The following is a 57,671-nucleotide window of genomic DNA, read 5'->3' as shown; positions in this document are numbered from 1 at the left end:
TTGAGCGATTTCAGGTGACTGTTTGCCAATCATGTTAATCACCGCACAAGTTGAGCCATCAAAGCCCAAATCTGAATGATTGTAGCCGATTTTATTGACTGTATTACGCACAATCGTTTCAACATCAATGTTGGCATGGGTGCTAATCTCACCAGCTAAGACAACAGCACCAGTTTTTACTAAAGTTTCGCAGGCAACTCGTGCATCTTTATCTTGCGTTAAAATGGCATCAAGCAGTGCATCAGAGATTTGGTCTGCCATCTTATCTGGATGACCTTCACTCACAGATTCTGAGGTAAATACTGAGTAGTTCATAAGATTTCACTTCATAAAAAATAAAAATTGTGCAAATTCTGGTGGCTTTTTTAGGCTTGACAGAATAAATACCGTTCACACAAATAAAAATAATCACGGCTTAGTCTGAGACTGTAGAGCGGGCAATGATTATGGACGAATCATTAATACAAGGTATTTGGTAAAAAATTATACGCCAAAATTCTCATAAATACCAATGAAAATTATTCATATTAAAATGAGCGGTAGCACATGCTTTTAAAAATGAATATAAGTAGCTTTGTAGCTTGATTTGTGTCAAATCATGCCATGCCAAAACAGCAAAGCATTACGATGACAGCGTCTATTTAAATGGAGAAATGATCGCTTTTATCGTCTTTTGGGTGGTTGTATCTGGTTTTTAGGTCTTGTTCACGCTGTTTATGACCTTTTTGATGCTTAAATTTGGGGGCGTTGGCGTTATAGCCGTGGCGAGCTTGCCAATCTTTAATAGTGCGATAATTCCAAAAAGCACGAAACGCCAAGCCAAGTACAATACTGGTTGTAATCGCAGATAAAAATAGCCCAATTGCCATGGCTTGCCATGAAAAAATATGACGGTGTGCGGTGAATGGATTGATACCATCGGCAGTCACCCAAAGTGTAAAATCAGTCAAAATTATCCCAATGGCACGAAGTCCAATGATGGGTTCGCCCAAGAGCATTGCGCCCAAAGAATATGCCAGCCAAAAGATAGGAATGGCTGTTAAAGGATTGGTAATCCAAGTCAAGGCAATCGCCATGGGAATATTGGCTCGGGTGAATAGTGCGCCAAGTAATGCCAGCGGCATCTGGCCTGGCAAAGGAAAAAATGCCGCCAGCACGCCAACATAAACAGCACGCCCCAAAGAGCTGCGATTTATCTGCCAAAGTCGAGGGTCTGCCAAAAATGGTGCAAAGACCGCAATCAAACGGTTTTTGCGTAGTTTTTCGGGAGTGGGCAGCCAGGCTTTGAGTTTATTTTTAGGCATGGATGTTGGTTGTAATGCGAATTAAGTCGTGAATTATAACAAATTTTTGGGTATAAAACGATGGTTGTACGGTTATTGTGGGGAAATTTTGGCCAATGATGGCGAGATTGTGATGACTGTGATACAATGCCAAAAGTGAGTTAACAGCCAGTTCAAAAAGAAAATTCAAAAAGAAAATAAGCACATGAACGATAAAATTAAAATTCAGCACCCCAAGCCTTCAGCCAAAGCCAAAAAAGCATTGATTTGGATTGATTTGGAGATGACGGGGCTTGATACCCAACAAGATGACATTATAGAAATTGCAACCATTGTTACTGATGATGAGTTAAATATTCTTGCCGAAGGCCCTGTTTTAGCCATCAAGGTTAGTGATGTGGTTTTAAACCGCATGGATGACTGGAATAAAAACCAGCACGGACAATCAGGGCTAATTGACCGTGTCCGCCGAAGCACTATAACGCTTGCTGATGCTGAAGCACAGACGATTGAATTTTTATCTAAATGGGTGGATGCAGGTATCTCGCCGATGTGCGGTAATTCTATTTGCCAAGACCGCAGATTTTTAGCACGCCAAATGCCAAAGCTTGAGCGATATTTTCACTATCGCAACTTAGATGTTTCAAGTATCAAAGAGCTTTGTTACCGCTGGCGTCCTGATATTGCCACAGGCTACCAAAAAACAGGAACGCATTTGGCACTTGACGATATCCGTGATTCTATTCGAGAGTTGCGCCACTATCAAGCACATTTTTTCAAATTGCTTAATTGATATTAAATAAATATTTTCATATACTTTTTAATTAAAAATTGAGATTTTTTATTAAAAGTTGAGTAAGTCTGACAGTTTAATGTACCAATCAATGAAATATCATTTTTAAAACTTTTAAAAAGTTGTGGCTTTAAGTTTGTTTTTGCGTAACTATTTTAAAATTTGGCAACAATTTTTTCATCAAAGTGGTGCTTATTATTTGAGATGATTTTGGTTAAGATAGTAAGTGAAATTTGCAATTTGCTTTGAGATTATTTTAGATATTATTTAATCAATCATATTAAATTGGTCCATTTAATTATTAGCTCATTTAATTGATTAACAACCATATGGAGTATGTTATGAAAAGATTATCTTTAATTGCATTATTGGCGGTGGCAGGTTTTGCTAACGCAGCGACTTATGAGCTTGATCCTTATCACACCAATGCGCGTTTTAGCATTGACCATTTTGGCACCTCAACCAATGTGGCAGGCTTTTATGAGTTATCAGGTTTGATGCAGTTTGACCGTGCAGCAGGCAAAGGCTCGATTGATATCAGCATCCCAGTTAGTAGCCTAACTGCGTCTTCATCACTATTCACACAACACCTAAAAGGGGCTGATTTGTTCAATATTGAGCAACACCCAACCATGCGTTTTGTGTCAACTAAATTTTATTTCAAAGGGACGGGCAAAAATCGTCAGTTACAATCAGTGTCAGGTAATTTAACTTTGCTTGGTAAAACGCATCCTGTCACTTTAACAGCGACTAAATTTAACTGTTATCAAAGCCCAATGTTAAATACTGAGGTTTGTGGTGGTGATTTTACGACAAAGATTGACCGCACCAAATGGGGCATGAATTATTTGGTAGATATGGGTATGCCTAAAGATGTTCGTATTGATATTCAGGTAGAAGCTGGTAAAAAAGCTCACTAATATCTATCCATACCTATTTTGCTTAGCCTTAATAAAAAGAGCGTATATTATATGACGCTCTTTTTATTAACATGTTGTTTTTATTAACACTGTTAAAAGCTTAACCATACTTAAATTGTGCAAGCTGCAGATCTTCACCAATCATCAATCCAATTTCGGCATGAATGTGACGACCATCATCACGCCAATCGCCCAAAACAATGCGTATTTTGCGACCATGATGATGTACATTTGGGCGATGTGTATGCCCATGCAATAAAATATCGCAATCTGTCATGGCTGCATCAACCGCTGATGGGTTTACATTCATGATCTTTGGCGGTTTATGAGATTTTTGATGGTGTGAGTGATTTTGGATATTATTTGCCAGCTTTTTACGCAGTGCTAAGGGCAATTGATTTAACACCATTCTTGTCATAGGGTGATTGATGATGGCACGATAACGCTGATAGCTCGTATCATCTGTGCATAATGCATCACCATGCTCCAAGCGAATGCGGTGTTTGGTCGTGTTGATGGGATAGGGTTCTTGAATGAGTACGCCCTTAAAAGTATCACAAAGTGTTTGGCGAATCATAAAATCACGATTGCCACGCATGACAAGGATTTGTATATGATTATTTGCCAAGGCATTGAGTGCTGTAATGACAGGGTATAGCCAATGTATGGCTTTTTGGTCGTCTGATAACCGTGTGTAGGTGTCATCACCAAGCCACGCATCCAGCCAGTCCCCCAAAAGATACAATGAATTGAGATTGGGTAAGTTTTTTAGGTCTTCTAGCAGATGAACAAATGCCTTGGTTAGTCTTGGCGTCATTGGCGATAAGTGCAAATCACTAACAAAAACCGCCTGAATATCAGACGGTCTTGTGGTAAAAAAATAATCAGCGTTTAGCATATTATTGATTAATCACTTTGGCACTGTTGATAACGATAGGCTCATTGGGTACATCAGCATGATAGCCAAAACGACCAGTTGGCACGCCTTTGATTTGATTTACCACATCCATGCCATCAATCACTTGACCAAAAACAGTATAACCCCAACCTTGTGGTGTTGGGCTTGAATGGTTTAAAAAGTCATTGTCTTTGACATTAATAAAAAATTGTGCGGTGGCAGAATGTGGGTCGGAAGTTCGTGCCATGGCAATGCTACCGACGGTGTTTTTTAGTCCATTATCTGCTTCATTTTTGATTGGTGTGCCAGTGCGTTTTTCGTTCATTTGTGCATCCATACCACCGCCTTGAATCATAAAGCCATCAATCACACGATGAAAAATTAGACCATCATAATGACCTGACTCCACATAATCCAAAAAATTGGCAACCGTGATGGGTGCTTTTTCGGCATTTAGTTCAATTTTAATTTGACCAAAAGTCGTATCAAATTCTACAACAGGCATATCCATAAAGTATCCTTAAAATATCAATGAATGGGATTAAATTTTGCTTATTATAGCATAAAATTTATGGGGTGTGCTTGTGCAAATTTAAAGGCGATACTGATTTTCTGGGTGCTTTATATTTATAAAATCATGCTTAAAGACCTAAAATTATGCTAAAATAATCTAATTATGGCATTTAAAACTGATCACCATGGACAATGAATTATGAGTACACAACCAACCGAAAAAAATGATTTTATTCGCACAATTATCCGTGATGACTTGGCATCGGGTAAGCATGACAGTATTTTGACACGCTTCCCTCCTGAGCCAAATGGATATTTACACATTGGACATGTGAAATCGATTTGCCTAAACTTTGGCGTGGCAAACGAATTTGGCGGTGCGTGCAATTTAAGATTTGATGACACTAACCCCACCGCCGAAAAACAAGATTTTGTTGATGGCATTAAAGAAGATGTCAGATGGCTTGGGTTTGAATGGGCAGGCGATGTACGCTATGCATCGAGCTATTTTGATGAATTATATGGCTGGGCAGTCCAATTAATCAAACAAGGCGATGCATATGTAGATTTACAAAGCATTGATGAAATCCGTGCCAATCGTGGCTCGTTTACTGAGGTTGGTGTGCCATCACCACAGCGTGATGCCAGTATTGAGGAGAATTTGGCTCGATTTGAGGATATGCGACAAGGTAAGTTTGCTGATGGTGAAGCGGTATTGCGTGCTAAAATTGATATGACGCACCCGAATCTTAATATGCGTGATCCTGTGATTTATCGTGTTATGCATGCTCACCACCATCAAACGGGTGATCAATGGTGTATTTATCCGATGTATGATTTTGCACATCCATTATCTGATGCCTATGAAGGCATTACCCACTCTTTATGTACACTTGAATTTGAAGACCATCGCCCATTTTATGATTGGGTCGTGCAAAAAGTTGGCTTTGATGTGCCGCCACGCCAGTATGAATTTAGCCGCCTAAATATTGACCACACTCTAACCTCAAAGCGTAAGCTCAAGCGGTTGGTAGATATGGGCGTGGTATCAGGTTGGGATGATCCTCGTATGCCAACTGTGGCAGGTATGCGTCGCCGAGGCTATACACCTGAAGGCTTGAGGGATTTTTGTGAACGCATAGGCATTACCAAATCTGAGGGGCTGGTAGATCATCGTATGCTTGAATTTAGCGTGCGTAAGTCGCTTGAGGAGACGACCGCTCGAGGCATGGCAGTTTTGCGTCCTTTAAAGGTGACCATCACAAATTTTGATGATGCTGTCTCTAAATTTAATGAGCTTAAAAATGAAAAAACACTGGCAGAATTTGATGGTGAAGCACTTTGGCTAACTCAGCCGAAGCATCCGCATTTGAACATGGGGGAGCGTCAAATTCCTTTTACCAAAACCATCTATATTGATGCCACCGATTATGAGATTGAGCCGCCAGCAGGCTATAAGCGTCTATCGCCAAATAATCCAGAGATTCGCCTGCGTAACAGCTATATCCTAAAAGTCAATGAGCATAAGACGGATGATGCAGGCAATGTGATTGAATTGATTGCAACGATTGATGAACATACACTGGGTAATAACCCTGAAGGTCGCAAAGTCAAAGGCGTTATCCATTGGGTTTCTGCCACTCATGGTGTTACAGCTTTCGTGCGTTTATACGACCATTTATTGCTAGAAGAAGATGAAATTGATGCATCTTTGGCACAGAATGCTTTAGGGGCTGATGCTGATGCGTTTTGGATTAACAGACACCTTAACCCAAATTCATTGACTGTATATCAAGCGGTGGTTGAGCCTGATTTAGCAAAAGCAGCGGCTGGTGAGCGGTTTCAGTTTGAGCGTGAAAGCTATTTTATTGCCGATAGTGTTGAGCATACGCAATCTTCACCCGTATTTAATCAAATCGTAAGCTTAAAAGACAGCTTTAAGCCTGAATAATTGCACACTTATCAGACTAAGACAGTTGACCAAAGCATCTTTTAGTGTGCTTTGGTCATGGATAAGTTGATATCACGGGGGCATAAGACAAATGCTCCAAAAAACTTAATCAAATACAATAAATCAAGTTGACGCTATGAAACAAGAGACCGCCCTTGCGATTTTAAAGACAGGGCAAAATGTTTTTTTGACAGGTCAAGCAGGTGCAGGAAAAACCTATGTACTCAATCAGTACATTGAATATTTGCGAGTGCGACAAATCCCTGTCGCAGTCACAGCCAGCACTGGTATCGCATCAACGCACATGAATGGTATGACAGTTCATGCATGGTCGGGCATTGGTATCCAAAATGAGTTTGAGAAAGTCAATCTGCAAAGGCTTGCCGCCCGTGATGAATATCTTGAACGCATCAAAAACACCAAGGTACTCATCATCGATGAAATCTCAATGCTTCACAGTAAGCAAGTTGATACCATCAATCAAGTTTTAAAGTATTTTCGAAAAAATGAGATGCCTTTTGGGGGCGTTCAGGTAATTTTTTCAGGTGATTTTTTTCAGCTGCCACCAATTGGCGATAAGGGTGAAACATCAAAAGAAAAATACGCCTTTATGTCGCAGGCTTGGTGTGAGTGTAAATTTCAAATCTGTTATCTCACCGAGCAGCATCGCCAAACAGGCACTGATGAAAAACAGCGTTTTGGCTTATCTTTGAATGATATTTTAAATCAAATCCGTCGCCAATCGGTGACACAGCAGGCGATTAATATCCTGACATCCACCCAAAATCATACCATTGACTTGAACCGCACCAGACTTTATACGCATAATGCTGATGTGGATGTCATCAATCAAACACAGCTCAATGAATTGACTGCCAAGACCATAACTTATCGTGCCGCTAAAATGGGTGAAAAACCCTTGCAAGAATCACTGTCAAAGAGTGTGCGTGCCCCCGATGAGCTGACGGTTGCAATTGGTGCTAAGGTCATGTTTGTCAAAAATTTGCCCCTTTTGGGTGTGTATAATGGCACGATGGGCGAAGTGGTTGGCTTTATTGGCGTATCAGGTAAAGCCTATAAAGCTACTGATGCTGACATCTCTGAAACCGCCTATCCCTTGGTTCGGCTCAATACTGGTGGAGAGGTTGCTGCAGAGCCTGAAGAGTGGACAGTGGAGGATAAGGATGGCACTGTATTGGCAAGTTATACCCAAGTACCTTTATGTTTAGCTTGGGCGATCACAGTGCATAAGTCCCAAGGCATGACTTTAGACGCTGCTGAAATTGACTTATCTAAGACCTTTGAGATGGGGCAAGGCTATGTTGCACTTTCTCGTTTACGCTCATTAGATGGGCTAAAATTGCTGGGTTTTAATATCAAAAGTTTATTGCTGGATGAATGGGTGCAACGCATTGATCAGCGATTTATTGAGTTGTCTTTTGAGCATGCCAAGGCTTTTGAACTGTTTGATGAATCGATGCTTACCAAAATTTATGACGCCTTTATTCATGCGTGTGGTGGTACAACCAATCCTGAGGTCATCGCTGCCAACCAAAAATATCGAGCGCTCAAAAAGCAAGGTGTGCTTGGTCAAACAACAAAAGCACAAAATCAAACCAAAGCAGAACAAACCCTTAGCAACGGACTAACCAGTACCATTCATGAAACTTATGAATTCATTCAGCAAAAGATGGATTTAGAAGAGATTGCTGCCAAGCGTAGTTTGGCTGTTTCAACCATCATCAAGCATGTGACAAGTATTGGTAAAATTATGGGCATTGATGCCATCGAAGCGTATCGCCCAGCTGATGAGGCAATCACCAATATCAAAGATGCGATGCGTCATCTGGATGCTCAAGGCGAATTTGCCGATGGGTTTAAAATTAAGCCCATTTACGATGAACTTCGTGAAAAGTATAGTTATAATGAAATACGCTTGGCTTTGGCGTATATTGATACCTCAAAGATGGACGCTGATCGTGATACCAAATAACCCACACCATCAAGCAAATGTACCAAAATTACGCTTGGCCATCAATGGTTTTGGTCGCATTGGGCGTAATGTACTTCGAGCTTATCTGCAACAGTTAAGTAATTTTGGTCATATTGAAATTGTCGCCATCAATGATGTTGCCGATAACCAAATGCTTTTGCATTTATTAAAATTTGACAGCACGCATGGGCGTTTTGATCAAGGTGATCATAATGCAGCACAAGTTTCATTAACGACCAATCAAGATAACTCATATTTGACAATCACAAAAGGCGAGTTGTTACATCAGATTCTTTTGCTAAGCTGTGATGAGCCAGAGTATTTGCCTTGGGCAGATCTGAATGTCGATGTTGTGCTGGAGTGTACAGGTCAATTTCGTTCCTATGCCGATGCCAATCGCCATCGCACAGCGGGCGCAAAGCAAGTGATTATTGGTGCAGCACCATTTGATCGTGTTGATGCCAGTATTGTCATTGGGGTCAATGATCACAAGCTTCATGCTGATTTGCCAATTATCTCAGGGGTGTCTTGTACGACACAAGCTTTAGTACCTCTATTATCTGTACTTGATGATAAATTTGGTATCCAAAGTGCTATGATGACTGAGATCCATGCCGTAACAGCAGACCAAAGCGTATTAGACCAAGCACACCGTGATTTTCGCCGTGCCCGTGCCAGTGGTCATAATATCATTCCCACAACATCCAGTAGCATTAATGCCACCGAACGAGTGTTACCTCTGATGCGTGGTAAAATTAATGGGCATTCCATCCGAGTTCCAACAATTAATGTTGCTGCGATTGATTTGACTGTCAAATTTAACAAAACAGTGAGCTTAGATCAGATTAAAGATGCATTGATGACAGCCAGTCAAAACCAGCTTTTGGGCATCATGGATTATTGTGATGAACCTTTGGTATCTAGTGATTTTATTGGTAATAGCCATTCCTTGATTATCGATGGACAGCAGTTGATGATGGCAGGTGAGCTTGCTAAGATTTATGCTTGGTATGATAATGAATGGGGTTATGCCAACCGTTTGCTTGATATGTGTCAAAAGCTGGCAGACTTAAGGTAGCGTTATAGATATTTTTATCCTCTTTTTGTGCAAGCAATTATTATAAAATCATTGTATCACCATAAGAAGATACTATCGTCAGATGCCCAAATGATGATAAATCATGACTAATGAAAATTTATCATGATTTATCATCAATAATAACGCAATTTTGATATACTAAGCACACCCAAAATAACATAAGGAAACACCATGACCATTCAGCCCACTGATGCACAGCGCCGTATCATCTATCAAGCTCGCCGTGGTCTCAAAGAATTGGATTTTTATATTGATTATTATGTCAAATCGCATTATTTGAGTGCAGACGCAGATGAGCAGCAGGCATTTGAGACATTGTTAAGTTATGAAGATCCAGATTTATTGGTGTTTTTTTTGGGTCAAGAAACGCCATCAGAGGCAGGTGTTGCTGCTTTGATTGACAAGATGAAATCACTTCGTCATACTGGCACTGTCTAGCCTGATTAAATAGTCAGTCAGATTTTGAGCGTTTATTCTCAATATCCTTTGGTGTTAGATGCTGCCTTTGTGCCAACACGCACAGGGTGGTATCTGTGGATGAGTACCATAGTTTTGGTTCTACTCATCTGTTTGGCTGTCGGCTTGTCATGGTGGCAATGGGTAAGTTTGGGTGTATGTACAGGCGTATTGATTGGTTTTTATGCTTATCATCAAAGATCAGGCATCCGTCAGATGAGCAGCCGTCAGATTGATGGTGTTTGGCTGTTGTCTTTTCCTATCCGTTCAAAACAAGCGGCAACCACTCAAGATGACCCAAAAGATACACATGTGATCCATCAAGCTTATTTACATGATATCCGCTTGGTTGATTTGGGATTGAGTTTGGTTGTGGTGATAAATTTTTATGCCATCAGCCCAAGAAGGCAGCCGTTAAGCGTTATTATCTTTGCCGATCAGACCGATTCACACAATTTTTCTAAATTATCTGCACTGGCAAGACTTTACCAAAAATAGCACAAATGTTTACAAAAACACTGTTCCGTGATGTACTGGATTTTGTTAAGATGACGACATCATCATTGAGATTTGTTATGAAAGTTTTGTGATTAAAGTGATGAAAAATGTTAACTTGTATGATGTTTTTATCAACGATTTATCATACAATAGATGATTTAGGATAGGGGAAATGATATGAGCTTATTACAAAGCATTGTTACAGAAGTCTTAAAAAATACCGTACAGTCGCCACCTAAAGCTCAGCAAGTACCACCAAACCCCCAGCAAGGCGGCTTGGGTGGTTTATTAAGCGGTTTAACAGGTGGTCAATCCAATGCCACCAGTGCAAGCTTAGGCGGTCTATTGGGCAGTGTCATTGGTACACAAATGGGCAAGCAAACACAAGGCTCACCGCTTGATGCTGTGTTGGGCAGTTTATTGGGCAACAATCAACAAAATACCAGTGCTGGCGATTTGGGCAATGTGCTTGGTGCGGTTTTGGGTCGTGGTAATGTCAAATCGGCTGGCATGAATAAAAGTACACTGTTGCTTGCTTTGTTGCCAATTGTATTGACATTTATCCAAAAAAATGGCGGCCTGTCAGGCGTACTTAGCAAATTTTCTAACAACGGCTTACAAAATAAGGTACAGTCTTGGGTGAATGTCGATACCAATAATGATGGCATTGATGCCGATGATATTGCAAGATTATTTGATCATCAAGACATTGAAAATATTTGCCAAAAAACAGGCGCTAGCCGATTGGAAGTTTACCAAGGTATCGCAGAGCTTTTGCCGAAAGTGATGGATGATTTGACACCTCAAGGTGATCTATCAAAAGAAAAAGAGGCCAATGATGAGATTGCTGAGTTATTGGCAAATCTGAAAAGCTGCTCAGTAGTTTAATGCAGTCAAAAAAAACAGATTTTAAAACCTGTTTTTTTGGGCTTATTGGTTGGATTTTATCAAAAGAAGCGTTTGACGAGATCCGTATTTTATTCAAAATCGCCGTATCTTACGGATTAATCTAGTTGTGATGAGAAATTATGGCAAATTTAGCGTTATTTGATTTGGATATGACACTGATTAATGTGGACAGCGACCACAGTTGGGGGCAATATATTGTCAAAAAAGGCTTGGTAGACCCCCAAGCTTATGCCGATGCCAATGATAAATTTTATCAAGATTATATTGCAGGCACGCTGGATGCGGTGGCATATAATGAATTTGTGGCGGCATTTTTAAGCACTCAAAGCATGACAGATTTGCATACTTATCGAGATGAGTATCTAAAGACATGGATACGCCCAAATATGCGTCCAAAGGCGATTGAACAAATTGCCTATCACCGTACCCAAGGCGATACAGTCGTGGTGATTAGTGCGACCAATGATTTTGTGGTTGTACCCATTGCTAAGTTATTTGAGGTGGATGATGAGCATACTTTGGCAACTCGCCTAGAGGTGGTGGATGATGTTTATACAGGTAAAGTGGCAGATAAGCCCAACTTTAAAGATGGTAAACTTTATCATCTAAAAAATCTTATTAATCACTTTGAATCGCAAGGCATCAAATTTGATAAGCTCATCGCCTATTCTGACTCAAAAAATGATATTCCACTGTTAAGCCATGCCGATGAAGCAATCTGCGTCACACCTGATGATACCCTAAGAGCGTATGCCAAAGAACAAGGGTGGCAAGTGGTAGATTGGGCAATGTGATTGATATTGACATTAAAACACAAACACGCCATTAAGCCATAAATCAAAACACCAGATGGGCTTTTGGCATGGTAAAATTAGATAAGATTTGGTATAATTTTTTGTTTAAAATTTCGGCAATCCTACCGAATTGTTTTCACGGGAGAAATCATGGAAATTGCACAGTATCAAGAACAAATCAAAGATTTGCACGCTCGTGGGCAAGAGCTTCGGGGGTATCTTTGACATTGAGAGCAAAAAAGAACGCCTAGAAGAGGTTAATTTAGAACTAGAAAACCCCGACATTTGGAACAATCCTGACCTTGCCACCAAAATCAGCAAGGAAAAATCAGTGCTAGATGGTATCGTGGGCGTGATAGATGGCTTATCCGCCAAACTCGATGATGCTGCCGCCATGTTAGAGCTTGCTGTAGAAGATGATGATGAGAGCCTGCTTAGTGATGTGCAAGCGGAGCTGGATGATGCCCTAAACAGCGTAGAAGAGTTGGAGTTTAGGCGGATGTTTAGCGGTGAGATGGATGCCAATAATTGCTATTTGGACATACAATCAGGCTCAGGCGGTACAGAAGCACAGGACTGGGCCCAGATGCTCTTGCGGATGTATTTGCGTTGGTGTGAATCGCACGGCTTTAAGGCGGAGGTGTTGGAGGTTTCCGAGGGGGGCGTGGCAGGCATCAAATCAGCAACCATTATGGTTAAAGGTGATTATGCTTTTGGCTGGCTTCGCACTGAGATTGGTGTGCATCGCTTGGTGCGTAAGTCGCCTTTTGACAGTAATAACGGTCGCCATACCTCGTTTGCAGCGGTGTTTGTCTCGCCTGAGATTGATGATAATATTGACATTGACATCAACCCTGCCGATTTGCGTATTGATACTTATCGTTCAAGCGGGGCAGGCGGTCAGCATGTCAATACGACCGATTCGGCAGTACGCATTACCCATCAACCAACAGGTGTGGTTGTTGCTTGTCAAAATGAACGCTCTCAACATGCCAACAAAGATACTGCCATGAAAATGCTCAGAGCCAAACTCTATGAACTTGAAATGCAAAAACGCATGGAAAAACAGCAAGCACTTGAAGAGAGCAAATCCGACATCGGTTGGGGCAGTCAAATTCGCTCTTATGTGCTTGATGATTCACGCATTAAGGATTTGCGAACAGGGGTTGAAACTTCCAATACAACAGCGGTATTAAATGGGGATTTGGATAAGTTTATTGAAGCCAGTCTTAAAGCAGGGTTATGACTTAATCTGATGTATGAACTAAAATATCGTCCTTATGGGCGATATTTTTATAGGCAATATTTTTTGGTTCATAGATTGGTATTTTAACTTAATTTCAAAGTTGGTGGTGTAAAAAAACTGGTGATTAAAACATGCTTAAATCTTGAATAATCATGGCAAATATTACCCAAGCTATTTATTTTATTTGTGGTTAGTGCTAAAATCTTGATAGCTTTTGCTATAAACAATTGTACACATCTATAAGGAGACAGAATGTCTATTGACCGTATTCGCCACGCAGGTTTGCGTGAAAAAGTGATGAGTGCTGACAAAGCCGCTCAGTTCATCCAAAATGGTATGATGCTTGCCATCACAGGCTTTACAGGGGCAGGCTACCCAAAAGCCCTACCAACTGCCATCGCCAATAAAGCCAAGGACGCTCATGGCAAAGGTGAAAAATTTAGCGTTGGTATGGTAACAGGGGCATCCACCGCTCCTGAATGTGATGGCGTGCTTGCCGAGGCAAAAGCGTTGCATTTTCGTTCACCATTTCAGTCTGACCCAATACTTCGTAATGGCATTAATGCAGGCGAGATTGCCTATCAAGACATGCACTTATCGCATGTTGAACAGCAGATGCGTCAAGGCTTTTATGGTAAATTTGACATTGCCATCGTTGAGGCGGCTGCCATTACCGAAAATGGTGAGCTGATTTTTGCGATGGGCATCGGTCATGGCGTAGAAGCGATTAAAAACGCCGATAAAATCATCATTGAGATTAATGATGCTCTAAGTGTAGGCTTAGAGGGCATGCATGACATCTATGATGAGGTGGGTTTGCCGCCACACCGTAAGCCCATTCCCATCGTTGGGGCATTTGACCGTATTGGTACAGCAGGGCTTGCCATTGACCCTGATAAAGTGCTTGCCATTGTATTAACGAGTGCTGGCGACCGTAATTCTAAATTTGCCGAGCCTGACGATGTGTCTAAGCGTATTGCAGCTCAGGTGATTGATTTTCTTGACCATGAGGTTAAGGCGGGTCGCTTGCCTAAGAGCCTGCTGCCACTTCAATCAGGCGTGGGTAATGTTGCCAATGCCGTCATGGCAGGTCTTTTGGATGCACCATTTGATGATTTGGAGGGTTATACCGAAGTACTTCAAGATGGCATGCTTGATTTGATTTTGGCCAAAAAAATGAAAACCGCTTCTGCCACCGCTTTGTCATTTAGTCCAGATGCACTGGCACGCTTTAACGAAAATATTGAGTTTTTAAAAGACAAAATCGTCCTTCGCCCCATGGAGGTTAGCAACAATCCAGAGATTATCCGCCGTTTGGGGGTGATTGGCATGAATTCTATGATTGAGGCGGATATTTATGGTAATATCAACTCAACTCACATCATGGGTACTCGCATGATGAATGGCATTGGTGGCTCTGGCGACTTTACTCGTAATGGCTTTTTTAGCATTTATGTCAGCCCATCTACCGCCAAAGGTGGGGCAATCTCAGCGATTGTACCGATGGTCAGCCATCATGACCACACCGAACACGATGTGATGTTTATCGTAACCGAACAAGGCATGGCAGATTTGCGTGGTAAATCGCCAAAACAGCGTGCTAAGGTGATCATTGACAACTGTTCACACCCTGATTATCGTGACATGCTTCGTGATTATTATGACCGTGCATTTGTGGCAAGCCAAAAAACAGGTGGTGTACACACGCCGCATCTGTTGCTAGAAGCATTGTCATGGCATCAACGCTTTGTTGAGACAGGCGACATGCGTATTAAGTAATTGATAGATCTTACAAAAACCGTTCAATCAAAACCGATTGGACGGTTTTTATTTGGATAAATGCGTATACCGCCATACCAAAATAAAAACCAAAATTGATGGTGAAGATTTTGCAAGTCTGCTTTGATGACTGATGAGTCAAAAGGGAGGTTTGCATTACAAGAGGGCATTGGCTATTCTATTTAGGAGAATTTTGTATATCGGTTTTAATTGCTCATATCATGATGCTGTTACCAAGCCATGCTTTGATCAAGCTTATCAGCTGGAATTGGTCAAGTTTCATACAGTCTATTTGAGCAGTTTTATTATAAAGGAATGAATAATGCAGTATGTTGCTCCTATCCGTGATATCCAGTTTGTGATGCATGAGCTTTTGGACAGTTAATCACACTACAGTAAACTGTCTGCTTATGCAGAGCTTGATACAGATACAATCAATAGCTATCTTGAGGCGGCAGCTGATTTTGCACAGTCCGTGATTGCCCCTTTGAATCGTACGGGCGATATCGAAGGCTGCCAATTTAATCATGGTGTTGTTACGACACCGACTGGCTTTAAGGAGGCATACGCACAATACTGCGAGCTTGGTTTTCCTGCGATCAATGCTGAGCCTGAGTTTGGTGGCTTGGGCTTGCCAGTATCATTATCAAGTGCGGTCAGTGAGATGATGGGGACTGCCAACTGGTCATTTGCGATGTATCCGGGGCTATCACATGGTGCAATTCAAACCATTGAACATCATGGCACAGAGGTTCAAAAAGCCACTTATCTTGAAAAGATGAATACAGGGGCTTGGTCAGGCACTATGTGTTTGACCGAATCGCATGCAGGCTCTGACCTTGGTATCATCAAGACGCGTGCTGTACCCAATGAAGACGGCAGCTATGCCATTACTGGTCAAAAAATCTTTATCTCAGCAGGTGAGCATGATTTAACCGAAAATATCATTCATATCGTACTGGCTCGCTTGCCTGATGCACCAGCAGGCACCAAAGGCATCTCGCTATTTATCGTGCCAAAATTCATCGTCAATGATGATGGTTCGGTGGGTGAGCGTAATACGGTCAGCTGTGGCTCAATTGAGCATAAAATGGGTATCAAAGCATCAGCAACTTGCGTGATGAATTTTGATCATGCCAAAGGCTATCTCATCGGACCAAAAAATCGTGGTCTAAATGCCATGTTTACTTTTGTGAATGTGGCACGCTTAGGCACTGCCATCCAAGGTTTGGCAGCGTCCGAGCTTGCTTTTCAGGGGTCGCTAACTTATGCCAAAGAGCGTACCGCCATGCGTGCTTTATCGGGTGTCAAAGAGCCGAATAAGTCAGCTGATAGCATCATTCATCATCCTGCGGTACGCAATATGCTACTGACCCAAAAAGCCTTTAGCGAAGGTGGTCGGGCTTTGGTGTACTATTTGTCTTACTTTGCAGATACTGTTGCCAAAGGTGAAAACCCAAGCGAGGTTAAGTTTGCTGATGAAATGTTGTCATTATTAACCCCAATCGCCAAAGCGTTCTTGACCGAAACGGGTCTTGAGTCGGCGAATATGGGCGTACAAGTCTATGGTGGTCATGGCTATATCAGTGAATGGGGCATGGAGCAAAACTTGCGTGATACACGCATTTCATGCCTATACGAAGGCACAACCGAAATCCAAGCTTTGGACTTGCTTGGCAGAAAAGTACTTGGCTCACAAGGTCGTATGTTGGCGAATTTTACTCAGATAATTCATCAATTTTGCCAAGAAAATGCAGATAATGATGAAGTTGGTCAGATGGTTAGTACACTGGCTAAGCTAAATCAGCAGTGGCGTGATTTGACTTCTCGTATCGCCATGCAAAGCACGCTAAACCCTGAAGCTGTTGGTGCTGCTGCGGTTGATTAATTGTATTTTAGCGGCTATGTTACCTTGGGATATCTTTGGGCAAGAACAGCGGTCTTGGCAAAAGCCAAATTAGCTGAGTTTGATGGTGATCTTGGCACTGATAAATCATTGTAAGGCGAATACGGCTTTTATGATGCCAAAGTGAAAACTGCCGAGTTTTATTTTGCCAAACTGATGCCGCGTCATTTGGTTCATGTGGCTCGCATTAATACTGGCTTTGATAGTTTGATGGCGATGGACGCCGAACAATTTGCCTTTTAATTGGTTTTCAGCTATAGTAAATTAATCACATGGTATGATTAGTATTATTTGATAATAAGGTTTGATAATAAGGAAAGTTTATGACATTGCACTATACTGCACCACTTGATGAAATGTGTTTTACTCTAAAAGAAGTTTTTCATGCCCCAAAATTTTGGACAAATACAGACCGCTTATCCCATGTTGATGAACAAACGGTTGATATGATTTTAGATGAAATGGCAAAATTTGCCACCGAGGTTTTGTTACCACTCAATCAGTCGGGTGATGAAGAAGGTGCCAAATACTTAGATGAAGGCAGAGTTGCGACACCATCAGGTTTTCAAGAGGCTTTTCGTGCTTATGCAGATGCAGGCTAGGTTGGTTTAGGCGGTGATCCAGAGTATGGCGGTCAAGGCATGCCAAAAATGGTTACCATGCTGGTTGAAGAGATGTTATTTGCTACCAACCAATCATTTACCCTATATCCGATTTTGACGGTCGGAGCAACGCTAACTTATTGGCTACCGCAAGTTGCGAGCAAAAATCCCAATATCTTGAAAAAATGTACTCAGGTCAATGGGCGGGTACGATGTGCTTGACAGAAAGTCATTCGGGTACTGATTCGGGTATCATCAAAACACGAGCCACGCCCAATGAAGACGGCAGCTATGCCATTACTGGCACCAAAATATTCATCACAGGTGGCGAGCATGATTTGACCGAAAATATCATTCATCTTGTGCTTGCCAAGACACCAAACGCACCAGCTGGCTCAAAGGGCATTTCGCTATTTATCGTGCCAAAATTCATCGTCAATGATAATGGCTCATTGGGCGAGCGTAACGGTGTGCAAGCAGGCTCAATGCAATCATGGCATTTGATAATGAATTTTTTGCTTAAGCTTGGTTGTATTAAGTTATGTTAAGCATAAAATTAACCCAAATTTGAGTTAATTTAATTTAACGCATTCAATCACACCAAAAAAGGACGAAAGATTATTTTTGTCCTTTTTTGGCGATGAATGAATAGATAGCCTACCGCAGTATTTGGTAAATACACATAAATATGATACAGTAGCGATTATTTTTCACCAGTATTTTTATCCAAATGATTGCAAAGACCCAATTGACGGTAATCATGAGCAACGATTTTATCATCATGCTTATTTGAACTAAAATCAAATTTTGGGTTAATCAAAAGACAGCCAATCATCACTGTCCAATTGGTTACAATCTGATGTTATTGATGGGCAAAATCATCCAGCGGAGTTTCATTGTGCTAGAAAATGACATGTCAAATCTTGAACAAATATTACAGCGTATCGTTATGCTACAAGAGCTGCCAGAACCTGAAGCCTTAAAACGCTTGATCGATGCTTTGCGTGTTACTGACGAAGATGAAGATAATGAAATTGTGGATGCCAAATTTGATGAGCTGATTGCACTTTTGCGTGAGCATCCTGAGTATGGTTCAGGATTGGCGGCCTTTATTTTACGGTTAATTAATAAATATCGTCAAATTACTTTATATACAGATACAGGCATTGCATCCGATCAAAGTTTTTCAAGTAGTGTCTCACGCTTAATCAGCCACCGTTTTTTGCCATTACTGCCCGAAGAGGATTCGGTGGTTGAGCTTGCTAATTATCTTTTTGATAGGAATAATGATTGGAAGTGGGTAGAATCCATCTCGGATGAACGATGGGATGCTTTGGTGTCGTTGATTCGTCCTGATGAACAGGATCTAAGTTTGGTGGCTCAAGCCAAAAACAGCATTCTAAATGCCATCGTGGTATTGTCATATCGCATCAGTGGCATTGGCCTACATCCTGAGCTGATGAATTTTTATCCTGAGCTGCTGAATTATTCGGCGGCATTTGTGGCACAAAATCAAGAAGCGGTGTTATTTGTCAATCAATATCGCCAAGCTCATGAACTGGATTTGATGACAGATGTCATCCCTGATCAAGACATCGACCCTGCCCCTTTGATGGTGATGGTGGAGCAATGTGAAGATATTGTCGATACACTCAGAAAGCGAGTATATAAAACAGGTATTTCAATTCGTCTGACAAATATGTTAGCACGCCTTGAGCAAAGTTTACAGCGTATGCGGACTTTGGTTGAGCTTGTGAGTGATGCAGAGCATAAGCGTGATCAAGCGATTGCGGATTTGACCATTGAAGTGGTGCAGACTGCTAAAACTCGCTACAGTTTTAGCTCATTGATTGAGTCAAACACCCGCCTTTTATCACGCAAAGTAACCGAAAATGCAGGGCGTGTTGGTGAGCATTATATTAGTACCGATAGAACTGGCTACCGTAAAATGTATAAAAAAGCAGCCATTGGCGGCTTATTTATCGGCTTTATGGCGACATTAAAGATGCTGTCTTACCATGTGGTATTAGCACCAATTGGACGCGCTTTTGTTAATAGTATGATTTATGGCTTGGGCTTTGTTTTTATCCACATTGCCAAAGGCACTGTTGCAACCAAGCAGCCAGCAATGACAGCAGCAGCAATCGCATCAACCATCTCTGGCTCATCAGGCAAAAAAACTCAGCAGCTGGCAAAATTAGCTGAATTGGTTGTTGATATTTTACGCACACAGTTTATCGCCATTTTGGGTAATATTTCAGTGGCGATGCCAGTGGCTTTATTGATTGCACTGGCATGGGGGTATTTTTATGATACGCCGATGATTGATGGCGCTCAAGCTGCTCATTTATTGCATGACTTAGACCCAATTCGTTCTTTGGCATTACCACATGCGGCAATTGCTGGGGTGTTTTTATTTGTCTCAGGATTGGTTGCAGGCTATTATGATAATTTGGCTGCTTATAATAAAATTGGTGAACGCATACGCAAGCATTGGGTTTTGATGCGTGTGATGCCAAAGCGGTGGCTGGATAAGATGAGTAGTTTTGTAGAAGCCAACCTTGGTGCGATCATGGGTAACTTTATTTTTGGCTGTTTTTTGGGCAGTACAGCAACGGTTGGCTATATGCTTGGGTTACCTTTGGATATCCGTCATATTGCTTTTGCTTCTGCCAACTTTGTGCATGGGCTATATTATCTATCGCCTGAGCATTTGACTTGGCAGGTGGCAATATTGTCTTTTGTGGGCATGTTGCTGATTGGTATGATGAACCTTTTGGTCAGCTTTTCGCTTGCGTTGATGGTGGCATTACGCTCAAAAGAGGTGAAATTCACAGAATGGAAACAGCTTTACAAACTGGTTACCAATCATTTTATCACACGCCCCTTAGATTTTGTCTGGCCGCGTAAACAAACTGTCAAATATGCCAAGATTAATAGCTTGGGTGAGATTATTTTTGAGGAAGCGACGGACGAAAAAGCCAATCACATTTTTGCTGATTCAATTGTCCGCCGCTTAGGACGCAATAAACCCAAAGACGCATCAAAGGGTGAAGTGCCCGATGATATCCGAGAAGCGATCGAAGCGTATCATAATGATGAATTGGATGAGTCAGGTAATCTGGTGGATAAATCATCTGACGACTATAACGATAATGGCATCAATTCTTTACCAAAACCCTCAACGCCGCCTAATTTACCAGGTTGATTATAACGCTTTTAATTTTACTGTCTTTACCTTTGGGTATGTGATAGTCGTGTTAAAAACTTTGCTTTTGGCAAAGTTTTTGCTTGTACAAGATAATCAAACTTACCTGCTGATTTAAGGGGTTGAATCAAATAAAAACCTGCTAATGACACCAGCAGGTTTGGTTTGCAATTTAGGTTAACCGTTTTTAAATTAATCATTTTCCAAAAATGAGCGTAAATGTTCAGAGCGAGAAGGGTGGCGTAATTTACGCAATGCTTTGGCTTCGATTTGGCGGATACGCTCACGGGTAACATCAAATTGCTTACCAACTTCTTCAAGCGTATGGTCGCTTGGCATATCAATACCAAATCGCATTTTTAGAACTTTAGCTTCTCGTTCGGTCAAATTATCAAGCACCTCACGAGTCGCTTCACGCAAGCCTTCTGCCGTTGCGTTTTCAATTGGGCTTGAGATGGTATTATCCTCAATAAAATCACCCAAGTGGCTATCTTCATCATCACCGATTGGTGTTTCCATAGAGATGGGTTCTTTGGCGATTTTTAGGACTTTACGCACTTTGGCTTCGTCCATATCCAAACGCTCACCCAGCTCCTCTGGGGTTGGTTCACGCCCCATTTCTTGGAGTAGCTGGCGAGATACTCGGTTGATTTTGTTAATCGTTTCAATCATATGCACAGGAATGCGGATTGTGCGTGCTTGGTCAGCGATCGAGCGGGTGATGGCTTGGCGAATCCACCAAGTTGCATAGGTTGAGAATTTATAGCCACGGCGATATTCAAATTTGTCCACCGCTTTCATAAGACCAATATTACCTTCTTGAATCAAATCAAGGAATTGTAAGCCACGGTTGGTGTATTTTTTGGCGATAGAAATCACCAAGCGCAAGTTAGCCTCCACCATATCTTTTTTGGCACGACGAGCCTTAGCCTCACCGATGGCCATTTGGCGAGCGACTGCCTTCATATCACGGATGTCCATTTGAAGTGCCTGTTCGTGTGCTAAGAGTTTTTGCTGTAAGGCAACCACTTCAGGCTCAATTTTGGCTAAAGTTTCGGCAAAAGCAGGACCGCCTTTGATGCGATGAGACAGCCATTCGAGATTAGTTTCGTTGCTTGGGAAGGTTTTTTTGAACTCATCCATAGGCATTTTACCATGGCGAATCACAAGTTTCATGATGCGGCGTTCATTACTTCGCACATCTTCATAAACTTCACGCATCAAACTCATGACTTGATCCGACAAGCGATTATTGAGTTTAATGAGCATGAAATGATTGGCCAGCTCATCATAAGCAACTTTGACCGCTTCACTACCACGCCCATGCTTAGCCAAGGCTTCTTGGGCTACATCATACAAACGCTGAATCTCCTCAAAACGGACACGCACCTCTTCAGGGTCTAGGCTTGAATCATCGGTATCATCAAGTTCAGTACCATCAGACTCACCATCTTCTTCAGCATCATCTTTATCGGTGGTTTTGGGTGATCCAAGATCCAGCTCAATTTCTTCTTCGTTTAAAATAAAATCGCCATCATCGCCATTTAAAAACCCAGAGACAATGTCGGAAATCTTTTTTTCACCAAGAAGCACTTGCTGATATTCATCAAGCACAAATTTTACTGTGCCAGGCCAATACGCCATGATATATTGAACCTCACGAGTGCCTTCCTCGATGCGTTTGGCAATGCCAATTTCGCCTTCACGGGTCAGCAAATCCACCGTACCCATCTCACGCATATACATACGCACAGGGTCGGTAGTGCGTCCAGGCTCAGTTTCAACAGAGGCTAGTACTGCTGCTGCTTCATCGGTTGCGATGTCATCATCGCTACCAGTGTCTGATAATAAAATATCATCATCATCTGGTGCTACCTCAAAGACTTGAATGCCCACATCGGTCAACATCTGAATGATGTCTTCAATTTGATCGCTTTCGGTGACAGACTCTGGCAGTTGGTCATTCACTTCAGCATAGGTGAGATAGCCTTGCTCCTTGCCTAGGCGAATCAGTGCACCTAACTGTGATGAAGAAGTGTCGTGATCTTCGTTAATATGATTATGTTCACGCATGTGTATTTTGTCTCTTGGTGGGCATCAAAACATTTCATTATACTGGCTTTTTGGGTATCTTTCAACTTAGTGAAAGTCTCGGTAAGGATTTTATTAAAAATATAAATTTATGAATTTATAAAAATATTCTAATGATAAAACCTTATTTTTTATTCGTTAACTTTTCTTTGAAAGCCTAAAAGCTTATGCCTATATTGGGGTTTGAAGCTGATTTTAAAAGAGTGATATAAAAAATAATGCCAAAGCAAGTCGATAATTGTCACAGAGATGATTATCACCGATTTAACAAATTTAATATTATTGATAAAATTAGTATCATTGGTAAAAATAGTGAACATATCGGTCAGTTGCTTGACCTTGAACCAAGTCGGTGTTTTAATGTAATATCGCAAAATACCCACTGGCATTTGATGCTTATATTAAAGGAATAAATATGACGCTTAAATTAGGCAATAAAAGATTTTGGCTTGCCATGATCGCAACGGCCGCCATCGTGGTGGGTTTTCGTGAATTGGTATTGGTGGTATGTACTTGGCTTGGGATACCAACGGCGGCAAATATTGTCGGCTTGGTGAGCTTATTTATTGTGTTGGTGGGTGTGCGTATGTCGGTAGGGCTGCCAGCATGGCTATCAAGCTCAGCAAGTACCTTACTGGTTGATAGTGGTTTTGCTTTTTTACCAGTCTCAGCAGGTGCAGGGATTTTGCTGTTTGGGCTTGGCGAGGATTTGCTGTCAGTCTCGGCGACCATTATAATCAGCACTCTGATACCACTTTGGGCATTTGCCAAATTATCCGCTCTGTGGCTTGGCAGTAGCGACACCAAAAATCACAGAGGTGGATTATGATGCTTGACACTACCACGATTTTGATTGCTTTTATCATTACTTTGATTGCACATATTGGGGCCAAATATGTCCTTCGTTATTTAAATAAGTTTATCAAAGGCGTGCCTATGATCATCGTTGCTATCATATTGACGCCGATTTTATTATTCGTCATTGGGCTTGATTATCATACTTATTACGCACATGCCAGACCTGTTTTTGATCGCTTGCTTGGTTATAGTACAGTACTGTTAGCGGTGCCATTAGCGGGCATGGATTTTAAAGGTTTGCCAGTCAAAAAACTGGGCGTGGTGGTGATATTGGCAAGTATCGTTGGGGCGATTTTACCGATGTCTTTGGGTTATCTATTGACGCTAAATATGGATACCATTTTGGCATTTGCCACGCGTTCTGTGACGACACCTGTGGGGTTGTCGGTCGCACAAATTATTGACGCGCCTTTAGTGATGGCAAATTTGATCATCATCGTTTCTGGTATTTTGGGTGCAGGCGTGTGCCGAATTTTATTCAAAAATATTCAGGATGAACGCGCCCAAGGCTTGGCGTTGGGGCTGGTAGCACATGCTATCGGTACAGTAGAAGCGTGGATGATCAGTCCGACAGCGGGGCGTTATGCAGCGTTTGGCCTAGCAATTAATGGTTTAGTGACCGCCATGTGGCTGCCTGTGGCGGTGCTTTGGTGGTTGTCTTAACATGACAATGATTTAAAATGGGCTTTTTATCTATCACAATTATTTATCATAAAAATTAATAAATAAAAAGCACTTATATTACCTAACAATAAGCAAAACTCTTGAAAGTTTAGAAAAATTGTTAGGTTTGCGTGTTTCTAAAGTACAGCATTTTGTATTTATCAGCGTTTCATCATGGTATTTATTAATTTTATGATATAATGTGCCAAATTTTTTACCGAAACGATGAATAAACAACGATATGCAAACTTCAAAAACCCATGTAAATGCCCTAACTTTAGCGACATTTGGCATGCTTAGCGGTAGTGCATTTGCCCAAAACTCTATCTCGGTTTATATTGCACCTCAAGGTTCTGCCCATGCGACTGTGGCATCAGCTTATACTTCATCAAGCAGCCAAAACGCTGTAGAGCCTGGTTTTTTGACTAAGCTGCAAACCGATACCATCAATTCACAAAAATTCACCAAATTAAGTAACGAGTCTCAAACGGTTGGCCGTTTGTATCATTATAATGAGCCTACGACCAATTTTTCTGCAAATTTTGTTGCAAACAGTTATGCAAGCTACTCAGGTGATTATTCTGAGCGTAGTACATACGACCATCTCATTCGAGAATCTGCGGCAAGACATGGCGTAGATCCCGCCTTAATTAAGGCGGTCATCCATACCGAATCAAGCTTTAACCCCAATGTGCGTTCACGCATGGGCGCCATGGGTCTTATGCAGCTGATGCCAGGTACGGCTCGTGATATGGGTGTATATAATGCATGGGATCCTGCCCAAAACATTGAAGGTGGTACCAAATATTTGGCGTATTTACAACACCAATTTAGCAATCCAAATCATGTGATTGCCGCTTATAATGCAGGCCCTGGTAATGTCAAAAAATATGGCGGTATTCCTCCATTTCGTGAAACCAAAAATTATGTGATTAAGGTAAATGACCGCTACAACAACATTTATCGTATGGATGCGGCATTGTATCAAGGCTATGATGCGAATCGTACCATGCTTGCGATGAATAGCACGCCAGTAGCTCAGGTAAAGACAACAACAACTTCCTACGCTCAGCCAATCACACAAAGGGCACCAAGCAATCCTGTGATTAATCGTGACGCATCTGCACATATTTATTTTTCAAACAATGAATAATCAGATCTTTATCTAGGCTGAATTAAAATGACTTAAACCCAAAAAATTGTTAGCTTTTTGTGTCTATATCGGCAAAAACTTCCACTCATCAAAGTTTTTGCCTTTTATTTTGCGTATTTGTCATTATAATAAGTAAGACTTTAGGTAGTTATATTTTTGATTTATAAAAGGAAATTCACAGATGATGCGAATTGGTTTATTCTTATTAACCAACTTAGCCGTATTGATTGTCTTTAGTATCGTATTTATGGTACTCTCACAAGTCTTTGGTCTGGGCAATGTCCATGGTTCAGGCGGGCTAAACTATGTCAGCTTGGCGGTGATGTGTTTGTTATACGGTATGATTGGCTCAGTCATTTCGTTGTTTTTGTCCAAGTGGATGGCTAAAAAATCAACAGGTACCGTGGTGATTGATACCCCAAAAAATGGTACAGAGCAATGGTTGGTGGATATGGTTGCCCGTCAAGCGCGTGAAGTTGGCATTGGTATGCCTGAGGTGGGTATTTTTGATAATGCCCAGCCCAACGCATTTGCTACTGGCTGGAATAAAAATAAGGCATTAGTTGCAGTATCGACAGGGCTGATCCATACGATGACACCTGATGAAGTCGAAGCGGTGCTTGCACACGAAATTGGCCATGTTGCCAATGGTGATATGGTGACTTTGGCACTGATTCAAGGTGTGGTCAATGCCTTTGTGATGTTCTTTGCGCGTATCATTGGTAATTTTGTGGATCGTGCGATCTTTAAAAATGAAAGCAGCTCACCTGGCATTGCCTATTTTGTCACCAGCATGGTGATGGATATTTTGCTTGGGATTTTGGCATCTGCGATTGTCATGTGGTTTTCTAGATTGCGTGAATATCGTGCTGATGAAATGGGTGCGCGTTTGGCTGGTCGTGATAAGATGATCAGTGCACTCAATGCCTTGCGTCCTGCTGAGGCACGCCCAGATCAGATGCCTGAAGCAATGAAAGCATTTGCGATTGCAAGTGGTCAATCTCAAGGTTTTAGCATTGCCAGCTTATTTCGCTCACACCCCACTTTAGATGATCGTATCGCTTCATTGCAAAAATTTCATGGTTAATCTTTACTAGCTATTTTATCATCAAAAAAAGACTGCTTGATTGAGCAGTCTTTTTTTTGATTATAAACAAAAGGGATTAAGCTGATCGTCTGACTTATCATCATGTTGCTTAAGCACTTCTTCAAATGGCTCAAGTGCAGGCTCTAAGCTTGCAGCTTCGTTTGGTGGTAGCACTTGTTTGGGATTGAGTGCATATTGACCAAGGAGCTGAGTCAGCTTAGCAGGCGACAGCTGTACGCTTAGGATTTGATGGCCCAATTCATCAAAGCTTTCTGACTCAATGACGCCAAGCTCATGCAAGGTATTTTTTAGGGCGCCTGCATGGTGAGGTAAGGTCAGCGTATAATGGTTTAGCTGTCCTGATAAAAGTTCTTGGACTGCTAACATCAGCTGGTTTATGCCCAAATTTTCTTTGGCAGACACATAGACCCGATGTGGCACGCCATGGTCTTGATAATGTATTTTGGCAGGTTCACCACTTTTGTCAATTTTATTAAATACCAATAAAATCGGCGCATCTGCCTGTATTTGCTCAAGCACATCATTGACCGCCTCGATTTGAGCGTGCATATCCTCGCTGGCGGCATCAATCACATGCAGCAACAAATCCGCCTCAAGCGTCTCCTCTAGTGTCGCATGAAAGCTTTCTACCAGCTCATGTGGCAAATGGCGTACAAATCCTACCGTATCTGCCAGTACCACATTGCCGACACCTGGCCATTTGACACGCCGTAGTGTTGGATCAAGGGTCGCAAAAAGTTGATCGGCAGCATAGATATTATCGTCAGTTAAGTGGTTAAATAGCGTTGATTTGCCTGCATTGGTATAGCCGACCAATGATATGGTCGGAATGTCTGATTTTTGGCGTTTAGCACGACCTTGTTTACGGGTTTGTTTGACCTTATCAAGCTTGGCTTTGAGCTGTGTCACCCGAATCTGGAGCAATCGGCGATCCGTTTCTAACTGAGTTTCACCAGGACCACGCAGGCCAATACCACCTTTTTGGCGTTCTAGATGCGTCCAGCCACGCACAAGGCGTGTGGCAAGGTGATTGAGCTGTGCAAGCTCAACTTGTAACTTACCTTCATGCGTGCGTGCACGCTGTGCAAAGATATCCAAAATCAGCCCCGTGCGGTCAAGCACACGGCATTTGATCAATGATTCTAAGTTTCGCTCCTGACTTGGCGTGAGTGTGTGATTAAAAATCACAATAACATCATCTGTATTATCGTCATTGGTATCACGAAAACGCTTGACTGCTTCAGCGATTTCTTCGGCTTTGCCTGTACCAACAAAGTATTTGGCATGTGGCTTACTGCGACTGCCTGTGATGATTTCTATTTCGTTTGCACCTGCTGAATGTACTAACAAGCGAAATTCTTCTAGGTCATCAGGATCGGTGATTTGATGAATGTCTAAGTGAACCAAAATGGCATTTTCTCCGCCTTCGTGTCTGTCAAAATATTGCAATACGAATCCTTAAAATTAATATGTAAAATGCTTTAATGGGGATTACCTACCCAAAAAATCAAGTTATGGTATGATAAGGTATTTGAAAGCTTGAGTGTATTTTATGTCTTATTCTATGACAAAATCCATTCGTCACCGTAATAAAGTCATGACTTTTGATGTGCCAAAGGTGATGGGCGTACTTAATATGACACCAGATTCATTTTCAGATGGGGGGCGTTTTAACCATTTGGATGCTGCTTTGGTTCACGCCGAGCAGATGATCGCCTATGATGTTGATATCATTGATATTGGTGGAGAATCCACACGCCCCTATGCCCCAAAGGTTAGTACTGATGAAGAGCTTGAGCGTGTGATACCCATCATCGCCGCTATTCGTGAAAATTTTGGTGAAGATTTGTGGCTGTCTGTGGATACCAGTGACCCTGCGGTGATGCTTCAGGCAATTGGTGCAGGTGCCGACATTGTCAATGATGTGCGTGGTCTAAGCCGAGAGGGCGCTTGTGATATGGTGGCTGATCTTGAGTGTCCTGTGGTCATCATGCACAGCCGTGGTACGCCTGATACCATGACTCAGACGATGAATGAGTTGACAAGTTATAACGATGTGCTTGCTGAGATTAGCACTGAGCTTCAAATAAGAATTGATAAGGCGATGGACGCAGGCATTAGGCAAGAAAAAATTATCATTGATATTGGTATGGGATTTTCAAAAAATTATGAACATCACATTCAAATTATGCAAAATTTACAGCAAATCATTCAGCATTTTCAGATGCCTATGTTGTTTGGCGTATCCCGCAAGCGATTTTTGGGTGAGGTTTTAACCAATAGCGGACTTGAATATCTTAAAAATCATCAACCGATTGAGAGAGATAATTTGGGGACGCTTGCACATTTTATCGCACTACAGCAAGGCGTGCATATTGTGCGTGTACATGATGTTAAGCCGATGGCACAAGCCGTGCGACTGTGGCAGGCGTTATACGGCTAATTAAAGTGGTGATTGGTTGAGGCTAGCCAAAAGTGTCAATGCACTCAAGGCGACCACAGGTGCGGTTTCTGTACGAAGCACACGCTCGCCAATCCGCCATGGCACAAAACCATGATGAATCGCCAAATCAATCTCTCTTGGGCTTAAGCCGCCTTCGGCACCGATCAACAGGCTGATATTTTTTGGTACAAGTTTGTTAAAAGTAGGGTTATTTTCACTAAGTGCAAGTACCAGTTTCAGTTCATCTTGACAGTTGGCCACCCATTCATCAAGTAAGATGGGTGCGATAATGTTTGGAATGATATTCATACCGCACTGCTCACAAGCAGCGACAGCGATACTTTGCCAATGTGTGATTTTCTTAAAATCTCTGTCGTATTTGAGATGGGCTTGGCAACGGTCACTGGTCAATAAATGAATACAATGAACGCCCATTTCGGTGGCTTTTTGTATGGCATAATCCATACGATCACCACGGCTCATCACCAAGCCGATACTGGCACGAAACGGTGGCGTACGGTTGATGGGGTGATAGGCGTCAATCTTGACGCTGGCAGATTTTTTATGAATATGTGTCAGCGTTACTGTGTACTCACCGCCCATCCCATCAAATAAAAAGGCACAATCACCAACCGAAGCGCGCAGCACCTTGCACCAATGATGTGTGACATGATCAGGCAGGGCGATGATTTGTCCAATCAGGTTGGTGGTGAGCGGTGTATCAACAAAAAATCTTGGCATATTTGACCGGTTAAATGACTTAAATTAAACCCAAATCAGCGACCAATGTCGTATTGGGCTTGGTGTGAGTGATATGATTAATATAAGGCAGGCATGCTTTTTGCCAAGCAATCAGTAAATATACCTAGCGATCAGAATGATAAAAAACTGTGCTATGCGGTATTCTCAAAGATGTCTAAATCTTACTATTATAGCAAGATTTAATCAATTTGAATAAAATTATCGCAGCTTTTTGAATGATTTGGCGTCATTTTAAGTAAAAAAAATGGCACAAGCCTAAACTGTGCCATTTTTTATCTTAATAATTAATTATTAAGATTAATTATTAAGGTTGGGCAGGCTTAATGAGTGGCAATAACGCCCCGTAGCCTTGTTTTTCCATGTCCGCTTTGGGAATGAATTTTAATGCATCGCCATTGATGCAGTAACGCAGTCCGCCCCGTGCCTTTGGACCATCAGGGAACACATGCCCCAAATGTGAATTGGCAATGCGTGAGCGTACCTCGGTGCGTATCATATTATAGCTCGTGTCGGTATGCTCGCTGATGACTTGTGGATCAATCGGCTTGGTAAAGCTTGGCCAGCCACAGCCTGAGTTGTATTTATCGGTAGATAAAAACAGTGGCTCACCGCTGACAATGTCTACATACAGCCCATCATCAAACAGATGGTCGTAGGCATGGCTAAATGCCCGCTCCGTGCCTGCGTTTTGGGTGATATCATATTGAGCTTTGGTTAAGCTATTTTTTAAATTACCTTTAGTAAAAGCTTGATAGCGTCTTGGGTCAAGAGCTTCTTGAACGGTGCTTGCCTTTGGTAGGGTGGGAGCTTTACTCGTGATTTTATCATTGGCAAGGCTTAGATCCACATGACAGTAGCCATTTGGGTTTTTGGTGAGATAATCTTGGTGATACTCTTCAGCAGGGGAAAAATGCCTTAGAGGTAGATTTTCGACGACGATGGGTGCTTTATATTTTTGTTGTAATTCATTTAAAGCATTCTCAATAATCGCTTTGTCGCTTGGATCGGTATAATAAACGCCTGTGCGATACTGTATGCCACGGTCATGACCTTGTTTATTGACGCTGGTTGGGTCAACAATCCTAAAATAATATTGTAATAGAGTGTCCAAATCCACCTTATCGGCATCATAAACCACTTTGACGGTCTCGGCGTGTCCTGAGCCTGCAATGACTTGCTCATAGCTTGGATTGGCGATTGTTTCATTGCCATTGGCATAACCACTGACAGCATCTACCACGCCATCGATACGCTCAAAGTAAGCTTCTACACCCCAAAAACAGCCGCCCGCCAGATGGATGGTTTTGGTATTTAAAGGCTGGCCTTGATCGTTATAATATACACCATCTTTATTTTTGGTGGGCATGGCGGTCTGCCCACCTTGGGCTTTAAGCTGGTCTAGCTCTTGTGGATTTTTTGCCAAATAAGACACTTGCTCAAAGCTAAGATTGCCTTTATTAAGATACACAAGTTGCCCATTTTTGTCCAAGATTGCCCAGCTGGGGTAGACCTGTACACCAAGTTCTTTAATGAGTTGGCCGCTACTGTCAATGAGCACGGGCAGATTTGGATAATCTGCTTGTAGCACTTGATACCAGTCGGTAAAATCTTGGGTATTTTTTTCGTTTAAGTGAGTGGGGCTGGCAACGGTAATGATGTTAAAGCCTGCCAAATTAGGGTCATCACGCCAATCATGCGTTTCTTGTAAGGTGGCTAAACACAAAGGGCACCAGCTTGCCCAAAACTTCACCAAAGTTGGCTTATTTGGGTCAATGACGCTTTTGCCTGTGTCGCCCAAACCTTGGGTAAGCTGGGGCAGGGCGGATAATTGTGCCAAGGTGTTGCTAGGTAACATATTTTGGTGCGTTATGGATGGTGTATGAATTTTGCTGGGTTTACCGCAAGCAGAGAGCATAGTTAGGCTAGCAAATATACCAAAACTGATGGCAAAGATATGTGATCGTAAGCGTGGCTTTGTCATAAAAGCTCCTTGTTGGATTGTTGATTGATAAGACGCTTTTGATGTGATGAACCTTAAAATCAGTCATCAAAGCTGATTTTATCATCTTGTGATTTGGATGTCATTACTTAAATGATACGACTATGCCAATTATATCATAGATTATTGGGGCTTTTGGTGAGATGTGGGTGATTTGGTCTTAATCTGTCAAGGTAATTATGAGTAAACATATCCTGATGACATAACAAAAGCGGTAATAGATTTACCGCTTTTGTCTGATGAATTTATCATATAATACTGATTAATACTTATAATCTTCTGCTTTAAACGGGCCATCTATCGGCACACCGATGTAGTCCGCTTGGGTTTGGGTGAGCTTGGTGATGACCCCATTAAATCCTGCCACCATGGCGGCAGCGACCTCTTCATCAAGCTTTTTAGGCAGGACTTTGACATACAGGCTGTCTGCTTTTTTGTCCACTGGCAAATTGGCAAATTTTTGTTGATACAGATACATCTGTGCCAGCACTTGATTGGCAAAAGAGCCGTCCATTACCCTAGAGGGATGCCCTGTGGCATTGCCCAAATTTACCAACCGACCTTCAGACAACACCAGCAAATAATCACGCTCATCATCAGAGCGGTAGACTTGATGCACTTGTGGTTTGACTTCAACCCATCGCCAGTTATCACGCATAAAGTTGGTGTCAATCTCGGTATCAAAGTGTCCGATATTACAGACCACCGCCCCAGATTTCAGGGCGGTTAACATGTTGCTGTTGCAGACATGATAATTGCCTGTGGTGGTCACGATAAGGTCGGTGTCTTGTAAGAGCGTAGTGTTCACGCCTTGACTTGGCTCACCATTGATAAAAGGCGAAACCAATTCATAACCGTCCATACACGCTTGCATGGCACAGATGGGGTCAATTTCGCTGACTCGCACAATCATGCCTTCTTGACGCAGGCTTTGGGCTGAGCCTTTGCCCACATCACCATAGCCGATGACTAAGGCACGGCGACCAGCCAGTAGCATGTCGGTGGCACGCTTGATGGCATCGTTCAGACTGTGGCGACAGCCGTATTTGTTGTCGTTTTTGGATTTGGTGATGGCATCATTGACATTGATGGCAGGGACTTTGAGTGTGCCTTTATTCAGCATGTCCAGCAGACGATGCACGCCTGTGGTGGTCTCTTCACTGATGCCATGAATGCCCTTGAGCATCTGTGGATAGTCATTGTGGATAAGGGCAGTCAAATCGCCACCATCATCTAAGATGAGGTTGGCATCCCAAAGTTTGCCCTGATTTTGAGAGCCACTGCCATCATGAATTTGTTGGCGTAAACACCACTCGTATTCTTCTTCGGTTTCCCCTTTCCATGCAAACACAGGGATACCAGCGGCCGCCATGGCAGCGGCGGCGTGGTCTTGGGTGCTAAAAATATTGCATGATGTCCAGCGAACTTGGGCACCCAAGGCAACCAAAGTCTCAATCAGCACCGCTGTTTGAATGGTCATGTGGATACAGCCTAGGATTTTAGCGCCCTTAAGTGGTTGCTGGTCTTGATAGCGTTTTCTTAACCCCATCAGGGCTGGCATCTCAGCTTCTGCCAAGGCAATCTCACGGCGACCATAATCGGCTAAACGGATATCAGCGACTTTATAATCGGTGAAGTTTTGGGTGGTACTTGGATTGATTGAGGTAGGCATATCTTTATTCCTAAGCTATTTTAAAGTATTTTTAACAATAATTTTGATGAATTTGAGATAATTGATGCTAAAAGGTTGAATGACCAAACCATCGCTAACAATCAAGAAAAGACATTTTAAGCATAAAAAGCAAATGTGTCTTGATGGCTTATTATAACAGTTATTATGATAAATTTGGGCAGAAAGTTAAATGGATCGTTGGGTAAGTTTGTTGGCTATCCTTAATTAATTATAATTTTTTAACAATGCTTTTACTTTATTTTAAAAATAGAGTAAAAAATGGTTGGCTTTGGGTTTTTATCTCACTATGGTAGATAAAATTGATACAAAATGGTTTGTATTATCACTTGTATTTGTATTATAATTTTACTTATTTTTACAAACTATACACTAAAATCAAAAATTAATCACTTTGGTTGGGTGGTTTTAGCAAGCAAATGGTTATTTTGGTAAACAATTAAGTTCTTAAAAACGATACACGCTCATAAACAGATGGTTTTTGGCATCTGCAATTTGATGCCTGCCTTGTGATTGGTTGGGGTGTATCGGTGTATCAAAGTGCAAAAGCCAACAGGTGGTCATTGATGAATCAATCAAAACAAAACAACAAATCCAAAAAATCCAAACAAGTATTAAAACTTAGTGCCTTGTCTTTGGGTCTGCTTAACATCACGCAGGTGGCACTGGCAAACACAACGGCCGATAAGGCGGAGGCAACAGATAAGACAAACCTTGTTGTTGTCTTGGATGAAACTGTTGTAACAGCGAAGAAAAACGCCCGTAAAGCCAACGAAGTTACAGGGCTTGGTAAGGTGGTCAAAACTGCCGAGACCATCAATAAAGAACAAGTGCTAAACATTCGAGACTTAACACGCTATGACCCTGGCATTGCTGTGGTTGAGCAAGGTCGTGGGGCAAGCTCAGGCTATTCTATTCGTGGTATGGATAAAAATCGTGTGGCGGTATTGGTTGATGGCATCAATCAAGCCCAGCACTATGCCCTACAAGGCCCTGTGGCAGGCAAAAATTATGCCGCAGGTGGGGCAATCAACGAAATAGAATACGAAAATGTCCGCTCCGTTGAGATTAGTAAAGGTGCAAATTCAAGTGAATACGGCTCTGGGGCATTATCTGGCTCTGTGGCATTTGTTACCAAAACCGCCGATGACATCATCAAAGATGGTAAAGATTGGGGCGTGCAGACCAAAACCGCCTATGCCAGTAAAAATAACGCATGGGTTAATTCTGTGGCAGCAGCAGGCAAGGCAGGTTCTTTTAGCGGTCTTATCATCTACACCGACCGCCGTGGTCAAGAATACAAGGCACATGATGATGCCTATCAGGGTAGCCAAAGTTTTGATAGAGCGGTGGCAACCACTGACCCAAATAACCCAAAATTTTTAATAGCAAATGAATGTGCCAATGGTAATTATGAGGCGTGTGCTGCTGGCGGTCAAACCAAACTCCAAGCTAAGCCAACCAATGTGCGTGATAAGGTCAATGTCAAAGATTATACAGGTCCTAACCGCCTTATCCCAAACCCACTCACCCAAGACAGCAAATCCTTACTGCTTCGCCCAGGTTATCAGCTAAACGATAAGCACTATGTCGGTGGTGTGTATGAAATCACCAAACAAAACTACGCCATGCAAGATAAAACTGTGCCTGCTTATCTGACGGTTCATGACATTGAAAAATCAAGGCTCAGCAACCATGCCCAAGCCAATGGCTATTATCAAGGCAATAATCTTGGTGAACGCATTCGTGATGCCATTGGGGCAAATTCAGGTTATGGCATCAACTATGCTCATGGCGTATTTTATGATGAAAAACACCAAAAAGACCGCCTAGGGCTTGAATATGTTTATGACAGCAAAGGTGAAAATAAATGGTTTGATGATGTGCGTGTGTCTTATGATAAGCAAGACATTACGCTACGCAGCCAGCTGACCAACACGCACTGTTCAACCTATCCGCACATTGACAAAAATTGTACGCCTGATGTCAATAAACCTTTTTCGGTAAAAGAGGTGGATAACAATGCCTACAAAGAACAGCACAATTTAATCAAAGCTGTCTTTAACAAAAAAATGGCGTTGGGCAGTACGCATCATCACATCAACCTGCAAGTTGGCTATGATAAATTCAATTCAAGCCTGAGCCGTGAAGATTATCGTTTGGCAACCCATCAATCTTATCAAAAACTTGATTACACCCCACCAAGTAACCCTTTGCCAGATAAGTTTAAGCCCATTTTAGGTTCAAACAACAAACCCATTTGCCTTGATGCTTATGGTTATGGTCATGACCATCCACAGGCTTGTAACGCCAAAAACAGCACTTATCAAAATTTTGCCATCAAAAAAGGCATAGAGCAATACAACCAAAAAACCAATACCGATAAGATTGATTATCAAGCCATCATTGACCAATATGATAAACAAAACCCCAACAGCACCCTAAAACCCTTTGAGAAAATCAAACAAAGTTTGGGGCAAGAAAAATACGACGAGATAGACAGACTGGGCTTTAATGCTTATAAAGATTTACGCAACGAATGGGCGGGTTGGACTAATGACAACAGCCAACAAAATGCCAATAAAGGCACGGATAATATCTATCAGCCAAATCAAGCAACTGTGGTCAAAGATGACAAATGTAAATATAGCGAGACCAACAGCTATGCTGATTGCTCAACCACTCGCCACATCAGTGGTGATAATTATTTCATCGCTTTAAAAGACAACATGACCATCAATAAATATGTTGATTTGGGGCTGGGTGCTCGCTATGACAGAATCAAACACAAATCTGATGTGCCTTTGGTAGACAACAGTGCCAGCAACCAGCTGTCTTGGAATTTTGGCGTGGTCGTCAAGCCCACCAATTGGCTGGACATCGCTTATAGAAGCTCGCAAGGCTTTCGCATGCCAAGTTTTTCTGAAATGTATGGCGAACGCTTTGGCGTAACCATCGGTAAAGGCACGCAACATGGCTGTAAGGGTCTTTATTACATTTGTCAGCAGACTGTCCATCAAACCAAGCTAAAACCTGAAAAATCCTTTAACCAAGAAATCGGAGCGACTTTACATAACCACTTAGGCAGTCTTGAGGTTAGTTATTTTAAAAATCGCTATACCGATTTGATTGTTGGTAAAAGTGAAGAGATTAGAACCCTAACCCAAGGTGATAATGCAGGCAAACAGCGTGGTAAAGGTGATTTGGGCTTTCATAATGGACAAGATGCTGATTTGACAGGCATTAACATTCTTGGCAGACTTGACCTAAACGCTGTCAATAGTCGCCTTCCCTATGGATTATACTCAACACTGGCTTATAACAAAGTTGATGTTAAAGGAAAAACCTTAAACCCAACTTTGGCAGGAACAAACATACTGTTTGATGCCATTCAGCCATCTCGTTATGTGGTGGGGCTTGGCTATGATGCCCCAAGCCAAAAGTGGGGAGCAAACGCCATATTTACCCATTCTGATGCCAAAAATCCAAGCGAGCTTTTGGCAGATAAGAACTTAGGTAATGGCAACATTCAAACAAAACAAGCCACCAAAGCAAAATCCACGCCGTGGCAAACACTTGATTTGTCAGGTTATGTAAACATAAAAGATAATTTTACCTTGCGTGCTGGCGTGTACAATGTATTTAATACCTATTACACCACTTGGGAGGCTTTACGCCAAACAGCAGAAGGGGCGGTCAATCAGCATACAGGACTGAGCCAAGATAAGCATTATGGTCGCTATGCCGCTCCTGGACGCAATTACCAATTGGCACTTGAAATGAAGTTTTAACCAGTGGCTTTGATGTGATTTTGGCATGCCAAATCCCAATCAACCAATGAATAAAGCCCCCATCTACCATGAGGGCTTTATTTTATCATCGCTGAGTATGCTCTTAGCGGTCATCACTCAGATTAGTCATTAATTTATTAGCGATTAATTTATTAGTAATCACGCTGCTCTTTGATGATTTTAAGTGATGGGTATTCAAGAACGATGTCATACTCAGCACCGTTTTTATAGGCTTCTACTTCAAAGACAGGCTTGCCTAAAAAGTCATCAACTTCTATATCGCCGACTTGATAGCCACGAGCAGCAAGCATTTGAATGGCTTTTTGACGATTTTGGGCAAAGTTACTGTCGCCATAAGCTTGTGCTTTAATACGGTCGTTAGCAACTGCGGTGGTAGAGATACCAACGACAGGCAACAAAACAGCAGCACTTAGCACACCAGCCAACAGTTTATTGGTTAAATTTTTCATAGTAGTTTCCTAATTATTATCATTGTAATTCATGTTTATCGTTATAAACAATCGTTATAAATAACTGTGTCGTGATAACCATTAATCACAAGTGGGTTAAATGCCTTTTGCCCAATGACAAATAGGCACAATGCTCTGTTTGTTCTATGATGGTCTATTATGATCATCATTTTATTGACCTATTTTTTTAATCGTAATGTTTGTTTGATGTTAGTATAAATTTTATCAATCAAACAATCACAAATTATATCAATCATAGACGGTAAACAGGCTTCATATTTTACGCATATTTCCCCAGATGTCTGTAGTGTTTCATAGATGATTTGTAAAACAATTGTCGGTCATTATTATCAATTGTAAACTGATGGCTAATTTGTAACCTTATGGCTAATGATAATATGAATAAAGCGTTATACTGTATCAAAGAATGAGTAAAAACCATCAATGGCATCTTATTTATCGCCAGTTTGTGTTAGTCAGATGCCAATTAAGCGACTAATTTTGTAAATTAATTAATAATCATTCATATTTGTATTTTTAAATACCATAAAAAATGGTAAAATATGCTCGCTTTTTTGATAGGAGCTGTCATGACAATCACGCCTGTTTATACCACATTCACCCCCACCAAAACACCCATAAAAATTTTTATGGCTGGCTTGACTTTTCTAATCGCTCATATCAGCCATGCCGATGATGGTCGCACCGACAATCAAGAGCCAATTAATCAAGAAATCACCGCCCTTGAACCCATCATTAACCATGCTCAGCCTGAGTTATTGTCCCATGATGCATTAACACCAAAAATAGAACCAATACTGGCACAAACACCAAATCCTGCCGAAGATACGCTCATCGCCGATGAGGCGTTACTGCTTGATAACCCTGATTTGCTCAATCACGCCCTAAATTCTGCTGTCATGACCAATCATATGGCAGGCGTTCACGCATTATTGCCCATTTATCAAAAACTGCCCAAAGACCATCAAAATGGCATTTTACTTGGGTATGCCAATGCCTTGGCTGCTTTGGATAAGGGCAACGCCAAAAAAGCCATTGATGAGCTGCGTCGCATCATCGCCATCATGCCTGAATATAATGTGGTGCGTTTTCATCTGGCAAGGGCATTATTTATGGACAAACAAAATGAAGCCGCCCTTGACCAGTTTAATAAATTACATGCTGACAACTTGCCAGAGGAGGTGCGGCAGGTTGTTGGGCAGTACAGACAAGCGTTAAAACAACGAGATTCATGGACATGGCAAGTAGGCATGAATCTGGCCAAAGAAGACAACATCAATCAAACCCCCAAAAACACCACGCAAGGTCAATGGACTTTTGACAAACCCATTGACGCCATCACCCTAAGCTACCAATTGGGGGCGGATAAAAAGTGGTCTTTGCCCAAAGGGGCATATGTGGGAACGAACGCCCAAATCTATGGCAAACATCATCAAAATCACAAAAAATACAACGACCATTGGGGCAGACTGGGGGCAAATTTGGGCTTTGCTGATGCCAAAAAAGACCTTAGCATTGAGACCTATGGTGAAAAAAGATTTTATGGGCATGAGCGTTATACCGACACCATCGGCATACGCATGTCGGTTGATTATAGAATCAACCCAAAATTTCAAAGCCTAAACGCCATAGACATATCACGCCTAACCAACCATCGGACGCCTAGGGCTGACAGTAATAACACTTTATACAGTACCTCATTGATTTATTACCCAAATGCCACACGCTATTATCTTTTGGGGGCAGACTTTTATGATGAAAAAGTGCCACAAGACCCATCTGACAGCTATCAACGCCGTGGCATACGCACAGCGTGGGGGCAAGAATGGGCGGGCGGTCTTTCAAGCCGTGCCCAAATCAGCATCAACAAACGCCATTACCAAGGAGCAAACCTAACCAGCGGTGGACAAATTCGCCATGATAAACAGATGCAAGCGTCTTTATCGCTTTGGCACAGAGACATTCACAAATGGGGCATCACGCCACGGCTGACCATCAGCACAAACATCAATAAAAGCAATGACATCAAGGCAAATTATCACAAAAATCAAATGTTTGTTGAGTTTAGTCGCATTTTTTGATGGGATAAGCATGCCCTACTTTTGTTTTTTGTAAAAAAATGTACCATCATAGACAATATCAAGAAAAAATCAAGAAAAAAGATTACAAATTTAATGATAATTGTTATTGTTTATGTTATTATTTATCAATGTAAATTTGCCGTATTTTGTCCATCATAAACGCATTTATCATCAATGCCCAAACAAATACGCCAAATGCACATTGTCAACATGCCAAAATAGGCATTAACAGACTTTTTTAGATAATACCATCAACCCATCAGAGGATTATTTTATGAAACACATTCCTTTAACCACACTGTGTGTGGCAATCTCTGCCGTCTTATTAACCGCTTGTGGTGGCAGTGGTGGTTCAAATCCACCTGCTCCTACGCCCATTCCAAATGCTAGCGGTTCAGGTAATACTGGCAACACTGGTAATGCTGGCGGTACTGATAATGCAGGCAAGACAGGCGGTACTGGCGGTGCAAACTCTGGTACAGGCAATGCAGGTAATTCAGGTAATGCAAACTCTGGTACAGGCAGTGCCAACACACCAGAACCAAAATATCAAGATGTACCAACTGAGAAAAATGAAAAAGATAAAGTTTCATCCATTCAAGAACCTGCCATGGGTTATGGCATGGCTTTGAGTAAAATTAATCTATACGACCGACAAGACACGCCATTAAATGAAAAAGATATCATTACCTTGGACGGTAAAAAACAAGTTGCAAAAGGTGAAAAATCACCATTGCCATTTTCGTTAGATGTGGAAAATAAATTACTTGATGGCTATATGGCAAAAATGGATCAAGCGGATAAAAATGCCATTGGTGAAAGCATTAAGAAAGGTAATAAAAAAATCTCCAATGAAGAACTTGCCAAACAAATCAAAGAAGCTGTGCGTAAAAGCCCTGAGTTTAAGCAAGTATTATCATCAATACAAGCGAAAACTTCCCATTCAAATGACAAAACAACCAAAGCAACCACACGAGATTTACAATATGTTGATTACGGTTACTACTTGGTAAATGATGGCAACTATCTAACCGTCAGAAAAACAGATGATCCAAAACTTTGGAATTCAGGCCCTGTGGGCGGTGTGTTTTATAATGGCTCAACGACTGCCAAAGAGTTGCCCACACAAGATGCGGTCAAATATAAAGGACATTGGGACTTTATGACTGATGTTGCCAACAAAAAAAATCGCTTTAGCGAAGTGCAAGAAACCTATCAAGCAGGCTGGTGGTATGGGGCATCTTCAAAAGATGAATACAACCGCTTATTAACCAAAGAAGACTCTGCCCCTGCTGGTCATAGCGGTGAATATGGTCATAGCAGTGAGTTTACGGTAGATTTTAGTAAAAAGAGCCTAACAGGTGAGCTGTTTAGTAACATACAAGACCGCCATAAGGGCGATGTTAAGAAAACCAAACGCTATGACATCAATGCTAGTATCCACGGTAACCGCTTCCGTGGCAGTGCCACCGCAAGCGATAAAGAAAAAGAAAGCGAAACCAAACACCCCTTTACCAGTGATGCCAAAAATAGGCTAGAAGGCGGTTTTTATGGACCAAAAGGCGAGGAGCTGGCAGGTAAATTCTTAACCGATGACAACAAACTCTTTGGCGTCTTTGGTGCTAAACGAGAGAGTAAAGCTGGGGAAAAAACCGAAGCCATCTTAGATGCCTATGCACTTGGGACATTTAATAAATCTGGTACGACCAACCCCGCCTTTAACGCTAACAGTAAAAAAGAACTGGATAATTTTGGCAATATTAATAAATTGGTCTTGGGTTCTACTGTGATAGACCTTACTCAAGGTAATGATTTTGTAAAAACCATTGATAAAGAAAAGCCAGCCATCACCAGTAATCAAGCAGGAGAGCCTTTGACGGTGAATGATAAAGTTCAGGTACAATTTTGTTGTAGCAATCTTGAGCATCTAAAATTTGGCTCACTGAGTATCGGTGATAGTAATAGCGTATTTTTACAGGGTAATCGTACAGCTACCACAGGCGATAAAGCCATACCAGTTGCAGGAAATGCTAAATATCGTGGTACATGGGCAGGCTATGTTACAGGCTCTGGTAATACCAGCAAAGGCTATGAAGCTCAAAAATTTGCTGATAATGCCAACCGTGCCGAGTTTGATGTAGACTTTGCTAAAAAAAGTCTAACTGGTAAGCTTATTCCAAATACGAGCAGTGATGGTAAATCTGCTTTTGATATTACCGCTACGATTGATGGCAATGGTTTTAGTGGTAAAGCCAATACACCAGACATTAAAACAGGTGGGTTAAAGATTGACAGTAAGAACACTGAAAGCGGTCGAGTAATTGTGAAAGATGCTGTAGTTACAGGTGGCTTTTATGGTCCACAAGCTAATGAACTTGGTGGCTCATTTACCTACAAGAGCAATGATGCTGAAAACAAAGACAGTAGTGCATCTGTGGTCTTTGGTGCAAGAAAACAACAAGAAGTTAAGCAGTAATTTAAACACAATGCTTGGTTCGGCTGATGGGGTGGATGCTTAATCAAATATGAATGATTAAGATGATACGCCCAAGCCATGCCAATGATTGATAGCAACGATGGCAGATGATGAGTTTTCATTATCTGCCATTATTATTGCTTAATTATTTCTTAATTATTGCTTGTCATTTGGTGGTGTTGTAACATTAATGATTAAATTAAAATTAAATTTTATTTCATAAAAGTCAGGTTTATTTTTGGTCATGGTTTTTCATGATTATTTAACTTATAATGCGTTATGGTTAGCAAAAAGCTAAGTCTGTCAATAAAGCTATGGTGAGTGATTGTGCAAAAGATGGCCAAAAAAATCGGTATGGTGCTGTCAGGCGTGGTGATGGTTCTGTTAATGATAATAACAACGCCAAGCCATGCTACTGCCAAGTTGTTGCCGACCTCTCAAGAAAATCCAACCAAAACCATGGTAGATAGCTTTGGTCGTGAAACGCCACGAGGGGCAGTTCAGGGGCTATTGCGTGCAATTGCAGCAGAAGACTATGAGCTGGCTGCCAACTATTTGGACGGTCGTTATTTGGCAAAAACCCAAACGCCCAATCGTGAGATTGTTGAGCATTTGGTGGTTGCATTAGATGCAGGTGGCAAGCTGTATCCAGATTTACAAATCAGTCATGCCAGCGAAGGCGATTTGTCGGATAATTTGCCAAGTGATATTGATAAAGTTGGCGAGCTTCATCTGATGAATGAGCATATTGACATTTTGCTCAATCGCCGTGTGACTGATGATGACATGGTATTTTGGCAAGTGTCATCACAGACCTTGTCATCATTGCCCAAGATGACCACACACGCCCAAACGCTTTCAGAACGGCTTGGGCTGTCTGATGATACCACACACGCTCAAACCAAATATTGGCTTGAGCTTTCAGCATTGGTGCTGCTTGTGACGGTTTTATATTTGGCGATTAATTTGGCGGTATGGATTTTGTATTGGGTGAGTAAGGGGCTTTATACCACACTCACCAAAAAGCCTTTTCGCATTATGCCCAGTGTGATTATGCCGTTGTCTTTGGTGGTTTTATCATTAATCTTACCGATAATTATGATTAGTGTTGGCGTGCCTTTGACATTGCGAAGTTCATTTGGTCGGATTAAGGATATTGTCGCTTGGGGTGCGACCGCTTGGCTGATGCTTCGTCTGCTTGATGGTATTTTTCGCCGTGCTGAGGCAAATTCATTAAAACGAGGTCGCCCTGAACAGGTTTCTATTTTAAATCTACTTAGAAAAGTTGCCAAAGCCTTGATGATTATTTTGGCGGTTATTTTAATTTTTGGTAATCTTGGGTTTGATTTAACCACAGGCATCGCCGCACTGGGGGTGGGCGGTTTGGCACTGGCTTTTGGTGCCCAAAAAACGCTTGAAAATCTCATCGGTTCGGTTGTGGTGGTTGCCGACCGCCCTGTGTATGTGGGGGATTATTGTAAATTTGGTACTTATGAAGGCACGGTGATTGATATTGGCATTCGCTCAACTCGTATCCGCACCTTAAACCGCACAATTGTGACTGTGCCAAATGGCGAATTTTCATCGCTACAGATTGAAAACTTTACTGCAAGGGATATGTTTTATTTTTTGCATGATTTATTCATCAAGCGTACCGCTGATTTGGCAGAAATTGAGCGAATGATAACCAATTTACAAGAATTCTTGGCAACGCATCGGCTGACCAACCATGAATGGAATCAAGTTTGGATTAAGCAGTTGCGTCAAGAGTGTTATGTCATTGAGATGCGTGCTTATATTGATGCTGATGGTGCTCAAGATTTTTATGCCAAACAATCGGTACTGATTTTGGAGATATTAAAATTTTTAGAAAGTTACCATATTGAACATGCTTTACCATCACAATCCATTACAGTGCATCAAAATCATGACCAAACAACCCCAAAGCATGAAAAAACCCCCAAGACATGATAAAATACGCCCCAATTAGCATCACTTAGGTTACGCCAAAGTGATTAACCAATACTTATCAAGGGCAAATCATGTATACAGACAGTCATGCACATTTGACTTATCTAAAGCTTGACCATTATGATAACAGACCTGAAAATCTGCTCAAAGCCATGTACCAAGCAGGCGTGAGGCGTACCATGGCAATCATGTGCCAGTTGTCTGAATATGACGATATTCACGCTTGGGTTGAGATGTCAGCAGATACCATGCCTGATATTGGTATGAGTGTCGGTGTTCACCCTTGCCAAGATGAACATACGCTGGCTGCCGTCAGTCCTGATGAACTGCTAAAGCGTGATCATGAAAAAGTTTGGGCATTTGGCGAGACGGGGCTGGATTATTATTGGGACAAGGATAAATCATCTGCCCAAAAACACAGTTTTGCTGCACACATTGACGCAGCAAAGACCGCTAAAAAGCCCATTATTGTACATACTCGCAGCGCTTATCAGGATACTTTAGAGGTGCTGACAGCTGAGCGGTGCGAACATGGCATTATTCATTGCTTTACCGAAGATTATGCCTTTGCCAAGCGTGCATTGGATATGGGGCTGTATATTTCATTTTCGGGCATTTTAAGCTTTAATAAATCACAAGACCTAAGAGAGGTCGCTGCCAAATTGCCTTTAGATAGGGTGCTTATTGAGACCGATAGCCCATATTTGGCACCTGTTCCTAAGCGTGGCCGTGATAATGAACCAACCTTTGTGCCATATGTGGCAGAAGCTTTGGCAAAGATTTATCAAAAATCTGCCGAAGAGATTGGCCACATCACCAGTCGCAATTTTATCACTTTGGTCAATCAATATAAACCTATTATCTCACGCTTATGATGACAAATAAACGCATCAGCCTTGCCCCAATGATTGATTATACCACCATGGATTTTCGGGCATTTGCAAGGCTTTTTAACCCAAATATCCATCTTTATACTGAAATGATTAGCACCAGCGCCATCTTAAAAGGTGATGCCAAGCATCATCTTCGGTGTCATCCGACCGAGTCGCCTGTTGTGTTGCAGTTGGGTGGCTCAAATCCAGACGAGATGGCTAAAGCGGTTCGTGTAACCGAAGCACTTGGTTTTGGATATTGTGAGTATAATATCAATGTCGGTTGCCCCTCAGATAGGGTGCAGCACAATAAAATCGGTGCATGTTTAATGGCAGAACCGCAAGTCGTGGCTGATATGGTGCGTGCCATGAAAAATGAAACCGACAAACCGATTACCGTTAAGCATCGCATTGGTATTGATGACTGTGATAGCTATGAATTTATGCGTGATTTTGTGCAGACGGTGGCAGAGGCAGGTTGCACGCATTTTATTACCCATGCTCGCATTGCTTGGCTTCAAGGATTATCACCCAAACAAAACCGAGAAATTCCGCCATTACGATATGAAGAGGTTTATCGGCTGAAACAAGATTTCCCCGATTTGACCATCGAGATTAACGGTGGCATTAGCCATTTGGATGATATTAAGACGCAGTTGGCAAAGGTCGATGGCGTGATGATTGGGCGAGCATTTTATCACAATCCGTATTTGATGGCAGAGTGTCATCTTTTATGGGGCAGTCAGCCACCCAGTCATCGCCAAATTTTTGAAAATTTAATCAGCTATCTAAAAAAGCGTGCTGATGAAGGTGTGAATCTTGCGGTATTGACACGCCATTATTTGGGGTTATTTCAAGGCATGGCAGGAGCGAGACGCTGGCGTCAAGATCTAAGCGGTAAGTCTGTTTTGACGGTCGATGAGATTTATCAGTCAGGCGATCGAGTTTTATCCCAAAATGGTCAATAGGTTCATCGCTGACAGATTGGCTTATGAAAAAATCATCAAAAGCAGCACTAAGCTATTATTGATACTGTGGAGTAGCATTGGTGCAAAAATTGATTGTGTAGACAGCCGTGTATAGCAAAGTATTAATGACAGTGTCGCCATCATCACAAGGTCAATATAATTATATTGAAAGTGCAAAAAAGAAAAAATACCGCTGGATAATAAACTAACAGCGATATTTGTGTGTCGCTCTTGGGTGAAAAAGGGGCTAAAAATATCCTCACCCAATCGCCAAAATAGCCCACGACAAATCAGCTCTTCATAGATTGGGGCACAAATTAGCACCAACAGTGCAAATAACCACATGGGCGTGCTGTCATCAACCAAACTTTTGACATCAATTGATGGCATGGGTTTTAGCCAATCGCTGAGTATGGCAACAAACCCACTTGATAAGATGATACCAACCAATAAAATCGCCAAAGCTTTAAAAAACGCCTTTGAATTCATGGCATGAAAGCCAAAATAACATTGCCATATTAAGATGGTTGTTTTGGTCGTATGACCCATAGTTTTGATACGCAGATATTGCCAAATCACAATGATCCATACCAAGCTGACAGCGGTTAATATCAATGACATGATTGTCAGCGTATTTTTGGCAATAAAAGATGGATTGAGCAGCTCATTAATACCGCTAAGCAATAACAACCAGCCGTATTGAAGAACAAACATACTTGCAATCATCGCAATCATCAGAAACAGTGCGATGATTGCTGGGTATTTGGGTAATAAGGCGATGGATTTGGGCGTTAGTGACATTCAAGCTGTAATTGTTCAATGAGTGTATTTAGGATATCATCAGCGGTTTGTTCAGGATACTCAAGCGGAAACATATGCGACCCTAGAACATAATAAACAGGTATATCAAATTTTTTGTGGGCATCGTCATAAGAGCCAATTTTGGTAAAATCGCTGTCTTGACCTGCAATTAAAGCGACTGGCTTGGCAGGTGAGATGGATTTTAGCCAATACAGTGATGGCATGGTGCGAAAAATTGCACTCTCTACAGATTTGGGAATGCTTAGCGTATATTTGCCATCCGCCGTTGGCTTAAAACCGTATTTGATATAATTTTGAAAACTGCGTTCATCAAATGATGCAAACAAAGCCTTATGCCTTAGGGCTTGATATGCGTCATCACGGCTATCAAAGATATCTTTGCGGTATTTGGATTTTTGGGCGGGCGTTAATTGATCAATCAAATGGTATTGAAATTTTGGAATACGCCCTATGTATTTATCCATCGTCTTAGTTACATGATATAAAAAAGCAGAACGAGCTGTCAGCAAAGAAGGGTCTAATAAAACTGCTTGGCTGATGGGTTTTGGGTTAGCAATCAATGTCTGTAAGGTCGTCATGGCACCCAAAGAATGTCCAACTGCCACCAGTGTTGACACGCCATGCTCACGGCAGGCATCATCAATGCTATCACCGACTTGATGGGTCATACTTTGCCAGTGATGATCAACAGGATAGTTGGGGTGTGTGCCTAATTCATTGATTGACACGATGGTAAAATATCTGGCAAGCCTATCTAGCATGACTTGATATGTTGGTGTAGGAATACCATTGGCATGTACAAAATGTAACAGTGGCTTGCCAGTTTTTATGGATTTGGGCAGCTTATTTAGCTGATGAATTTGAGTGAGTGTCATAAGATCATCCTGATTGAGTGTTTTTATTACTATGATTCATCGCCAGTTAGTTATAGTTATGGTTTGTATTAATCAAGCATACATGACTTTGGGTAAATTTTCCAGTATTTAACACACAAGCCGCAACAAATCCACCAAGGTTTGATGTTTCTTAGTCATTTATTGTCTTAAAATATGCTATAATTTTCATGATAAATCATCAATTTTGGGATATTGCTGTCATTTATCCCTAAGTTTAGCTCTCACATGAAGTCATCAATATTAACTGTACTTAAGTTAATCACACCAATTTTGTATTTTAAGAAGGATGAATGATGAGTTATTTTGGCACCGATGGTATTCGTGGACAATTTGGAGTTTTTCCAATCACACCTGATTTTTTATTACGCTTAGGTTTTGGTGCAGGTCAGGTTTTAATGCGTCAATCGCTCAATAAACGCCCAAGCGTCTTGATTGGCAAAGATACCCGATTGTCAGGCTATGTCATCGAGGCGGCATTGCAGGCAGGATTTAACGCAGCAGGCGTTGATGTGCATATGCTTGGACCACTGCCGACGCCTGCAATTGCTCATTTGGTGAAAAGCTTTCATGCGGATATGGGCGTGGTCATTTCAGCATCGCATAATCCATATCAAGATAACGGCGTAAAATTTTTTAATCATGAGGGCAAAAAAATCTCTGATGAGATGCAAAATGCCATCAATGATCAATTAACCGCTTTGGTTGATGATACAAATGCCAGTTTGGCTCGCCTAGAGGGCATTAAAGCTGACGCTATTGGTAAAAATCACCGTATCGCCGATGCCAATGGTAGATATATTGAGTATTGCAAGGGAAGTTTTCCGTATCATCTAAATTTATCCAATCTTAAAATTGTGATTGATTGTGCCAATGGTGCAGGCTATAGTGTTGCTCCCAGAGTACTTCAAGAATTAGGTGCACAAGTCATTGCAATTCATAACACACCAAATGGCATTAATATCAATGACAACTGTGGTTCAACTCATCCTAATATTATTCAGGCGGCAGTGCGTGAGTATGGTGCAGATGTTGGCATTGCCCTAGATGGTGATGGCGATCGCATTATTATGGCAGACAATCAAGGAAACATTATTGATGGTGATGGGATTTTATACATTCTTGCCAAACACCTTAAGCCTGTAGGCGTGGTAGGAACGCTGATGAGTAATGTCGCACTTGAGCTGGCGTTGGCTAATCAAGGGATTGGATTTTACCGAGCTCAGGTTGGCGATCGTTATGTTATGCAAGCACTCCAAGAGCGAGGCTGGAGTATCGGCGGCGAGCCATCGGGTCATATTTTATGCTTGGATAAAAGCCGTACTGGAGATGCGATTGTGGCAGGTTTGCAGGTGCTAAGCTGCATAGCAGAAACAGGCAAATCTTTAAGAGAGTTGGTTTTGGATTATACGCCTTTTCCCCAAACGCTCATTAATGTACGCTTAACTCAAATGAGCAACCCTTATGATAACGATGAGCTAAATATCATCTTTAAAAACGCAGAAGAACAGCTGTCTGACCAAGGTCGGTTGCTGATTCGTCAATCAGGTACCGAACCTGTCATCCGTGTGATGGTTGAGCATCAAAATCAGGCGGTATGCCAAGAGGTTGCCCAAAAATTAGCGGCAGAAGTTCGGCGTGTTTTGGCTTAAATGAATTGACATAAAAGTAACTGGTAAAATGTCAAGTATATCATTAATATACAATAAGTATGTAACTTGTCAGTACTATAGCCCATAAGCTCTATGAGATACGGGTGTGGTAAATAACTATTTTGGCAAGTTTGGGTGATTTGTGATGACAATGAGGAGATTTGAATGGATTTAACCGATTATCGACAATCCTATGAAAAATACAGTTTGGCTGATACAGGATTGCCAAGCAATCCATTGACTTTGTTTCGTGCTTGGTTTGATGAGGCGGTCGCTGCCAAATTGCCTGAACCGTATGCGATGAGCTTGGCAACTTGTGGCGGTGATAATCGCCCCAGCGTTCGTATTGTGTTGATGCGTGAGCTCACCGAGCAAGGTGTGGTATTTTATACCAATTATGACAGTGCCAAAGGTCAGGATATTGCTGACAATCCTAATGCTGAAGTGTTATTTTTTTGGCACAGTCTTGAGCGTCAGGTTCGTTTAAGTGGGCAAATGGTTAAAGTTTCGGCCGAAAAATCAGCAGCTTATTTTGCCAAGCGTCCACGAGAAAGCCAGCTGGGTGCTTGGGTGAGCCAACCACAAAGCGGCGTTGTTGATAATCGCCAAACAATGGAAGAAAAATTCTTGGCACTAGAGCGGCAGCATACTCAAAATGTGCCTTATCCAAGTTTTTGGGGCGGTTATGAGCTAATCATCGACCATGCCGAATTTTGGCAAGGTCGTCTTGGGCGTATGCATGATCGTATGGCATACACCAAACAAGGTGATGAGTGGCAAATCATGCGTCTTTTACCGTAGTGCCAGCTTATGGGCGATTGGTTGATTTGTGATGATTGGTGTTTGGTATTTTATCCATACCTAAAACCGAATCAGCCAATGACGCATTTTGGCAACCTTTACAACCTTATCAAAATTGCTACATATCGCAACTATTTAATCAGTTTATTTGCATTTTTTATGTAGATTGTCATACAGTGATTTGGCAAAATAAAAATAGATGCTATCAAATATATCGCATAGCATTATATCAAGAATATCAAGGGAAATTTATGTTAACTTCAACCCTAAAAACCGCCGTAGTAAACGCCGTTATCAGTGGTGCTATTATGGCATCTGTTATGATGCCTGTCGCTTTGACAACAGTTGCCCATGCTGCCGCTGCTTCTCAATCACAGGCTACCAAAAATTTAAACAGCCAACTATCAGGCATTCGCTCGATGACGGCAAACTTTAGCCAAACTACACAAGCAGGCAATAAAAAAACCAATTTTACAGGCATGATGGGCGTTCAGCGTCAAAATCAGTTCCGTTGGGAAACCAAATCGCCTGCCGAACAGTTGATTGTCGCTAATGGTAATACCATGTGGATTTATGATAAAGATTTGCAACAAGCAACTCGGCAATCGGTTGGCAGTCAAATCGGAGAAGTACCCGCATTATTATTGTCAGGCGATCCAAGCCAAATTGATCGCCATTTTAATGTCAGCCAACCTGATGCGAATAAAAACTACTTTATTTTAACACCCAAATCCAGTAATGCTAATTTTGGTAGCCTATCATTAAGCTTTAATGGCGGCCGTCCCGTGATGATGGTACTTCAAGATTCTATTGGTCAGACCACAACCATTCAATTTAGTAATATTGCTTTAAATAAAAAATTGCCAGCAACGCAGTTTAATTTCACGCCGCCAAATGGTGTAGATGTGATTAATCAGTAATTTTTTACAATAAAAGGATACGCTATGAAACAAATTAAGATTAAGATTGAAGGTATGACTTGTGGTGGCTGTGTCAGTAGCGTCCAAAAAGCCTTACAAGCGGTGGTTGGCGTTGAGGCAATCTCTGTCAGTCTAGAAGATGGCTTGGCGGTGGTGGCATATGATGAGTCAGACTGCGATGTTCCAGCAATCGTTGAAGCAATTGAAGAGGCAGGCTTTGATACGCAATTGGTTTAGTTGATAATACAACTTAAATATGTTTGGATAGATTTTGGTATACCATTTGTTGAAAAAATCTCACCATAATCATTTGAAATGATTTCTTGGGATAAATTCATTGCTAAAATGATGTAATTTTGTAAAGTGTGTTATAATATCCCCATTTTATAAAATTGAGATCACATGGGGTGATTATGCCAGCCGAATGGTCAGCCATTGTCTATTTACTTGCCAGTTTAGGGCTTGTCGTCTTTATGCTTGTCGTGCCACGCCTATTGGGTGGGCGTTCAAGCGGTTCTCAAAAACAAGAAAACTTTGAAGCAGGCGTGGTTTCAGCAGGGACGGCTCGCATTCGTTTGTCTGCCAAATTTTACCTTGTGGCGATTTTCTTTGTGATATTTGACTTAGAGGCCTTGTACTTGTATGCCTATGCGGTGAGTGTGCGTGAAGTAGGCTGGGCAGGGTTTGCCAGTGCTTTTGTTTTTATTGCCATTTTATTTGTGGGGCTTGTCTATGAAATGCGTCTTGGTGCGATGAACTGGGCGCCTGCCGATAAACGCATTAAGAAAAAACGCATTCTAAGCCGTCCTGCTGACTTTGATTTGACTGCCATTACCGCTTTTCATGGTATTGATGAACTGCACACCGACCCCACAGGAAAAGTCCCTGCCCAGTCATCAGGGCGGATTTTTGCAGGGCGTAAAGGCTTACAAGCGGTGCTTGACAAGGACAGCGAACAGATGACAAACATTGACCACATTAATACCACAGGCCAGGTAACCACCCAAGATTTTAACTCATAATAGCACCGCCAATTGATTGACAGTGTTTGTTGGTATGGGTGATTTTTAAGTGATAAGGGGTGCTCATGATAATAAAAGGGTATAAAATTGATTGGATGTTTGCCATGCTTGCCATAATTTTTATGATAGCAGCAATTGTTTCTAATAATTTTGTATTCATGGGTTCAGTAATCATTTGCCTGATTTTTGGTGTTAAGAAAAGAAACAATCCTGACCATTAAGACAGTAGAGCAGATGGCAATGATAAATCAAGGGTAAAATCTGATTTGCAATCCTAAGGCAGTCATTTGGATAAATCCAAAACCAAATCTAAAATAACGCCAGTTTATTAACCAGCAAGATTAAGACGATGAAATATACGCTCACCAAACCAAACCAACATACCAAGCAATACCCACAACAAAGCCGTGAAATCATTGACGATATCACCCAAGCCGAGGTGGATAAAAATGTTTTTTTGGGCAGATTGTCCGATTTGACGCACAACCTTGCCAACTGGGGTCGCAAAAACTCCTTATGGCCCTTTAACTTTGGCACAAGCTGTTGTTATGTGGAGTATGCCACGACCTTGACAGGCGTGCATGATTTGTCTCGTTTTGGGGCGGAGGTCATTCGTGCCTCCCCTCGCCAAGCTGATGTGATGATAGTGGCGGGGACGTGTTTTGTCAAAATGGCACCTGTGATTCTCAGGCTGTATGAACAAATGCTAGAACCTAAATGGGTCATCTCCATGGGGGCGTGTGCCAACTCTGGCGGCATGTATGACATTTATTCGGTGGTGCAGGGGGTGGATAAAATCTTGCCTGTGGATGTGTATGTTCCGGGGTGTCCGCCCAGACCTGAGGCACTCATTCAAGCCATCATGCTATTACAAGAGAGCATTCAAAAAGAACGCCGTCCGCTGGGCATTCATCTGAATGAACAAGGCGTTATCCAACCTATCATGACACCCGAACGAGACCGCAAGATGGCTGACCGCATTGCTACGGTCAACTTGCGTAGCCAAGATGATGCGTTTTAAGCTGCTTAAGTTTACCCTCATCACCTAAATATGGCTGAGTAAATAAAAATTTCAAAAATGCGTAAATTTTTATACTTTTAAAAAATTGGTAAATACGAATGAGCATAAATCACACTCATGATTTTGGCGTGTTGGAAGAATTGACCGCAAACAACCATACTTATATCACACAATCTACGGCAGACGGCATACCAACCATTTGGGTGGCTTGTGATGAGCTGCTTGATGTTTTGCTGTTTTTACGCACATTGCCCAAGCCCTTTGTCATGCTTGTGGATTTGTCCGCCATTGATGAGCGTTTGCGTCAGTACCGCCATGGCTTGCCTGACAGTGATTTTACGGTGTTTTATCATCTGATGAGCTTGGAGCGAAATTCAGACATTCGCATTAAGGTTGCTTTAAAAGAAGGTGAGCATGTCCCATCTGCGACCAAGATTTATCCCAATGCCAACTGGTATGAGCGTGAGGTGTGGGACATGTTTGGGGTGGTGTTTGATGGGCATCCGCATCTGACACGCATTTTATTGCCCAAATATTGGGAGGGACACCCATTACGCAAAGAATATCACGCACGAGCCACCGAATTTACGCCCTATTTTTTAAACACCGCCAAACAAGAGTTTGAGCAAGAGAACTTACGCTTTGTACCAGAAGAGTGGGGCATGAAACGCTCTGGGCGCGATGAGGATTTTATGTTTTTAAACATCGGGCCAAACCACCCATCTGCTCATGGGGCGTTTCGTTTGGTGTTGCAGCTTGATGGTGAGGAGATTGTGGATTGTATCCCTGACATTGGCTATCACCACCGTGGGGCGGAGAAGATGGCGGAGCGTCAGACTTGGCATTCGTTCATTCCTTATACCGACCGCATTGATTATTTGGGTGGGGTGATGAATGAGTTGCCTTATATCATGGCGGTGGAGAAACTGGCAGGCATTACCACCCCTGAGCGTGCCAATATCATTCGCATCATGATGAGCGAGTTTTTTAGGATTACCAATAACCTGCTTTATTGGGGTACATTTATCCAAGACGCTGGTGGCATGACCCCTGTGTTTTATATGTTTGCTGACCGTCAAAAGGCGTATGATGTCATAGAAGCGGTAACAGGCTATCGCATGCACCCTGCGTGGTTTCGGATAGGCGGTACGGCTCACGATTTGCCAAATGGCTGGCAGCGGTTGGTGCGTGAGTTTTTGGACTGGATGCCAAAACGGATAGATGAATATGTCAAGGCAACCATGACCAATAGCGTGCTAAAAGGACGCACGCAAAATGTCGCCCAATATGATGCCAAACATGCTCTGGCGTGGGGCGTAACAGGGGCAGGACTAAGGGCGACGGGCATTGAGTTTGATTTGCGTAAAGCGAGACCGTATTTGGGTTATGAAAACTTTGAGTTTGATGTTCCCGTGTTTTATAACGGTGATGCCTATGACCGCTGTTTGGTTAAAATTGAAGAGATTCGCCAAAGTCTACGCATCATTGAGCAATGCCTAAATAACATGCCATCTGGGGCATATAAGGCTGAGCATCCACTGGCTGTGCCACCGCCAAAAGAGCGTACCTTACAAGACATTGAAACGCTGATTAACCACTTTGTATCAGTATCATGGGGGCCTGTCATGCCAGCAGGAGAGTCGGCGTGCATGGTAGAGGGGGTTAAGGGGCTTAACAGCTATTATGTCATATCCGATAAATCCACCATGAGCTATCGCACACGCATTCGCACGCCAACCTTTGCCCATTTGCAGCAGATGCCCAGCGTGATTAACGGCTCTTTGGTGTCTGATGCGATTATTTATTTGGCAAGCATTGATATTGTGATGGCAGATTGTGATAGGTAACTGCCTTTTTTCCAAAGATTGATGGTGATTTAACAATCAGTCTAAGAGCTATTAAATAGGCATTTATACAGGACGGTCATGCAAGAAATAATACAATCCATTGTTTTTATTGCTGCCGCCATACTGCACGGAATTACAGGCATGGGATTTCCGATGCTTGGTACAACCGCATTGGCTTTTATCATGCCATTGTCTAAGGTTGTTGCCTTGGTGGCATTACCAAGCCTGTTAATGAGCTTGTTGGTTCTATGTAGCAATAACAAAAAAGGGTTTTACCAAGAGATTGTTTATTATTTAAAAACCTATAAATTGCTTGCTATCGGTAGCGTCGTTGGCAGCATTTTGGGGGTAAAGCTGCTTTTGATACTTCCAGTGTCTTGGCTGTTTTTACTGATGGCAGTCATTACATTGTATTACTCTGTCAATGGTATTTTAAATGTATGTGCAAAAGCAAAAAATATTCAAGTGGTTGCCAATAATAAAAATATGGTTCTGTTTGGGTTTTTGGCAGGCATTATTGGCGGTTCAACCAATGCCATGTCCCCCATATTGTTAATATTTTTGCTGAGTGAAACAGAGGATAAAAATCGCATCGCAAAAGCAAGCAACCTATGCTATCTTTTGGCGAAAATTGTTCAAATATATATGCTAAAAGACCAGTATTTGTTATTAAGTAAGAGTGAATACGGTTTAATATTTTTACTGTCCGTATTGTCTATTATTGGATTGTATGTTGGCATTTGGTTGAGAGCTAAGATTAGCCCAAATTTTTTTAAAATGTTAATTTTTATTGTTTTATTGGTATTGGCTCTAAAAATTGGGCATTCAGGTTTAATTAAACTTTAATTCATTATTAAATGCCTTAACTCGTTATTAAATGTCGTTATTAAATATTGATATTAAATATCGTTATTAAATCATTGGCACAATGTTTTAGAATTTTAAATACAAAAGGTTACCATGAAAATTGTTACCGACAAAACCCCCAAAGTGGACATTCACGCCATTTTAACGCCCCAAGAAATTGATGGCATTCATCATCACATTCATCATTATCCACAAGCCCGTGCCGCCGTGCTTGATGCTTTGAAACTTGTGCAAAAGCGTAACGGCTGGGTCAATGATGCCCAAGTGGTCGCCATTGCCAACATGCTTGGCATCAGTGTGGCAGATGTTGAGGGGGTGGCAACATTTTTTAATCGCATTTATCGCTTGCCTGTTGGGCGACATGTGATTTTGGTTTGTGATAGCATTGCTTGCTATTTGACAGGTTATGAGACGCTTTTGGCTGAGTTTAAGGCACAGCTGGGCATTGAGTTTGGGCAAACCACAGCTGATGGCAGGTTTACCCTGTTGCCAATTTGTTGTTTGGGAAATTGTGATAAAGGGGCAAGTGTGCTGATTGATGAGGACACTTATGGCCCTGTGCTGCCGTCCGAGGTCGGTCTATTATTGGAGCAATATGTATGAATAAGCCAAATGTCAGCGAACAGATTGACGCTCGTAAAAATGGACTTGCCCCAAGCCAGCTTAACCGCCAAAAAACGCCAATTTGGGGCGTGGGACTGACGGACGGGCAAGCACCAACGTCACTTACGCACCCTTTGACATGGCGACTGTATCATCATGATGCACTGCTGACACTGGCAGATTATGAAGCCTTGGACGGTTTTGTTGGCTTAAAAAACGCCTTGACCAAATCACCCAAAGAGGTCGGCGAGATGATAAAAACCGCCAATGTGCGTGGGCGTGGTGGGGCAGGGTTTAACGCAGGGCTAAAATGGACATTCATGACCCCGCCTGATGGGGGCGTGCGTTATTTGATTTGTAATGCCGATGAGATGGAACCTGGCACATTCAAAGACCGCTTATTGATGGAGCGTCTGCCTTTTCAGCTCATTGAGGGCATGCTCATCAGTGCCTATGCCATTGGGGCGAGCGTGGGTTATGTCTTTATCCGTGGTGAATATGTCCTAGCTGCCAAGCGCTTACAAAATGCCATTAATGAGTGTGTTGCCAATCACTTGCTGGGTGATGGGATTTTGGGGACAGAGTTTAACTTTACTTTGCATGTTCACACAGGGGCGGGGCGATATATTTGTGGTGAAGAGACGGCACTCATTAACTGTTTGGAGGGCAGGCGTGCCAACCCACGCACCAAACCACCATTTCCCCAAGTCTCAGGGGCGTGGGGTCGCCCAACGGTGGTGAATAATGTTGAGACACTAAACAACATGCCTGCCATTTTGTTAAATGGGGTGGATTGGTATTTGGATTTGCCAAAAGCCAAGGGCAAATCCACCACCCCTGGCACCAAAATCATGGGCGTGTCAGGGCGTGTCAAAGATGCAGGGCTTTGGGAGTTGCCATTTGGTCATACCGCAAGAGAGTTAATAGAGCTGGCAGGGGGTATGCAAGAGGGGCTTAG

At 42.0% G+C, this 57,671-nt stretch carries 45 protein-coding genes and 2 pseudogenes (2 of these 47 cut by a window edge); 35 read left to right on the top strand and 12 right to left on the bottom strand.

All coding sequences use genetic code 11. The features are described from left to right. Positions 1-315 carry the 5' end (the start) of a methionine adenosyltransferase gene (metK, locus tag A4U55_RS03690; RefSeq protein WP_003661486.1) on the bottom strand. 846 nt of this gene lie to the left of the window's left edge, so only the first 315 of its 1,161 coding nucleotides appear in the window; its start codon is at positions 313-315; its stop codon lies beyond the left edge, outside the window. Positions 316-641: 326 nt separating this feature from the next. After that, positions 642-1,304, bottom strand: coding sequence for a DUF2062 domain-containing protein (locus tag A4U55_RS03685; protein WP_003656698.1), 663 nt, complete (start codon positions 1,302-1,304; stop codon positions 642-644). 184 nt (positions 1,305-1,488) lie between these two features. Here A4U55_RS03685 and orn point away from each other — a divergent pair, with 184 nt between their 5' ends. Continuing rightward, the gene (gene orn, locus A4U55_RS03680) at positions 1,489-2,076 is read left to right on the top strand and encodes an oligoribonuclease (protein WP_003656697.1); all 588 of its coding nucleotides are present in this window, start codon (positions 1,489-1,491) and stop codon (positions 2,074-2,076) included. 341 nt (positions 2,077-2,417) lie between these two features. Next, on the top strand, positions 2,418-2,996 hold the full coding sequence (locus A4U55_RS03675; RefSeq protein WP_003659394.1) for a YceI family protein: 579 nt from the start codon (positions 2,418-2,420) through the stop codon (positions 2,994-2,996). A 100-nt stretch (positions 2,997-3,096) separates the two neighbouring features. Here the strand turns inward: A4U55_RS03675 and A4U55_RS03670 are convergent, their stop codons facing one another. Together A4U55_RS03670 and A4U55_RS03665 are read right to left on the bottom strand one after the other, a co-directional pair. Further along, positions 3,097-3,894 (bottom strand): UDP-2,3-diacylglucosamine diphosphatase, encoded by a 798-nt coding sequence (locus tag A4U55_RS03670; RefSeq protein WP_003656695.1) that lies wholly within the window; start codon positions 3,892-3,894, stop codon positions 3,097-3,099. A gap of 1 nt (position 3,895) precedes the next feature. Continuing rightward, positions 3,896-4,405 (bottom strand): peptidylprolyl isomerase, encoded by a 510-nt coding sequence (locus A4U55_RS03665; RefSeq protein WP_003666093.1) that lies wholly within the window; start codon positions 4,403-4,405, stop codon positions 3,896-3,898. Between the two features lie 201 nt (positions 4,406-4,606). On the opposite strand from A4U55_RS03665, the gene A4U55_RS03660 reads away from it, so the two are divergent. The 12 genes and pseudogenes from A4U55_RS03660 (at position 4,607) to A4U55_RS03595 (ending at position 20,848) form a co-directional block, all read left to right on the top strand. Next, complete coding sequence (locus A4U55_RS03660) at positions 4,607-6,358, top strand: glutamine--tRNA ligase/YqeY domain fusion protein (protein WP_003666095.1); 1,752 nt, start codon at positions 4,607-4,609, stop codon at positions 6,356-6,358. Positions 6,359-6,476: 118 nt separating this feature from the next. Then, positions 6,477-8,351 (top strand): helix-turn-helix domain-containing protein, encoded by a 1,875-nt coding sequence (locus A4U55_RS03655; RefSeq protein WP_264753416.1) that lies wholly within the window; start codon positions 6,477-6,479, stop codon positions 8,349-8,351. After that, positions 8,338-9,429: a type I glyceraldehyde-3-phosphate dehydrogenase gene (locus A4U55_RS03650; RefSeq protein WP_063454022.1), complete on the top strand. Its 1,092-nt coding sequence runs from the start codon at positions 8,338-8,340 to the stop codon at positions 9,427-9,429. The genes A4U55_RS03655 and A4U55_RS03650 overlap by 14 nt, the downstream gene beginning before the upstream one ends. Before the next feature lie 192 nt (positions 9,430-9,621). After that, positions 9,622-9,888 carry an FAD assembly factor SdhE gene (locus tag A4U55_RS03645; RefSeq protein WP_003656686.1) on the top strand — a complete coding sequence of 89 codons (267 nt, stop codon included), beginning with the start codon at positions 9,622-9,624 and terminating at the stop codon, positions 9,886-9,888. 99 nt (positions 9,889-9,987) lie between these two features. Beyond that, positions 9,988-10,404 carry a hypothetical protein gene (locus tag A4U55_RS03640; protein WP_003656685.1) on the top strand — a complete coding sequence of 139 codons (417 nt, stop codon included), beginning with the start codon at positions 9,988-9,990 and terminating at the stop codon, positions 10,402-10,404. Between the two features lie 177 nt (positions 10,405-10,581). Further along, complete coding sequence (locus A4U55_RS03635; protein ID WP_003656682.1) at positions 10,582-11,292, top strand: YidB family protein; 711 nt, start codon at positions 10,582-10,584, stop codon at positions 11,290-11,292. Between the two features lie 140 nt (positions 11,293-11,432). Beyond that, positions 11,433-12,107 carry an HAD family hydrolase gene (locus tag A4U55_RS03630; RefSeq protein ID WP_003665161.1) on the top strand — a complete coding sequence of 225 codons (675 nt, stop codon included), beginning with the start codon at positions 11,433-11,435 and terminating at the stop codon, positions 12,105-12,107. A gap of 150 nt (positions 12,108-12,257) precedes the next feature. After that, a protein-coding gene (gene prfB, locus A4U55_RS03625; protein ID WP_100185532.1) for a peptide chain release factor 2 occupies positions 12,258-13,353 on the top strand; the annotation gives its coding sequence in 2 pieces (ribosomal slippage) (positions 12,258-12,329 and positions 12,331-13,353; 1,095 coding nt in all). 252 nt (positions 13,354-13,605) lie between these two features. After that, positions 13,606-15,132, top strand: a complete 1,527-nt coding sequence (locus tag A4U55_RS03620) for an acetyl-CoA hydrolase/transferase family protein (RefSeq protein ID WP_003673010.1) — start codon at positions 13,606-13,608, stop codon at positions 15,130-15,132. 319 nt (positions 15,133-15,451) lie between these two features. Continuing rightward, positions 15,452-17,281, top strand: a pseudogene (locus A4U55_RS03615) (acyl-CoA dehydrogenase C-terminal domain-containing protein). 80 nt (positions 17,282-17,361) lie between these two features. Continuing rightward, positions 17,362-18,131, top strand: a pseudogene (locus A4U55_RS08780) (acyl-CoA dehydrogenase family protein); the annotation flags it as partial. A 368-nt stretch (positions 18,132-18,499) separates the two neighbouring features. After that, entirely contained in the window at positions 18,500-20,848 is a 2,349-nt protein-coding gene (locus A4U55_RS03595) for a site-specific recombinase (RefSeq protein WP_063454021.1), read from the top strand. 192 nt (positions 20,849-21,040) lie between these two features. Here A4U55_RS03595 and rpoD read toward each other — a convergent pair whose 3' ends face one another. Then, positions 21,041-22,921 (bottom strand): RNA polymerase sigma factor RpoD, encoded by a 1,881-nt coding sequence (gene rpoD, locus A4U55_RS03590; RefSeq protein WP_003656671.1) that lies wholly within the window; start codon positions 22,919-22,921, stop codon positions 21,041-21,043. A gap of 433 nt (positions 22,922-23,354) precedes the next feature. Here rpoD and A4U55_RS03580 point away from each other — a divergent pair, with 433 nt between their 5' ends. The 4 genes from A4U55_RS03580 (at position 23,355) to htpX (ending at position 26,700) form a co-directional block, all read left to right on the top strand. After that, a complete protein-coding gene (locus A4U55_RS03580) occupies positions 23,355-23,768 on the top strand; it encodes a hypothetical protein (protein ID WP_003662960.1) in 414 nt (137 codons plus the stop codon). Further along, entirely contained in the window at positions 23,768-24,460 is a 693-nt protein-coding gene (locus A4U55_RS03575) for an LrgB family protein (RefSeq protein ID WP_003656668.1), read from the top strand. Before A4U55_RS03580 ends, A4U55_RS03575 begins: the two co-directional genes overlap by 1 nt. 241 nt (positions 24,461-24,701) lie before the next feature. Then, a complete protein-coding gene (locus tag A4U55_RS03570; protein ID WP_003656667.1) occupies positions 24,702-25,613 on the top strand; it encodes a lytic transglycosylase domain-containing protein in 912 nt (303 codons plus the stop codon). A gap of 181 nt (positions 25,614-25,794) precedes the next feature. Beyond that, complete coding sequence (htpX, locus tag A4U55_RS03565; RefSeq protein WP_003659420.1) at positions 25,795-26,700, top strand: protease HtpX; 906 nt, start codon at positions 25,795-25,797, stop codon at positions 26,698-26,700. Positions 26,701-26,760: 60 nt separating this feature from the next. On the opposite strand, the gene hflX is transcribed toward htpX, so the two are convergent. Next, a complete protein-coding gene (hflX, locus tag A4U55_RS03560; RefSeq protein WP_013107828.1) occupies positions 26,761-28,170 on the bottom strand; it encodes a ribosome rescue GTPase HflX in 1,410 nt (469 codons plus the stop codon). 103 nt (positions 28,171-28,273) lie between these two features. On the opposite strand from hflX, the gene folP reads away from it, so the two are divergent. After that, positions 28,274-29,164: a dihydropteroate synthase gene (gene folP / locus A4U55_RS03555; protein WP_063454020.1), complete on the top strand. Its 891-nt coding sequence runs from the start codon at positions 28,274-28,276 to the stop codon at positions 29,162-29,164. On the opposite strand, the gene A4U55_RS03550 is transcribed toward folP, so the two are convergent. The 3 genes from A4U55_RS03550 to ahcY form a co-directional block, all read right to left on the bottom strand. After that, positions 29,165-29,905, bottom strand: a complete 741-nt coding sequence (locus tag A4U55_RS03550; protein ID WP_063454019.1) for a 16S rRNA (uracil(1498)-N(3))-methyltransferase — start codon at positions 29,903-29,905, stop codon at positions 29,165-29,167. A 325-nt stretch (positions 29,906-30,230) separates the two neighbouring features. Further along, positions 30,231-31,907 carry a bifunctional peptide-methionine (S)-S-oxide reductase MsrA/peptide-methionine (R)-S-oxide reductase MsrB gene (gene msrAB / locus A4U55_RS03545; protein ID WP_063454018.1) on the bottom strand — a complete coding sequence of 559 codons (1,677 nt, stop codon included), beginning with the start codon at positions 31,905-31,907 and terminating at the stop codon, positions 30,231-30,233. A gap of 280 nt (positions 31,908-32,187) precedes the next feature. Beyond that, complete coding sequence (ahcY, locus tag A4U55_RS03540; protein WP_003671565.1) at positions 32,188-33,597, bottom strand: adenosylhomocysteinase; 1,410 nt, start codon at positions 33,595-33,597, stop codon at positions 32,188-32,190. 584 nt (positions 33,598-34,181) lie between these two features. Between ahcY and A4U55_RS03535 the strand changes: the two genes are divergently transcribed. Beyond that, positions 34,182-37,406 (top strand): lactoferrin/transferrin family TonB-dependent receptor, encoded by a 3,225-nt coding sequence (locus tag A4U55_RS03535; RefSeq protein WP_063454017.1) that lies wholly within the window; start codon positions 34,182-34,184, stop codon positions 37,404-37,406. Positions 37,407-37,558: 152 nt separating this feature from the next. Here A4U55_RS03535 and A4U55_RS03530 read toward each other — a convergent pair whose 3' ends face one another. Next, the gene (locus A4U55_RS03530) at positions 37,559-37,876 is read right to left on the bottom strand and encodes a PepSY domain-containing protein (RefSeq protein WP_003656585.1); all 318 of its coding nucleotides are present in this window, start codon (positions 37,874-37,876) and stop codon (positions 37,559-37,561) included. Between the two features lie 590 nt (positions 37,877-38,466). Here A4U55_RS03530 and A4U55_RS03525 point away from each other — a divergent pair. The 5 genes from A4U55_RS03525 (at position 38,467) to dusA (ending at position 46,265) form a co-directional block, all read left to right on the top strand. Further along, positions 38,467-39,978 carry a surface lipoprotein assembly modifier gene (locus tag A4U55_RS03525; RefSeq protein WP_063454016.1) on the top strand — a complete coding sequence of 504 codons (1,512 nt, stop codon included), beginning with the start codon at positions 38,467-38,469 and terminating at the stop codon, positions 39,976-39,978. Between the two features lie 274 nt (positions 39,979-40,252). After that, positions 40,253-42,454, top strand: a complete 2,202-nt coding sequence (locus A4U55_RS03520) for a transferrin-binding protein-like solute binding protein (RefSeq protein WP_063454015.1) — start codon at positions 40,253-40,255, stop codon at positions 42,452-42,454. A 327-nt stretch (positions 42,455-42,781) separates the two neighbouring features. After that, positions 42,782-44,425: a mechanosensitive ion channel family protein gene (locus A4U55_RS03510; protein ID WP_063454092.1), complete on the top strand. Its 1,644-nt coding sequence runs from the start codon at positions 42,782-42,784 to the stop codon at positions 44,423-44,425. Between the two features lie 71 nt (positions 44,426-44,496). Then, positions 44,497-45,300, top strand: coding sequence for a TatD family hydrolase (locus A4U55_RS03505; RefSeq protein WP_003659436.1), 804 nt, complete (start codon positions 44,497-44,499; stop codon positions 45,298-45,300). Next, positions 45,297-46,265: a tRNA dihydrouridine(20/20a) synthase DusA gene (gene dusA, locus A4U55_RS03500; protein ID WP_003667631.1), complete on the top strand. Its 969-nt coding sequence runs from the start codon at positions 45,297-45,299 to the stop codon at positions 46,263-46,265. The genes A4U55_RS03505 and dusA overlap by 4 nt, the downstream gene beginning before the upstream one ends. A gap of 21 nt (positions 46,266-46,286) precedes the next feature. Here dusA and A4U55_RS03495 read toward each other — a convergent pair whose 3' ends face one another. Continuing rightward, positions 46,287-47,066, bottom strand: a complete 780-nt coding sequence (locus tag A4U55_RS03495; protein ID WP_063454014.1) for a CPBP family intramembrane glutamic endopeptidase — start codon at positions 47,064-47,066, stop codon at positions 46,287-46,289. Further along, complete coding sequence (locus A4U55_RS03490) at positions 47,057-47,962, bottom strand: alpha/beta fold hydrolase (RefSeq protein WP_038519782.1); 906 nt, start codon at positions 47,960-47,962, stop codon at positions 47,057-47,059. Before A4U55_RS03490 ends, A4U55_RS03495 begins: the two co-directional genes overlap by 10 nt. A 314-nt stretch (positions 47,963-48,276) precedes the next feature. Here A4U55_RS03490 and glmM point away from each other — a divergent pair, with 314 nt between their 5' ends. The 10 genes from glmM to nuoF form a co-directional block, all read left to right on the top strand. Further along, positions 48,277-49,632, top strand: a complete 1,356-nt coding sequence (gene glmM, locus A4U55_RS03485) for a phosphoglucosamine mutase (RefSeq protein ID WP_003664408.1) — start codon at positions 48,277-48,279, stop codon at positions 49,630-49,632. A 165-nt stretch (positions 49,633-49,797) separates the two neighbouring features. Beyond that, a complete protein-coding gene (pdxH, locus tag A4U55_RS03480; RefSeq protein WP_003659443.1) occupies positions 49,798-50,433 on the top strand; it encodes a pyridoxamine 5'-phosphate oxidase in 636 nt (211 codons plus the stop codon). Positions 50,434-50,684: 251 nt separating this feature from the next. Beyond that, positions 50,685-51,353 carry an outer membrane lipoprotein chaperone LolA gene (lolA, locus tag A4U55_RS03475; RefSeq protein WP_003673744.1) on the top strand — a complete coding sequence of 223 codons (669 nt, stop codon included), beginning with the start codon at positions 50,685-50,687 and terminating at the stop codon, positions 51,351-51,353. 24 nt (positions 51,354-51,377) lie between these two features. Continuing rightward, positions 51,378-51,590 carry a heavy-metal-associated domain-containing protein gene (locus A4U55_RS03470; protein WP_003656558.1) on the top strand — a complete coding sequence of 71 codons (213 nt, stop codon included), beginning with the start codon at positions 51,378-51,380 and terminating at the stop codon, positions 51,588-51,590. 176 nt (positions 51,591-51,766) lie between these two features. After that, positions 51,767-52,375, top strand: coding sequence for an NADH-quinone oxidoreductase subunit A (gene ndhC / locus A4U55_RS03465; RefSeq protein WP_003656554.1), 609 nt, complete (start codon positions 51,767-51,769; stop codon positions 52,373-52,375). Positions 52,376-52,724: 349 nt separating this feature from the next. After that, positions 52,725-53,396 (top strand): NuoB/complex I 20 kDa subunit family protein, encoded by a 672-nt coding sequence (locus A4U55_RS03455; protein WP_003667625.1) that lies wholly within the window; start codon positions 52,725-52,727, stop codon positions 53,394-53,396. Positions 53,397-53,494: 98 nt separating this feature from the next. Beyond that, a complete protein-coding gene (gene nuoC / locus A4U55_RS03450; RefSeq protein WP_063454012.1) occupies positions 53,495-55,243 on the top strand; it encodes an NADH-quinone oxidoreductase subunit C/D in 1,749 nt (582 codons plus the stop codon). A gap of 78 nt (positions 55,244-55,321) precedes the next feature. Further along, positions 55,322-56,089 (top strand): sulfite exporter TauE/SafE family protein, encoded by a 768-nt coding sequence (locus tag A4U55_RS03445; protein WP_013107841.1) that lies wholly within the window; start codon positions 55,322-55,324, stop codon positions 56,087-56,089. 114 nt (positions 56,090-56,203) lie between these two features. After that, positions 56,204-56,713: an NADH-quinone oxidoreductase subunit NuoE gene (nuoE, locus tag A4U55_RS03440; protein WP_003671579.1), complete on the top strand. Its 510-nt coding sequence runs from the start codon at positions 56,204-56,206 to the stop codon at positions 56,711-56,713. Then, a protein-coding gene (gene nuoF, locus A4U55_RS03435) for an NADH-quinone oxidoreductase subunit NuoF (protein WP_013107842.1) crosses the window boundary here: on the top strand, positions 56,710-57,671 show its 5' portion. Its footprint extends 457 nt past the window's final position; only the first 962 of its 1,419 coding nucleotides appear in the window; the start codon lies at positions 56,710-56,712; its stop codon lies beyond the right edge, outside the window. The genes nuoE and nuoF overlap by 4 nt, the downstream gene beginning before the upstream one ends.

Source organism: Moraxella catarrhalis (assembly GCF_001632285.1).
In the GTDB taxonomy this organism is placed as follows: Bacteria; Pseudomonadota; Gammaproteobacteria; order Pseudomonadales; family Moraxellaceae; genus Moraxella; species Moraxella catarrhalis.
This window is presented reverse-complemented; position numbering and strand designations above follow the sequence as displayed.

What these genes read in the sequence shown, in the direction of transcription:
- A4U55_RS03445 (WP_013107841.1), top strand. Translation starts at nt 55,322, where the DNA reads ATGCAAGAAATAATACAATCCATTGTTTTTATTGCTGCCGCCATACTG.
- glmM (WP_003664408.1), top strand. Translation starts at nt 48,277, where the DNA reads ATGAGTTATTTTGGCACCGATGGTATTCGTGGACAATTTGGAGTTTTT.
- dusA (WP_003667631.1), top strand. Translation starts at nt 45,297, where the DNA reads ATGATGACAAATAAACGCATCAGCCTTGCCCCAATGATTGATTATACC.
- A4U55_RS03505 (WP_003659436.1), top strand. Translation starts at nt 44,497, where the DNA reads ATGTATACAGACAGTCATGCACATTTGACTTATCTAAAGCTTGACCAT.
- A4U55_RS03470 (WP_003656558.1), top strand. Translation starts at nt 51,378, where the DNA reads ATGAAACAAATTAAGATTAAGATTGAAGGTATGACTTGTGGTGGCTGT.
- ndhC (WP_003656554.1), top strand. Translation starts at nt 51,767, where the DNA reads ATGCCAGCCGAATGGTCAGCCATTGTCTATTTACTTGCCAGTTTAGGG.
- A4U55_RS03670 (WP_003656695.1), bottom strand. Translation starts at nt 3,894, where the DNA reads ATGCTAAACGCTGATTATTTTTTTACCACAAGACCGTCTGATATTCAG.
- A4U55_RS03580 (WP_003662960.1), top strand. Translation starts at nt 23,355, where the DNA reads ATGACGCTTAAATTAGGCAATAAAAGATTTTGGCTTGCCATGATCGCA.
- A4U55_RS03550 (WP_063454019.1), bottom strand. Translation starts at nt 29,905, where the DNA reads ATGCCAAGATTTTTTGTTGATACACCGCTCACCACCAACCTGATTGGA.
- A4U55_RS03640 (WP_003656685.1), top strand. Translation starts at nt 9,988, where the DNA reads ATGAGTACCATAGTTTTGGTTCTACTCATCTGTTTGGCTGTCGGCTTG.
- A4U55_RS03535 (WP_063454017.1), top strand. Translation starts at nt 34,182, where the DNA reads ATGAATCAATCAAAACAAAACAACAAATCCAAAAAATCCAAACAAGTA.
- lolA (WP_003673744.1), top strand. Translation starts at nt 50,685, where the DNA reads ATGTTAACTTCAACCCTAAAAACCGCCGTAGTAAACGCCGTTATCAGT.
- A4U55_RS03575 (WP_003656668.1), top strand. Translation starts at nt 23,768, where the DNA reads ATGCTTGACACTACCACGATTTTGATTGCTTTTATCATTACTTTGATT.
- A4U55_RS03685 (WP_003656698.1), bottom strand. Translation starts at nt 1,304, where the DNA reads ATGCCTAAAAATAAACTCAAAGCCTGGCTGCCCACTCCCGAAAAACTA.
- A4U55_RS03570 (WP_003656667.1), top strand. Translation starts at nt 24,702, where the DNA reads ATGCAAACTTCAAAAACCCATGTAAATGCCCTAACTTTAGCGACATTT.
- orn (WP_003656697.1), top strand. Translation starts at nt 1,489, where the DNA reads ATGAACGATAAAATTAAAATTCAGCACCCCAAGCCTTCAGCCAAAGCC.
- A4U55_RS03630 (WP_003665161.1), top strand. Translation starts at nt 11,433, where the DNA reads ATGGCAAATTTAGCGTTATTTGATTTGGATATGACACTGATTAATGTG.
- A4U55_RS03620 (WP_003673010.1), top strand. Translation starts at nt 13,606, where the DNA reads ATGTCTATTGACCGTATTCGCCACGCAGGTTTGCGTGAAAAAGTGATG.
- A4U55_RS03675 (WP_003659394.1), top strand. Translation starts at nt 2,418, where the DNA reads ATGAAAAGATTATCTTTAATTGCATTATTGGCGGTGGCAGGTTTTGCT.
- htpX (WP_003659420.1), top strand. Translation starts at nt 25,795, where the DNA reads ATGATGCGAATTGGTTTATTCTTATTAACCAACTTAGCCGTATTGATT.
- pdxH (WP_003659443.1), top strand. Translation starts at nt 49,798, where the DNA reads ATGGATTTAACCGATTATCGACAATCCTATGAAAAATACAGTTTGGCT.
- A4U55_RS03530 (WP_003656585.1), bottom strand. Translation starts at nt 37,876, where the DNA reads ATGAAAAATTTAACCAATAAACTGTTGGCTGGTGTGCTAAGTGCTGCT.
- A4U55_RS03665 (WP_003666093.1), bottom strand. Translation starts at nt 4,405, where the DNA reads ATGGATATGCCTGTTGTAGAATTTGATACGACTTTTGGTCAAATTAAA.
- msrAB (WP_063454018.1), bottom strand. Translation starts at nt 31,907, where the DNA reads ATGACAAAGCCACGCTTACGATCACATATCTTTGCCATCAGTTTTGGT.
- A4U55_RS03595 (WP_063454021.1), top strand. Translation starts at nt 18,500, where the DNA reads ATGTTATTGATGGGCAAAATCATCCAGCGGAGTTTCATTGTGCTAGAA.
- nuoE (WP_003671579.1), top strand. Translation starts at nt 56,204, where the DNA reads ATGAAAATTGTTACCGACAAAACCCCCAAAGTGGACATTCACGCCATT.
- A4U55_RS03455 (WP_003667625.1), top strand. Translation starts at nt 52,725, where the DNA reads ATGAAATATACGCTCACCAAACCAAACCAACATACCAAGCAATACCCA.
- ahcY (WP_003671565.1), bottom strand. Translation starts at nt 33,597, where the DNA reads ATGCCTACCTCAATCAATCCAAGTACCACCCAAAACTTCACCGATTAT.
- A4U55_RS03490 (WP_038519782.1), bottom strand. Translation starts at nt 47,962, where the DNA reads ATGACACTCACTCAAATTCATCAGCTAAATAAGCTGCCCAAATCCATA.
- A4U55_RS03520 (WP_063454015.1), top strand. Translation starts at nt 40,253, where the DNA reads ATGAAACACATTCCTTTAACCACACTGTGTGTGGCAATCTCTGCCGTC.
- A4U55_RS03525 (WP_063454016.1), top strand. Translation starts at nt 38,467, where the DNA reads ATGACAATCACGCCTGTTTATACCACATTCACCCCCACCAAAACACCC.
- A4U55_RS03660 (WP_003666095.1), top strand. Translation starts at nt 4,607, where the DNA reads ATGAGTACACAACCAACCGAAAAAAATGATTTTATTCGCACAATTATC.
- folP (WP_063454020.1), top strand. Translation starts at nt 28,274, where the DNA reads ATGTCTTATTCTATGACAAAATCCATTCGTCACCGTAATAAAGTCATG.
- A4U55_RS03495 (WP_063454014.1), bottom strand. Translation starts at nt 47,066, where the DNA reads ATGTCACTAACGCCCAAATCCATCGCCTTATTACCCAAATACCCAGCA.
- A4U55_RS03645 (WP_003656686.1), top strand. Translation starts at nt 9,622, where the DNA reads ATGACCATTCAGCCCACTGATGCACAGCGCCGTATCATCTATCAAGCT.
- A4U55_RS03635 (WP_003656682.1), top strand. Translation starts at nt 10,582, where the DNA reads ATGAGCTTATTACAAAGCATTGTTACAGAAGTCTTAAAAAATACCGTA.
- rpoD (WP_003656671.1), bottom strand. Translation starts at nt 22,921, where the DNA reads ATGCGTGAACATAATCATATTAACGAAGATCACGACACTTCTTCATCA.
- nuoC (WP_063454012.1), top strand. Translation starts at nt 53,495, where the DNA reads ATGAGCATAAATCACACTCATGATTTTGGCGTGTTGGAAGAATTGACC.